Origin of the sequence: Collinsella aerofaciens (genome assembly GCF_028206795.1) — a bacterium.
Classification (GTDB): Bacteria; Actinomycetota; Coriobacteriia; order Coriobacteriales; family Coriobacteriaceae; genus Collinsella; species Collinsella aerofaciens_AX.
The window spans coordinates 114470-172140 of record NZ_JAQLFJ010000001.1; the positions used below are offsets into that span (position 1 = coordinate 114470).

A 57671-nucleotide genomic window follows, 5' to 3' on the forward strand; every position below is an offset into this window, starting at 1 on the left:
GAGCGGCGCGCCGTGATCGAAGGCGTGGTTGAGCGCGCAGCCATAAGCGTGGTGGGTACGTACCAGATCGCCGGTCCGCTCGGTGTGATTGAGCCGCTCGATTCGCGCCTGAAGGCCGACTTCTTCATTCTGCCCGAGGATACCTCGGCGGATCGTCTGGGTGTCCACCCGGGTGATGCCGTTGTCGCGCGCATTTTGACCTACCCGACGCGCCTGGAATCGGGCACTGTGACGATCGAACGCCGCATTGGCGGAGATGACGCGCCCGATTTGGGCGTTCAATATGTGATGGCGCGTTACGGCTATACCGATAGCTATCCCAAGGCCGCGCTGGACGAGGCCGAGGGGCTTTCGCTCGATGTGTCCGCGGCGCTTAAGGACCCGCTCCGCCGCGATCTGCGCGACCGCTTTGTCATCACGATCGACCCGGTCGACGCGCGCGACTTTGACGATGCCATTTCGCTGGAGCGCACGCCCGAGGGTGGCTACAAGCTGGGTGTGCATATCGCCGACGTTTCACACTATGTGGCTTGGGACGGGCATATCGATCTTGAGGCTCGCCATCGTACGACATCGGTGTATCTGGCCGATCGTGTGCTTCCCATGCTGCCCGAACGCCTGTCCAATGACCTGTGCTCGCTTCGCCCTGACGAGGACCGTCTTGCGTTTACCGTCGATATCGAGCTCGATGCGCAGGGTCGCGTGCGGCATTACGATCCGTACCCCAGCGTGATTCGCTCGCGTGTGCGTATGGACTATGACGGCGCCGAGGCGCTGCTGGTGCGTGCCGGCGCGGTTGAGTATTCGGTGCTGGAGGGTGCAGCCGAGGATGTTGCGGCTGCCGAGACCTCGCGCGAGGAAGCGCTTGAGCGCGGTCTTGCGTGCGAGGAGGCCGCCCGCGGCTACAACATCGACCTCGACGATTTCCTTGTCGCCGCTAACGAACTCGCCGAACTTCGCCGTCGTATTCGTCGCGCCCGCGGCTCAGTCGATTTTGACACAGCCGAGATTCGCGCTCTATTGGATGAGGACGGAGTACCCGTGCAGATTGTGGCGCGTGAACGTTCGTGTGCCACGTCGCTTATCGAGGAAGCTATGCTGCTCGCCAACGAGTGCGTTGCAGAGTGGCTGGCAGACCGTGATATCGAGGCCTGCTATCGCGTGCATGAGGATCCGAGCCCCGATAGCCTGCACGGTGCTGCCGTTGCGCTGGCGCAGCTAGGCATCATCGACGATCGCCGTGCTGCCGGTATTGCCCTGGGGAGCCCCGATGAGCTGCAGGCTGCAGTTGATGCTGCCGCCGGTACGGCCAACGCACCGCTCGTTAACACGCTGCTTCTGCGCAGCATGCAGCGCGCGCTGTACAAGCCGCGCAACGAGGGCCACTTTGCGCTCGCCGCGCCGTGCTACTGTCACTTTACGAGTCCCATCCGTCGCTACCCCGATCTGGTGGTGCACCGCGTGCTCAAACTGCAGTTGGCCTATGAGCAGCTCGGCGGCAAGGACGCCTTGGTCCGTACGCCGCGGCTGATCGGCAAGGGGCGCGAGTCGCTGCCGCGCATTCTGCCGCAGATCTGCCGCGCATGTAGCGATGCCGAGCGCGCGGCAGATGCCGCCAGCCATGCGACGCAAAAGATCAAGATTGCCCAGTACTATGAGGACCGTCTGGGCGAGCGCTATGCCGGAACCGTCTCGTGGGTTAGCAGCATGGGCCTCTTTGTGCGCTTGGATCTAACGCAGGTCGAAGGCTTGGTTTCGATCAAGAGCCTGGGCAACGAGTGGTTCGAGTTCGACGAGGACGCGCTAACGCTCACGGGTGCCGACACGGGCACCCGTTACGAGCTGGGGCAGCGCGTAATTATCGAGGTCTCGCGCGTCAATACCACGCGTGGGCACTTGGACTTTAAGCTTATCCATTAGCCAAATCCCGACTGATGGTGGGAGAGCGGAGGGCGGTCTTTCGGGACCGCCCTCCGCATTTGAATCGTGACTACCTTGCCGTCTGCTCGGCCGCCCGCTTACCTGCTATTTGAGAGGTAAAACCTACCAAAATAAACCTGTCCCTTTTGGCAGGTTTACAAGAAAGCGGGGATGAGATGGCGACGGTGTACGGTTATGCGCGGGTGAGTTCGCGCGATCAGAATCTTAATCGGCAGCTGGATGCGCTGGGCGCCTATGGCGTGGGCTCGGCGAATATTTATGCCGACCATGCGAGCGGCAAGAACTTCGATCGACCGCGTTATCGCGAGCTGCTGCACGTCCTGGGAGACGGGGACGTGCTGGTGGTGCTTTCTATCGACCGACTTGGCCGTAATTACTCCGAGATTCTTGAGGAATGGCGACGCATTACCAAGGAGCTCGGGGTTGCCATTGTGGTGTTGGACATGCCATTGCTTGACACGCGCGTCAGGGCCAGCGGCGCGCCGGATGTGACCAACACCCTGATTGCCGATATTGTGCTGCAACTGCTGAGCTACGTGGCGCAGGTGGAGCGCGAGAATATCCATCGGCGCCAGGCGGAGGGAATTGCGGCGGCGCGGGCGCGAGGGGTCCGTTTCGGTCGACCTCGCAAGCCGTGCCCTCCTCAGTTTGAGCTGGTGCGCGATAGCTATGAGGCAGGCGATATTACCCGCAGCCAGGCAGCAAAGTGCCTGGGTGTGTGCGTGGGGACGTTCGATCGCTGGATGCGCGAGGCGGGGTAGGGGTTTGCGTCGCTTTGTCGCTTCCTGTTGCGATTCAAATTTTGATACGTTGACGATGTCATTTGGGGCTACACTCGCTGATATTCAAAAAAAGGAGGTTGGCCCTTGGCGCGCGTAAAACAAATAATCGGATGGACCGCGATCGTTCTGTTCGCTGCAACGCTGGCGGGCATATGGGCGCTGACGGAGCAAAATGCGGTGGAGACGTCGTTGCTGAGCGAGTCCACCGCACGTGTGGTGGAGGGTCAGGCCACGGGCGTTCAGGCTGCCGATGCCACGGGTGAAGCCCAGGCGGAGAACGGAATGACCGGGGGAACCGATTCGGCTGCCTCGAATGCCCGGTCTGGCCGACTTGCTTCCATTCGCATGTGGGTGGGCACGAACGTCCGTCGCGTTGCCCATACCGTAGAATTTTTCTTCGTCGGGTTGTTCGCCTCGGTGGTCGTGGTTTGCTTTTCCAGGCGTCCGTGGAGCGTATGCTCCCGTTGCGTGCCCGTATTGCTCTTTTGCGCCGCCTGCTCCGTTGGCGATCAGGTACATAAGATCTTTGTTCCCGGCAGGCATTTCGACGTTATCGATCTAGGATTCGATGCTGCGGGCTATGTCACCGCCATGCTGTTGGTATTGCTGGCAGCGGCGTTGGTGCGCCATGCGACTCGGCCGATCGGCGCCCATGCGAGGCGCTAGCCGGTAACAAACCCGTTTCTGATAATGCGACCTTGTTGAATTATTTTGTGTCGCGCGTATTTCCGAGCGGTCGGATTTGAGGGGCGAGCGGTAGAACGCTCGCCCTTTGTGCGCCACGATGCGGCACAATGTACCGTAAAAGCTGTTTGTATCCGGTACGAATCGTTCGTTGGTCTTTAATTCTTCTCAACGGAGGTGTTTGAGATGGCAAACGGATTGCTTTTGCGGCTTCGCGAGCGTGAGCTCAGCGCGAGCCCGGCGGAACGCAATGTCATCGCATATGTAAGCGCTCATCCGCACGAGGTGGTCGGGCTGTCCGTTCGCGGTCTTGCCGATGCCACGTTCTCCTCGCCCTCGAGCATTTTGCGCTTTTGCAAGCGCTTGGGTTTTGCGGGCTACAAGGAGTTCCAGCGCGAACTGATTGCCGAGCTGGCGCTCTTGGGTGACAAGAAAGACGTTGCCCTCGAGGACATCTCCATGGATGACAGCGTCGAACGTATCGTGGGGAAGGTGATGAAAAGCAACGTGCGCACGATCGAAGCGACGGCGCGAACGCTCGATTACACCGTCTTGGAGCGATGTGCGGCCTATCTTAAGCGGGCACGCGCGGTCAATCTGTTCGGTATCGGTGCCTCTCGTTTGGTCGCGCACGATCTGGCGCAAAAGCTCATGCGTGTCGACAAAGAGTGCCATCTGTACGACGACTGGCATGATCAGCTCTTGTGTGCCAAGAACATGCATGAGGGCGATATGGCGATCGCCTTTAGCTACTCGGGCTTGACGCAAGAGGTGCTGGACTGCACCGCCGAGGCTCAACGTTACAACTGTCCCGTTGTGGCCGTTACCAAAGTAGATGGATCATCCAAGCTTGCCACCATGGCCGATGCCGTGCTCGGCGTCGCTGCGAGTGAGTCCTTGGTCCGCAGCGGTGCCATGGCTTCGCGTATGGCCCAGCTTATGGTTGTCGATGCCCTGTACGCTGCTTACGTTGCCAGCGACTACGAACGGGCGACGCATGTCATTAAGCAAAACTACATCGAGAAACAGGAAAGATGAGGTGAATGAAATGCTCGATTTAACAAAATTCACGACCGAACAGCGTAATCAAAGGTCTATGGACCTCGATACGATGACATCGCTGCAAATCGTCACGACGATGAATGATGAGGATCTTCGTGCCGTCCAGTCGGTCACGAAGGTGTTGCCCCAGGTTGCCACAGCAATCGACTGGGCTGCTGAGGCACTCGAGCGCGGCGGGCGCGTCTTTTACATGGGCGCAGGCACCAGCGGTCGTCTGGGTGTACTCGACGCTTCGGAGTGTCCGCCCACGTTTGGCGTGTCACCCGATCTGATTGTCGGGCTCATTGCCGGAGGCGAGACGGCGTTTATCAAGGCTGTCGAAGGTGCCGAAGACAGCGAGGAGCTTGGCGCGAGCGACCTGCGGGAGCGTGGACTCTCGGACAAGGATCTTGTCGTTGGCCTGGCGGCAAGCGGTCGTACTCCCTATGTGGTGGGCGGCCTTGTGTACGCCAAGGCAACTGGGTGCAAGACGATCGCAATTGCCTGCAACCAAGGGTCGAAGATCGGGGAGAGCGCAGATCTTGCCATTGAACCCGTGCCCGGTCCCGAGGTACTGACCGGCTCAACGAGGCTCAAGGCGGGAACGGTTCAAAAGCTCATTCTCAACATGATTTCGACCGGTGCCATGGTCAAGATCGGCAAGGTATACCAAAACCTGATGGTCGATGTGCAGCAGACGAACGAGAAGTTGGTGGTGCGCGGCCAGAACATCGTGATGGAGGCGACCGGCTGCACGCGCGAGTGCGCTATTCAGGCGCTTGCAGATGCCGGCGGCCACGTAAAAACCGCTATTGTCTCGGTACTGCTGGACTGCGATGCCGAGCAGGCTGCGGTAGCTCTTGAGCGAGCGAGAGGCCATGTCCGTGCTGCGGTGAGTGGCCATGAGAAGAGCAATGCCGACGCCCAATAGGTGCGCGGCGTGAGCTGATATGACATCCAGACGAGATACCCAATACAAGGAGGAGTTATGACGAACAAAGAGCTGGCTCAAAAGCTGCTGGACCTTTTGGGCGGTAAAGACAACGTGCTCGCAAACGCGGCGTGCATGACGCGCCTGCGCGTGACCGTCAAAGACGCGGGCAACGTCGACACGGAGGGCATTAAGGCACTCGACGGCGTGATGGGCCTGGTCGAGGACGACACGATGCAGATCGTGCTGGGTCCGGGCAAGGTGAATAAGGTGCTCGAGGAGTTCTCCAAGCTCACCGGCCTTGCGAAAGGCGTTGCTGACGAGAGCGTGGTTGACGCTGCGGCCACAAACAAGGCCGCGCAGAAGGCCAAGTACGAGTCCAAGCCGGTTCAGGCCTTCCTCAAGAAGATTTCCAATGTCTTCGTCGCCCTGCTTCCCGGCATCATTGCGGCTGGCCTCATCAACGGTATCTGCAACGTCATTAACGTCTCGACGGCAGGCGCGCTTGCAGGCGAGTGGTGGTACCAGGGCATTCGCTCCATGGGCTGGGCCCTGTTTGCCTATCTGCCCATCTTGGTGGGCTATAACGCGGCACGTGAGTTTGGCGGCTCCGCTGCGCTGGGCGGCATCGCCGGCATGATGTGTATTGCCAACAGTGCCATGCCCCTGCTTGCGCCTGGCGCGGCCGATCCTGCCACTGCCATCTTGCTGCCGCTCACCAATGCGCAGTACAACCCCGCAGCGGGCGGCATGATCGCGGCTCTTATCGCTGGCGCATTTTTTGCCTGGATGGAGCGTCAGATTCGCAAGGTTATGCCCAACGCGCTCGACACGTTCTTGTCCCCGCTGCTGGTGCTCATCATCGGCGCCTTTGCTCTGATGCTCGTCATCCAGCCGGTTGGCGCATGGCTGACGACTGCCATCTTTAGCGTTTTGACCTTTATCTTCGAGAAGCTGGGCGTCCTGGGTGGCTATATCCTGTCGGCAGGCTTCTTGCCGCTGGTTTCCGTCGGCCTGCATCAGGCGCTCACGCCGATCCACGCTATGCTCAACGATCCCGACGGCGCTACCAAGGGTATCAATTACCTGCTTCCCATCCTTATGATGGCTGGCGGCGGCCAGGTCGGTGCCGGTTTGGCGCTGTACTTTAAGACCAAGAACGCCAAGCTCAAGAAGTACGTTGCAGAGTCCATTCCCGTTGGAATCCTGGGTGTGGGCGAGCCTCTGATGTATGCCGTTACGCTGCCGCTCGTTCGTCCGTTTGTGACGGCCTGCCTGGGTGCCGGATTTGGCGGCGCGCTCGCGGCGCTGCTTCACATCGGCACGGTTTCTCAGGGCGTTTCCGGTCTGTTTGGCCTGCTGATCGTCGTTCCTGGTCAGCAGCTCGGCTACGTTGCCGCTATGCTGCTTGCCTATGCCGCTGGCTTTGTCCTGACGTGGTTCTTTGGCGTCGACGAGCAGAAGATCAACGAGTTCTTTGGCGAGTAGTTTGATATCGCGAGCCGTGTTGCTCAGGGCTCGCGGCGCGCGGCAGATTTCTTGATGCTATGGTTGTGCCGGCGGGGCTAACTGCTCCGCCGGCCTTTTTTAAAGGAGTGTTGAAGCGTGAAAACGGGTATTTCGATTTATCTTTCCAGCCCTTTGCAGGATATTGAGCGGACGATTGAACACGGTGCCGCGGCGGGTGCGCGCTATGCGTTCACCTCGCTGCATATTCCCGAGGATGGGGGAGCGGCGTATACCGATAAGGTCCGTCATGTGCTGTCGCTGCTTTCCGCCCGTGGCATTGCGCTCATTGCCGATGTGGGGCCGCGCACGTGCGATTTGCTCGGGCTTGAGCGCATCGAGGACCTGCGTGATCTGGGGTTGGAATACCTTCGTTTGGACTATGGCTTTAGCGCCCAGCGGGTCGCGGAGCTGTCCGGTGTATTTCGCATTGTGGTCAATGCATCGACGGTGAGTTCTGTTGAAATCGCATCGTGGCGTGAGGCCGGTGCCGATGTGACTCATTTTGCCGCCTGCCACAATTTTTACCCCAAGCCTTATACCGGTTTAGCTCTGGAGGACATTGCTCGGGTGAATCTTCGTCTTGCGGCGCTTGGATTCGAAATCATGGCTTTTGTGCCGGGTGATGCTAACGTTCGCGGGCCAGTATTCGAGGGACTGCCGACGGTCGAGGCGCAGCGCGGTCGCGCGTCAAAGGTTGCTCTCAATATGCTTGAGCTTGCACATGGCGCCGATTGCGACATTGTGTTGGTCGGCGACCCCGATCTTTCCGATGCGGGCTGGACGCAGTTTGCTCATGTTTCCGCCGGATACGTGGACCTGCAATGCGAGCTTGAGCCCGGTTATGCCTATGTGCGTGGACAGATTCATCACGACCGACCCGATTCGAGCACCCTCATCTTTAGGTCTCAGGAGTCGCGTACGACGCTTAAGCCGGATTCCGTGCCGATGGATGCCGGTGCCGGCCTGTTTCGAAAGGCGGGGTCGATCGCTGTGAGCAATAGCAGCTATGGGCGCTACGAAGGCGAGCTTGAGATTGCGCGGGTCGATCTTCCCGGTGAGGAGCGCATGAACGTTGCGGGTCATATCACGCCCGAGGCAATGGAGCTGCTGCCGTTCATCAAACGCGGATTCGGGGTACGGTTCGTTTAGCGTGTGACCCGTGGGCTACAATTGGCCCATCATGCGAAGGCGCCTCGTGTGGCGTGTGCCTGCGTTGGCCGATCTATATTCGGAGGATTCCCATGACCGTACTGTTTATTGAATATCCCAAGTGCTCGACCTGTAAGAAGGCCAAGGCATGGCTGGACGAACACGGGGTAGAGTATATCGACCGCGATATCGTTTTGGACAATCCCACGGCTGATGAGCTTGCGACCTGGATTGCTCGTTCGGGACTGCCGGTGCGGCGCTTCTTTAATTCGTCGGGCATGAAATATCGAGAGCTGGGCCTGAAGGCGCGTCTAGATGCGGGCATGACGGATCGGGAGTGCTACGAGCTGCTGGCGACCGACGGCATGCTGGTCAAGCGTCCGCTGTTGGTGGGCGACGACTTTGCGATTCCCGGCTTTAGGGAAGCAGCTTGGACCGAGGCGCTGCTGTAGCGGCTGCGGAAAGTGCGACCCGTTTTGAGCGCTCGGGGTGGGACGTGTTTTCCATCGGAGGGCTCGCTCGGCTCAATCCTTGAGCTGTGCCCATTCGTGCGGACCGTAGACCTTTACGTGCTTGTTGGGCTTGCCGCTCCAGTACTCCTCGTCCATAAAGGGCAGATATGCCTGAACACCGGGGCAGATAAAGGGAATCCGCTGCTGTTGCAGTCGCTCGCGCTGTCGCTGCTCCAGGTGCGCCTCGGATATGACAGTCGGCATACCGGACAGCTCGACGAGGCTTGCCTGGATTCGCTTAAGGTCGGGGAGTCCCGCGTGCCATGACATCCGCATGATCAAAAAGGATGCACGGCGGTATTTTGCCTGCATCACCGTGATGGCGGGGCGCAGAGTGGGATGGATTTTGTCCCGTTCGGGCCAAAGGTCAGCAGTGATCTCGAGGCCCAGGGTCTCCCATAGGTAATCAAGCTCTTCGTCCATGGCGCCTCGATATCTACGTGATCATTGATACTTCGATTGTGTTGCCTGGTGCTATCGTTTTCACGGTAGAATCTGCCAACGGTTGACGGCTACCGCTCGCGGCGTTTTGCCCTTCGTGTGCAGCGGTCGACTTCACAGGTCCTTCACGTGTTGGCCGTATTTGACTGAATTTCAAAAAAGTCAAAATTAGGGCTTGCGTCACGGCGGGACTTCCCGTATATTTCTTTCTTGCGCAAAGGCACAGCCGAGCGCAGCGATGCAGTCATTGGGATGTCGTCTAATGGCAGGACAGCGGATTCTGGTTCCGTCAATGGGGGTTCGACTCCCTCCATCCCAGCCATTGCATTTGCTACATATGGCCCGTTCGTCTAGCGGTTTAGGACGCCGCCCTCTCAAGGCGGAGATCACCAGTTCGAATCTGGTACGGGCTACCAAAATTGAACGCCCGGGCCTCGTAAGAGACCCGGGTTTTGTGTATTGACCGATATTTAAGGCGCGCGTTGAGTCTGCCGCCCGGACCGAGGAGTTGTCATGGACCTGCCTATCAGCTTGGAAGACATCACGTATGCCGAGAACTATCTGGCGCAGGGCGACCTGGCTACGGCGACGCCGCTGCTTGAGCGTCTGGTGGAGCTCGCCGAGGAGTATATCGACGCTGAGTGCAAGACGGAGGAGAAGCGCCAGTACTTTAGCTTCGACAGCAAGTTTGAGCGCCTGGCCTATCGCCGCGTGGAGAAGGATCCGCGCGAGCTGGTGCAGGTCGAGGTTCCCTTTGACCGCCTGTACTCCGACATGGCGTTTGCCTACATTCGCCAGCAGGATTATGTGAGTGCTCGGAATGCCCTGATGCAGGCCGTGCGTTGGGATCCCATGAACTGCAACTATCGCTTGGACTTGGCCGAGCTGTTCCGCGCGCTCGAGGACAAGCAGGAGTGGGCATCGCTCTCGTTCTCGGTGCTGGAGCGCGCGAGCGACGGTAAGTGCGCCGCACGCGCCTACACCAATTTGGGTCAGTACTTCTTGGAGCCCGAGACCGAGAACATTTCGGCTGCCGTGGGCTGCGCGCGTCTGGCGCTGCGCCTGGCGCCCAATGATGCGCATACGACGCGCCTGCTCAACAAGATCCATACCACCTATCCGGATGCCGCGGACGAGAGTGACGACCATGTGATGGGTGAGCTCGCCCTGCAGGGCGTGCCGACCTCGCCTTCGGCCGAGATCGCCATCTGCCTGATCATGTGCGCGACCGATGCTGCAAGCGACGGCGACAAGCAGGAGGCTACGCGTCTGACGGTCCGTGCCCGCGACCTGGTGGGCGAGGAGGCATGCGCGGCGATTATCAAGCTGGTGCGCGAGAGCGATGCCGAGCTTAATGCCGAGCGCAGGGCAAAGCGCGAGGCTGCGGGCTCAAACGCCGATGGCGCCAAGGAGGCCGGCGATGCCCAGTAAGCGCGAGCGCAAGCTCATTTCCAAGAATCGCTCGGCACATCACGAGTACTTTATCGATGAGACGTTTGAGTGCGGTATTGAGCTGAGCGGTACCGAGGTCAAGTCGATTCGCGAGCGCGCGTGCCAGATTACCGATACCTTCGCACTGATTCGTGGTGGGGAGTGCTGGCTCGTCGGCCTGCATATCCACCCTTATAGTCATGGTGGCGTGTGGAATCGCGATCCCGACCGTCGGCGCCGTCTGCTGCTGCACCGCAAGGAGATCGACTTTCTTGACGGCAAACTTCGCAACCGCGGCTATGCGCTGGTGCCGCTGGAGCTCTACTTTAATACCGACGGCCGCGTAAAGCTGCTGCTGGGCCTAGGCCGCGGCAAGAAGCTTTACGACAAGCGCGAGGATATGGCCAAGCGCGATGTCCAGCGCGAGATCGACCGCGCCCTCAAGGAACGCAATCGCTAGGCGTTCTGTATAAGTTGCGGTGGAATACGGACTGTTTTGCCTGTTTGAGGGGCTATTCAGTCCTTATTTCACCGCAACTGCGGGCGTCTCATCTTGCTTATACTGTTTTGACACATATGTCTCAAAGGTGGTGTCCGTTGTGCGCGCCGCCTTTTTTGTGGGTACATACATCCATGAGGTTCCAACCCGCGTTAGGGGGGTGATTGTTATGGACAAAACTGCGTTCTTTACCATGCCGAGCGGTCTGTACGTGGTGAGCGCCGCGGCAGACGGGCTGCGCGCCGGCTGCGTCATCAACACTGCGGTGCAGGTGACGTCCATGCCGCCGCGCATTTCGGTTGCCGTGAACAAGGACAACGTCACCTCGGGCGTCATCGCTTCGGCCAAAGCGTTCGCGCTGACCGTGATCGATCAGACGGCCGATATGCTCTACATCGGTAACTTTGGGTTCCGCACCAGCAGCGACTATGACAAGTTTGCCAAGTACGAGACTCGCGAGACTGCTCTCGGCATGCCTTATGTGCCCGAGCACGCGGCGGCGCTGTTTAGCTGCCGTTTGATCGACACTGTGGATGTGGGCACGCATCTACTGTTTATCGGCGAGGTCGAGGATGCCGAGCGCCTAAGCGACGAGACGCCGCTCACCTACGATTACTACCATAAGGTCCTGAAGGGCAAGACGCCTCCGAAGGCGTCCTCGTATCAAGGCTAGAAATGTTTTAAAAATACTTGCATTATATTATTGAGAATCTATACTGATAAATGAAGTACATCACCAGTCGCGTTCGAGAGGAGAACATCATGGCTGAGGAGAAGAAGACCTATAAGTTCGTGTGCGTCGTTTGCGGTTACGAGGTTGAGGTCGATACGCCCGAGCTGCCCGAGGATTATGTGTGCCCGGTATGCGGCGTCGGTCCCGATCAGTTTGAGCTCGTCGAGGAGTAGCTCGCAGACACACGGCGAAAGCCGAACATAGCTCTGTCCAAGGGCCCCGGTCGGTCATCCCGGCCGGGGCCCTTTTCCTCCGTCTCCAAAGGATCACGGTTGCTGTTGACCGATCCTGTCTGTTGTGAGTCCGGCCGACCGTTTGTCTCAATCTGTAACATCTAGCAGTGAAAACGGGGTCTACGTGTTACAGATTGAGACAAACGGAGCTGTCCCTCGGAATAATCTCGACCTGTAACATCTAGACATCAAAAGCGGGTTTAGATGTTACAGATCGAGACGTTTGACTGGGTGGACATGCGGCCTCGTTACATCCCGGTCAACAGCACGGCGTCGAGCGCCGTTACGACGACACCGATCCCTACAAGCAGCGCGTTGAGCGGGCGCGAATTGGCGTATTTGCCCATGACGCGGCGTGAACTGGTGAGCCGTATGAGCACAAAGACCGTAATCGGCAGCTGAAGCGACAGCAGCGCCTGGCTCCAGATGAGACCTTCAAAGGGATTTGGAACGACCAGGCACGCCGCCACTGCTCCGGCAAAGCAGAGTGCCACGCCAATCGATGAGTGTCGGTCGTGGATGTCGTATTCCTCGTCGAACATGCCCGCAGTGATGGTTCCCGCCGCCATGCCCGCTGTCACGCTGCTCGAGAGGCCCGCAAACAGTAGCGCCACGGCAAAGATGGTCGCGCTTGCCGGGCCCAGAATGGGGGAGAGCGTGGCCGCTGCGACGGCGAGGTCGTCTACGACAATGCCGTGCGCAAAGAAGGTCGTTGCGGCCAGGATGACCATGGCCGAGTTGATTGCCCAGCCCACGCCCATCGAAAAGAGCGTGTCGAAGAGCTCGTAGCGCAGACGCTCTTCGATAACCTGCTCGCCTTGGCCTTCGAAGTGCATGGATTGGATGACCTCGGAGTGCAGAAAAAGGTTGTGGGGCATAACGACCGCACCCAGGACACTCACGATAATCGCGGCAGAGCCAGTGGGCATACTGGGCGTGATCCAGCTTGCGGCGGCCTGCGGCCAGTCGACCTTGACCAGCGCAAGCTCGGCCAAAAACGAGAGTCCTACCACGCCTACGAAGGCGATGATCCAGCGTTCGGCACGTTTGTAGGAGTTGGTCATGAGCATCGCCATCGATACTGCCGCCACGATGACGCAGCCCGCGCGCACGGGCAGCCCAAAGAGCATTTGAAGGGCAATCGCGCCGCCCAGGACTTCGGCCATGGCGGTGGCGATGGTCGCGAGATAGGCGCTGCCGAGCACCGCGCGTCCCACGATGCGGGGGAGAAAGCGGGTCGTGGCCTCGGCAAGACAGGCGCCCGTGGCGATACCCAAGTGTGCCGCGTTGTGCTGCAGCACAATGAGCATAATCGTGGACAGCGTGACGATCCACAGCAGCGCGTAGCCAAACTGCGAGCCCGCGGCCATATTGGAGGCCCAGTTGCCCGGGTCGATAAAGCCGACGGTCACAAGCAGCCCGGGGCCGATATGCCGCGCAATATCTAGGCCTCCGTGACCACCGGTGCGTCGGGAGCCAAAGTGTTGTTTGAGATGGTTGAGCATGGTGCGCTCCTGTGTATGGGCGGCGTGACGTCGCATCTGGGCCGTGCGGCGCCACGCGTCGGTTTTGGGTTGGGGCTACTTGTGTGCTTTGCCCTGATTGGCCACGGCGTCGATCTTGGCGGCGATGGTCGCCGGGTCGCCGATGTAGCGCTTGTCGAGGACGTTGAAATCGGTGTCGAAGGTGTAGACGAGCGGCACGCCGGTGGGGATGTTGACCTTGAGGATCTCCTCGGGCGTGAGGTGCTCGAGCTTCATGACGAGTGAGCGCAGGGAGTTGCCGTGTGCGGCGATGAGTACGCGCTTGCCGGCGAGCATCTGGGGGCGAATCTCGTCTTCGAAATAAGGCCAGGCGCGGGCGATCGTGTCCTTGAGGCACTCGGTATAGGGCAGCTGATCGGGCGCGACATCACGGTATTGCTCCTGGGTGTGGGGATCGCGCGCGTCGTCCGGTTCGAGTGCCGGCGGGCAGACATCGAAGGAGCGGCGCCAGATGAGCACCTGCTCGTCGCCGTGCTCCGCTGCGGCATCGGCCTTGTTGAGACCCTGCAACGCTCCGTAGTGGCGCTCGTTGAGCTTCCAGGATTTGATGACGGGCAACCACTCGCGATCCATTTGGTCGAGCACGATGTCGAGGGTGTGAATTGCGCGCTTGAGACGCGAGGTGTAGCAGACGTCGAAGTCGAAGCCCGCTTCTTTGAGGGCTCGACCGCCTGCGGCGGCTTCTTCGCGGCCCGTGTCCGTGAGCTCAACATCGGTCCAGCCGGTGAACAGGTTGAGTTTGTTCCACTCGGATTCTCCGTGACGGATAAGGACAAGTTGCATTGTCTGTCGGTCTGCTCGGTGCGCCATAGGGGCCTCCTTGATCTGGCACGGTGTGCGTGCCGTTTGCTTGACGCCGCAAAGGATACCCGTTTTAGGCTAAAAAGTTAACCAAGACTAACAAAATTGTTGTATTTGAATGGGCTGGCGAAAGGGGGCTGCCGAAATGTCTCGATCTGTAACAACTAGGGATGGAAATTGGGCCTAGCTGTTACAGATCGAGACAAACCAAAACCGTCCTGCAGAAAATCTCAATCCGTAACATCTAGGGGCCAAAATCGGCTCCTCCTGTTACAGATTGAGATGTTTGAAGAGGTGAGTTTGCAGGCCGAACTTGGGGCCTATGTTGTCGCCCTTGAGGTCGGCGGTACCCACTCGTAAGGTGTGCGTTACGCGATTGTTTCGAAACGGGCGGGAAACACAGCGGGCCGGCGATGCTCTTAGTATGCCTAGTCAACTGACTGTCTAAATATCTAGGGGAGGATCGCGATGCAGGCAGATTCCGCTCAGCAGCAGGGCCTTTATCGCCCAGAATTCGACCACGATGCATGCGGCATCGGCGCGCTTGCCGATATCAATGGTGAGCGCCATCACCAGATTCTGGACGACGCGCTGTCCATTCTGGTCAACTTGGAGCACCGCGGCGGCACGGGCCTCGAGAAGAACACCGGCGATGGCGCCGGTATCCTGTTCCAGGTTCCGCATCACTTTTTTCGTAAAGAGGCTCAAAAGTGCGGCCAGATTCTGCCGGCAGAGGGCGACTATGGCGTGGCCATGCTGTTCTTCCCGCAGGACGACAAGGGCGTAGAGGATGCCCGCCGCGTGTTTGAGGAGGGCTGCGCCGAGGCCGGCGTGCCGCTGCTCTTTTGGCGCGAGGTGCCGGTCGACCCGCACGACCTGGGCGAGACGGCCCGCGCCTGCATGCCTACTATCCTGCAGGCCTTCCTGGGCCGCCCCGACGACACGCCGGCAGGTGACGCCTTCGAGCGCCGCCTGTACGTGTGCCGCCGCACCATCGAGAAGAAGGCCGACGCCGAGTTTGCCCTGCGAGACAAGATCTTCTACGTGTGCTCCATGAGCTCGCGCACTATCGTGTACAAGGGCATGCTCGTCGCCACGCAGATGCGCCGCTTCTTCATCGACCTCAACGATGCCGCCGTCAAAACGGCCGTGGCGCTCGTCCACTCGCGCTACTCCACCAACACCACGCCCAGCTGGGAGCGTGCGCACCCCAACCGCTTTATCATCCACAACGGCGAGATTAACACCCTCAAGGGCAACGTCAACTGGGTCCGCGCCCGCGAGCCCAACCTGTACAGCCCCGTGCTGCAGCACGATCTTGAGCGCGTGATGCCCATCATCAACCGCGAGGGCTCCGATTCCGCGATTCTGGACAACGTGCTTGAGTTCCTGGTCATGAACGGCCGTCCGCTCACGCGTGCCGCGTCTATGTTGCTGCCCGAGCCATGGGACCACAACGACAACCTGGGTGAGGAACGCCGCGCCTACGACGCTTACCAGTCCATGCTCATGGAGCCGTGGGACGGTCCTGCCGCTATCGCCTTTACCGATGGCCGTACCCTGGGCGCCGCCCTCGACCGTAACGGCCTGCGTCCCGCCCGCTATTATGTGACGCGCGACGGTCGTTTTATGCTGGCAAGCGAGGTGGGCACCATCGAGGTGAGCCCCGAGAACATCCTGACGAGCGGCTGCTTGGGACCGGGCCAGATGCTCGAGGTCGATTTTGCTCGCGGCCGCGTAATCTACAACGACGAGCTGCGCGCCCGCTATGCCAAGGAAAAGCCCTACCGCGACTGGATTGCCGAGGAGACGCTGACTATCGACGCGCTCGATGAGCCCGCCGCGCCCGCGCCCGCCGAGGATGCCGAGGTGCCCGCCGCCGTGCGCATGGCCAAGCTCGGCTATCACTGGGATGATGCTGACGAGGTCGTGCGCCCCATGGCCCAGCAGGGCAAGGCCCCGCTCGCCTCGATGGGTATCGATGCGCCGTTGGCCTGCCTGTCCAAGAAGACGCGTTCGTTCTTTGACTACTTCTATCAGCTGTTCGCTCAGGTCACGAATCCTCCGATCGATGCCCTGCGCGAGCACATGGTGACTTCGACCACGCTCTACCTGGGCAACCACGGCAACCTGCTCGAGGATTCCCGCACGGCCTGTCAGCTGGTGCGCTTGGAGCGCCCATTGCTCAACGAGGAAGAGTTCGAGCATATCTGTGCCATCGACCGTGTTGGCTTTAAGACCCGTCGTTTCCGTGCCGTCTACCGCCGCGATGCCGGCGAGGGCGCGCTGCAGGCTGCGCTCAAACAGCTTGCCGAGGACGTTGAGGCTGCGGTCCGCGACGGCGTGAACATTGTGGTGTTGAGCGATCGTGCCGCTGCGGGCGAGGTGCCCGTGCCGTCGCTGCTCGCCGTGGGCTGCGTGCACAACCACCTGATCCGCGCCGGCGTTCGTACTTTTGCCGACATCGTGGTGGAGTGCGGTGACGCCGTGTCCCCGCACGACTTTGCGGCACTGGTGGGCTACTCCGCGAGCGGCATCTATCCGTACAACGCACATGCGTGCATCCGCGATCTGGCGGCACGCGGCGACCTGGACGTGACGGCCGAGCAGGGCATCGCCAACTACAACAAGGCTGCGACCGCCGGCATCGTCTCCATCATGTCCAAGATGGGCATCTCCACGGTGCAGAGCTACCATTCGGCGCAGATCTTCGAAGCCGTGGGCTTTACGCCGGAGTTCGTCAACGCGTACTTTGCCGGCACGGTGAGCCGTGTGGGCGGTATGGGTGTCGAGGACGTTGAACGCGAGCAAAACGAGCGCTACGACGCCGCGCTCGCTATCCTTAAGAGCCCGGCTCCCGATCAGCTGCCCACGCTGGGCCTGACCAAGTGGCGCCCGCTCGGCGGCGAGGAACACCTCATCGACCCCCAGACCGTCTACCTGCTGCAGACCGCCTGCCGTGAGGACAGCTACGACACCTTTAAGGAGTACAGCGCCCGCCTGCACCGCACCGGCCGTGCCGTGCGTCTGCGCGACTTGCTCGACTTTGATGCCAGCGGCCGCACGCCGGTTTCGCTCGACGAGGTCGAGCCCGCGCTCAACATCGTCCGCCGCTTTAACACCGGCGCCATGTCGTACGGCTCCATCAGCAAGGAAGCACACGAGTGCATGGCCATCGCCATGAACCGCCTGCACGGCCGTTCCAACTCGGGCGAGGGCGGTGAGGATCCGCGTCGCGAGACCCCGCTGGCTAACGGTGATTCCAAGAACTCCGCGATCAAGCAGGTGGCAAGTGCGCGCTTTGGCGTGACGAGCCGCTACCTGTGCAGCGCCTTCGAGATTCAGATCAAGATGGCCCAGGGCGCCAAGCCCGGCGAGGGTGGCCACCTGCCCGGCAAGAAGGTCTACCCCTGGATTGCCGAGGTCCGTCAGTCCACGCCCGGCATCGGCCTGATCTCGCCTCCGCCGCATCACGACATCTACTCCATCGAAGACCTGGCCGAGCTGATCTTCGACCTTAAGAACGCCAACCCCGGTGCGCGCGTGTCGGTCAAGCTGGTCAGCGAGGCTGGTGTCGGCACCATCGCCACTGGTGTTGCCAAGGGTGCTGCCGACAAGATTTTGATCAGCGGCCACAATGGCGGCTCGGGTGCCGCTGCGCGCGATTCGATCTGGCACGCCGGTCTGCCGCTGGAGCTTGGCCTTGCCGAGGCTCAGCAGACGCTGCTGCAAAACGGCCTGCGCTCGCGCGTGGTGCTCGAGGCCGACGGCAAGCTCATGGACGGCACCGATGTTGCTGTCGCCTGCCTGCTGGGCGCCGAGGAGTTTGGCTTTGCGACCATGCCGCTCATCTCGATGGGTTGCCTCATGCAACGCGACTGCCAGCAGGATACCTGCCCGGCCGGCATCGCTACGCAAAACTGCCGCCTGCGTCGCGGCTTCCGCGGCAAGCCCGAGCACGTTGAGCACTTTATGCTCTTTGTTGCCGAGCAACTGCGCGAGGTCATGGCGAGCCTGGGCTTCCGCACCGTCGACGAGATGGTCGGCCATCCCGAGTGCTTGCGCCAGATTGAGGTCCCGGGCAACCGTAAGGCCAACCTGCTCGATCTGTCGCCCGTGCTGGCGAGCGCGACCTGCGAGTTCGGTGCCCATATCCCGGGTGCCGACGGTCGCCACTTCCTGCCGCAGATGGCCGCGGACAGCGAGCTCGACAAGACGCTCGACTCCACGCTGTTCGTGCCCTATACGGCCGATGCCCGTGCCCACTTGCGTCCGATTCGCTTCCGCGCTGATATCGCCAACGTCAACCGTTGCGTGGGCACCATCCTGGGTAACGCGGTGACCAAGGCACATCCCGAGGGCCTGCCCGCCGGCTCCATCACCATCGATTGCGATGGATCGGCCGGTCAGAGCTTTGGCGCCTTCCTGCCGCGCGGCATTACGCTCAACGTGTGCGGCGACGCCAACGACTACTTTGGCAAAGGCCTTTCGGGCGGCGAGGTGTCGGTGCGCCCCAACCCGCATGCGACCTATAAGTTCGACGAAAACATCATCGTGGGCAACGTTGCGTTCTTTGGCGCCACGAGCGGCCGTGGCTTCATCAACGGCCTGGCCGGCCAGCGCTTTGGCGTACGCAACTCCGGTGCCACCGTGGTGGTCGAGGGCTGCGGCAACCATGGCTGCGAGTACATGACGGGCGGTCTGGCGCTTATCCTGGGTGAGGTCGGGCAGAACTTCGCCGCCGGTATGACGGGCGGCGTGGCCTATGTCTTTGACCAGTACGGCACGCTCGATGCCCGCGTGAACCACGAGAGCGTTGAGCTCAAGGCCCCGACGGCCGGCGAGCTGGCACAGATTCGCGAGCTCATCCAAGAGCACGTGGACGCGACGCAGAGCCCGCGCGGCATCAAGCTGCTCTACAGCTTTGAGACGATGAGCAAGCACTTCGTGAAGGTCATTCCGACCGAGTACGAGCGTGTGCTGGCGATTGTCGCCGCCGCCGAGGCCGTCGGCAAGACGCATGCGCAGGCAGAGGAGCTGGCGTTTGACATCGTGACCGGTCGCGCGAGCGCTGCGGATGTCGCTCGCTTCGATGCTGCGGGCGGTGCTGCGGGCGGTGCTGCGGGCGCTGCGTCCGTGGCTGCCAGCCCTGTTGCTTCGACCAAGAAGGAGGCGTAAGTGCCATGGGTAAGCCCGGTGCTTTTCTTGATATCGATCGCGTGACCCACGAGCTGCGTCCCGTGGAGGAGCGCAGTCATGATTTTGATCCCCTGTATGTGGAGCTCGATGACGACGCACGTCGCGTCCAGGCGAGCCGCTGCATGATGTGCGGCGTGGCGTTTTGCCAGATGGGCGCGAGCTTTGGCAAGGCACGTCCGAGCGGCTGCCCGCTGCACAACTTGATTCCCGAGTGGAACGAGCTGGTGTACCGCGGCCGCTGGGATGAGGCTGCCGAGCGCCTGTCGCTCACCTCGCCCATGCCTGAGTTCACGAGCCGCGTGTGCCCGGCACTGTGCGAGGCCGCGTGCAACCTGGGCTCGGTCGACGGCCAACCCACGACGATTCACGATAACGAGCGTGCGATCAGCGACCATGAGTGGGCCAACGGCGGCCCACGTCGCTTTGAGCCGGCAGGGGAGGACGCGCCCTCGGTCGCCGTGGTTGGTTCCGGCCCGGCTGGCCTGGTGGCAGCATGGGAGCTTGCACGTCGCGGTGCCCGCGTGACGGTGTTTGAGCGCGCCGACCGCCCCGGCGGCCTACTCATGTACGGCATTCCCAACATGAAGCTCGAGAAGTCTGTGGTCGAGCGTCGTGTGGCGCTCATGCGCGAGCTGGGTATTGTGTTCGAGCTGGGCGCCGACGTGAGCGATCCCAAGGTTACCGCCAGGCTCGACGACTTTGACGCCGCCGTGGTGGCTGCCGGCGCCCGTGCTCCGCGTGGACTTTCGGCTGCGAACATTGATGCCCCGGGCGTGGTGTATGCCGTGGACTACCTGACGGCTTCGACCGTCTCGGTGCTCGATGGCGGCAAGCCCGCGGTGAACGCGCGCGGCCTGGACGTCGTGGTCATTGGCGGTGGCGATACTGGAAACGACTGCGTGGGTACCGCCGTGCGTCAGGGCGCGCGCAGCGTGCGCCAGTTTGAGTTCTTGCCGGCTGCGCCCGATAAGCGCGCGGCAGGCAACCCCTGGCCGCAGTGGCCCAACGTGAAGAAGACCGACTACGGCCAGCAGGAGGCTATCGCTGCCATGGGCGGCGAGATGCGCGCTTGGGGCGTGGACACGCTCGAGGTGCTGCTGGACAAGAAGGGCGCGGCTGCGGGTCTGCGCGTGGTCGATCTGGATTGGTCGGCCGGCAAGCCCGAACGCATTGCGGGCTCCGAGCACGAGGTGCCGGCGCAGCTGGTGCTCATCGCCTGTGGCTTTACGGGTCCGGAGTACGGTGTGTTCGATGCGGTGAGCGTGCCTGTTGCCACCGCTGGTCGTCCGCTGCCGGTGATGGCTGCCGAGGGCTCGCATCTCGCGGCTCGCACGGAGGGCGTCGCCGCGGATGCCGCGCCGGTGTATGTGGCGGGTGATGCCCGCAACGGCAGCTCGCTCGTGGTGAGTGCCATGGCCGATGCCCTGGCCTGCGCAGCCGAAGTCGCCGAGGCACTGGAACTGTAAAGTAGTCACGGAGATATTCAACAATCGAATCGGCAAGGGCTGTCCCTAACTGCCGGCACAAAAGGAACGTCCCTAAGTGCCGACAGTTAGGGACGTTCCTTTTGTGCCGGCATTCGGGGACACTCCTTGCGGATTTGCGAGCAGTTTGCGCGTTTGTCGACGTGCGGGTGTTCATTTGTCGACTTCTTGGGCTGTGGTCACCTGTTGTTTCTGTGGTGGCTGCAGGCATCTGGCTCAAAAGGGCGGGTTGGCCGTCTATGTTTGCCTGCGGTTTTGTTGCGGTGCACATTTTCGGTCAAGCTTTTCGTCAAGTGTTTGGTCAGCATCTGGTTTGCAGTCGGAGGCCTATTTTGCCCGCGCTGGTCGTGGCTGCCCACCCTCCTCGTAAGCTCAAATTGAGGTCCATCAGTTTGAGGAGGATGCCATGACTGACCACGCTTTTGACCGAGCAGAGCTGGCTGAAGCCGTCGGCAACGATATTGCCGACATGGCTCACTTTTGGATGCTGCGGAAGTTTCAATTCCTGGAGCCGGCGCGCGAACAGTTCGAAGTCATTGTCGACCCGTGGCTCAGCTATTGCGAGGGGCCTTCTCAAAACGAAATCATGGCCTACAACATGGCGTTTACCGATTGGCTGCTCTTCGAGCGCCCCTATCGCCATGGCAAAACGCTGCTCGAGCTATATGTTGACGAGCCGCCGGCATCGCTTTCGCCTGCCTCGCTCAAGCGGCTCGAGCAGGTACGCGACACGCAGTATTTCTCGCGCTTTGGCATTTTGGACAAGAATCCTGCGTCCGGCATGGTCGTGCTGAAGGACACGCGCACCGATCATCGCTTTGATGTCTACGACCCGCATATCGTGCGGAAGGAGCATTGGAACGACGGCGCGATTGCGGTGCGCCTCGCCTGCGTCGACGATGTCTGGCTTACGGCGGGACAGCTCTACCTGTATGACATCGCGCGCCTGAACGACACGGCGGTCGACGGGCCGGGTGCGGTGCATCCCGAGGACCTGCAGGACGGCTTTGACACCTCGTGCATCAGCTTCTTCTTGCGTCTGGTCCGCGACATCATGGGCGCCCAGGGGCGTTACGTAAAGTCGCTCAATATTTACGAGCAAGAATGGGAGTAGGGGATGGGCGGTTGTCGCCTGCCTCGCCTTCTGCCTTTATGTCTCGATCTGTAACGTTTGGGGACAAAAAACCGGTCTACCTGTTACGGATCGAGACGAATGCTTGGGCGCCGCTGGTTTGTCTCAATCTGTAACGTTTAGGGGTCTGGAGAACGTCTTACTGTTACGGATCGAGACGTTTGTCACCTGGCTGGGGGAATGTCTCAATCTGTAACATCTACAGTCCAAAAATCGGTCTTCTTGTTACAGATCAAGACGTTTGTCGGCGGAGGCAACGGTGACGATGGTCCATTTGTCCGATGTGGTGGTGATGGAAGTGCCTAATACCGTTTTCAAGCACAAGCATACGACTCGCAACACGTTGGCGCGGAATAGGATGCTCGCGCGACTCACGGAGGCGACCGAGCAAGGTGCGCTGCTCGCAACGCATGACAATGCCGAGCTCATGTGGCTACGGCGTCATGTGGGAACCGATGATATTGCGGAGCCCGAGCCGTATTTGTTCTGCTTTCAACATGATTGGGGTGTACTGACGCCGGCGGAGCGAGCGCTGCGTACCATCAAAGGGCTTGCAGAGTTTCATCCCGATTGGGCGTTTTGGGGTTATGACGCGGCACTTTTGTGGGGTCTGGAGGTGCCGAATGATCTGCTTGGGCCACGATATCTTGTTATGACAGGTTGCTCGGTGCCGCTGAGTGCAGGATGTCGGCTGTTGCGTCCGCAGGCGGCGGGCGCACTTGAACAAGTCGACGGCGTGCAGGCGACGTCGTTTTGGCGCACGGTGGAGGATTGCTTGCTGCGTGCGCCGTTCTCCTACGGGTTGGCGATTGCCGATTCTGCATTGAGGGCAAGGGGCGTATCGCGCGATGACCTGTGCGAGTGTCTCCGCTCCGATTGCGAGGGCAGGCGCGGGTATCGCAGGGCGCAAGTGATTGCGTCATATGCGGACGGCTTGTCCGAAAACGGCGGCGAGTCTCGCTTTCGGGCGTTCTTTATTGCATACGGTTTTCCGGTGCCAGAGTTGCAGGTGGAGTTTCGCGACCCGCTTGATCAGAGCCAAGTGTTTCGCGTCGACTATTTTTGGCGGCTCGAGGACGGGACATGTGTCATCGGCGAGCTCGACGGAAAGGGGAAGTACACCTTGCAGAACAGCGAGGGTCGGGAGTCGGTCGACCCATTCGTGGCAGAGCGTCAGCGGGAATCTCATCTGACAATGCTCGGGCATAAGGTGCTTCGGTTTACGTTTGATGAACTCAAAGACCCGGGGAAGCTGGTCGAGAAAATGAGGCTGGCGGGTATTCCTCGGCAGGTTGAATTGGCTGAGGAGTGGAGATGCCAGTGGTATGGGCGCCGAGAGGTTTTGTCTCGATCCGTAACGGTTAGAGGCTGTTTGAGCTCGTAATTGTTACAGATCGAGACAAACCGGCGAAACGTCGACCGAATGTCTTGATCTGTAGCATCAAGGGGCCCAATAACCCTGTACTTGTTACAGATCGAGACATTTCCCTGGTGTCGCCGGGGTGGGACTGCAACGTATTCCGTCCCCCCACATCCCCTCTTCCTTCCGTTAACCGATGCGTCTGCGGCAATCCGGCGGGACTGGGCGATAATGGACAAATGTTCAAGTTAATCGTGAGGGAGGAGCTCGATATGGCATCTGCCGATCGTTCCACGTTGTTTATCAATGCGACCATTCTGGATGGTTCGGAACATATGGAGCCGCAACCCGATATGGCCGTGACTGTTGAGCGCGGCGTCATCACCTGGATGGGGCCGAGTGCTGTGGCGCAGGCGCCTGCAGGTGCCGAGGTTATCGACCTGGGTGGTGCGTATCTCATGCCCGGTCTCATCAATATGCACGTGCACCTGTGCGGCTCGGGCAAGCCTGTCTCGGCCGGCGATGCGGGAGCGCTGATGAAGAAACTCGATAATCCCGTGGGCCGTGCCATCGTCTGCCGCATCCTCAAGGGCAGTGCCCAGCAGCAGCTGGCAAGCGGCGTGACCACGGTGCGCGGCGCGGGCGACCCGTTGTTTGCCGACATTGCCGTGCGCGACGCTATCGACGCCGGCAAGTATCAGGGTCCGCGCCTGGTGGCGCCGGGAACGGGCGTCACGGTGCCGGGCGGCCATGGCGCGGGCTTGTTCGCCCAGGTGGCCAACAGCCCCGTCGAGGCAGCCGAGCAGGTGCGAGACCTGTATGCGCGCGGCGCCGACGTCATTAAGCTGTTCGTAACGGGCGGTGTGTTCGATGCGACCGAGGTGGGCGAGCCGGGCGTGCTGCGTATGCCGGTGGAGGTTGCCGCGGCGGCGTGCAAGGCGGCGCACGAGGTGGGCCTGCCGGTTATGGCTCATGTCGAGAGCACCGAGGGCGTGAAGGCCGCGCTTGAGGCCGGGGTCGACACGATCGAGCACGGTGCCCCGATGACGCCCGAGATCCTGGAGCTGTACCGTGGCGCCGCGGGCACGCAGCTCGAGGGACGTGCGCCCAGCGTTACCTGCACTATCAGCCCGGCGCTGCCGTTTGTGTTGCTCGATCCGGAGAAGACCCATTCGACTGACACGCAAAAGAAGAACGGCGACATCGTGTGCTCGGGCATTATCGAGAGTGCTCGTGCGGCGCTGGATGCCGGCGTTAAGGTGGGCTTGGGCACGGACTCAAGCTGCCCGTTCGTGACGCAGTACGACATGTGGCGCGAGGTGGCCTATTTTGCCAAGTACGTGGGCGTGAGCAACGCCTTTGCGCTGCATACGGCCACGCAGGTCAATGCCGAGCTCCTGGGGCTGGGCGGCGAGACCGGTACGATCGAGTGCGGCAAGGCCGCCGATATCCTGGTGACGCGCAAGAATCCGCTCGATGACCTGTGCACTCTGCGTGAGCCGACGCATGTGATGTGTCGCGGTGATCTGGTACGCAAGCTCAAGGTGAAGCGTATTCCCGAGGTGGACGCCGAGCTCGACGCGATTATGGCCATGCCTGCCGAAGCGCTGGCTGAGGAGCTGGCCCGCGACGGCGTGGCGTAGGTGTGACAAAGGTGCAGCTCCGTTGCCGCATACAAAAAGCCGAGGTCTCAACACGAGGCCTCGGCTTTTTAATCGAACAAATACTTAAGATTTGGGACAAACAAACCTGATTAATTTGTCCCGCGTGCGGGCGCTAGGAGCGGGTTTCCATCTTGGCGTGGCACTTGGGGCAGGTGACGCGGATCTTGCCTTTGCCCTTGGGGACGGAGAGCATCTGGCCGCAGTTGGGGCACTTGAGGTATGCCGTGGTCTTGCGACCCTTCCACATCTTCTTGGCCGTGCGCTTGGCACGCTCAAAGTCTTCCTTACTGGTGCCGGCTGCGCGTGAGGTGCTGGCCGCTGCAGTTCCACCGCCCAAGCTGGCGACGAACTTGCCCAAGCCGGGGACGTTCGCGGTCGCGGCGACAAAGGCCTCGTTCTCCTTGCGACGTGCGTCGATGTTTTTGGACAGGCCGCGCAGCACGCCAATCACGATGACGGCGATGGCGATCCAGCTGAGCCACTGGATGCGGGCGATCGATCCGATCATCGCGATGATGATGCCAGCAAAACCCATTACGATGGTGAGCTCGTCAGCGCCATTGCGACCCTTCATAAAGTCATTCATGCAAATTGCCTTTCGTTCGATATGCTGCACGCCTTTATACCCGATTTAGAGCAAGGGGGACAGGTTAATCTGCACCAAGGTGGTGCAAACGTACCTGTCCCCGATACACCAAGATGGTGCAAAGCAGTCTGCCCCCAATGCCCCCAATTACTTGGAGAGCTTGTCGACGACGCGTTCGATCTCGGCGAGCTTGGCGGCTTTGAGGTCTTCGTCGCCCGATTCGATTGCCGAGGTCACGCAACCCTCGATATGCGCCTTGAGCACGTCGGCGTTGATGCGCGCAATGAGCGCCTGCGTTGCCATGAGCTGCGTGGAAATATCGACGCAGTAGCGGTCCTCCTCGACCATCCGCAGGATGCCGTCGATCTGACCGCGTGCCGTCTTGAGCATGCGGGTCACCGATTTATGGTCTGCCATCATGGCGGGTCCTCGTTTCTGGTCGGGGTGCGCGTGGGTCGTTACGCGGCGGTTACGGACAGGGCGTGGAACTTCTCGCCGGCGCCCTCGACGGCGGCGGCGAGCTGCTCGGCGGTCACGGTGTCGGCGCACTCCACCTGGACGGTCTGGGTTTCGTGATCGGCGTCGGCGTCGGTCACGCCGGCCACGTTGAGCAACGCCGTCTCGACGGTGGCGTCGCAGTGGCCGCACATAAGGCCGGAAGTCTTAATTGTGAAACGCATGGATATTCCTCTCTGTTGTGTCGGCTTTCCTAGGCACCCGACCTTGACCTTCAAACCGTCGCTCGCGTACCAAAGTACGCGTCGCTCCTCTTTCAGGTCAATCTCGGGCACCTGGAAAACCCGTTCTAAATGGACTTAATGGTGAGCCTATTTTGCCACTTTGGATCTAAAAGTTCGCAGGCGCAGGGCATTGCTTACGACGCACACGCTCGACAGGCTCATGGCCGCGGCGCCGAACATCGGCGAGAGCTGCCAACCGGTGAGGGGGAAGAACACGCCCGCCGCCAGCGGAATGCCGATGCCGTTGTAGAACAGCGCCCAGAACAGGTCCTGCTTGATGTTGCGGATTGTGGCACGTGACAGCTCGATGGCACGGGCGACGTCCATGAGATCGCTGCGCATGAGTACCACGTCGGCGCCCTCCTTGGCGATGTCGGCGCCGGTGCCGATAGCAAGGCCCACGTCGGCGCGCGCCAGGGCGGGGGAGTCGTTGATGCCGTCGCCCACCATGGCGACCTTGCTGCCCGCATCCTGCAGTTCGCGCACGTGGCGCTCCTTGTCGGCGGGGAGGACGTCGGCGATGACCTGTTCGCTGCTCAGCCCCACGCGGCGGGCGATGGCCTCGGCCGTCACGCGGTTGTCGCCGGTGAGCATGCGCACGTCGACGCCGAGCGAACGCAGCGCGGCGATGGCCTCGGCGCTCGTCTCTTTGACCTCGTCAGCCACGGCGATGGTACCGACAAGCTCGCTGTTCTTGGCAAAGAACAGCGGTGTCTTGCCTTCGGCGGCGAGCTGTTCGGCAAGGCCCGCGGGCACGGTAACGCCCAGCTCGTCCATCAGACGCACGTTGCCGGCTGCGATGACATTTTGTCCCTCGCGCGCCGTAACGCCACGACCGGGCACGGCGGCAAAGTCCTCGACCATGCGCGCGACAATTCCGCGCGCCTCGCACTCGGCCATAATCGCCTCGGCCAGCGGGTGCTCGCTTGAGCGCTCCAACGCGGCGGCCAGCTTGAGCAGCGCCTTTTCGCTCATGGCGCGCGAGCCGTCAGCACGCGTGGCTACCACGATATCGGTCACGGCAGGCTTGCCGCGGGTGACCGTGCCCGTCTTATCGAGCACCACCGTGCCCACGCTGCGCAGATTCTCCAGCGCTTCGGCGCTCTTAAACAGAATGCCCATCTCGGCGCCCTTGCCGGTGCCCACCATAATGGCGACGGGCGTGGCTAGGCCGAGTGCACACGGACAGCTGATCACCAGCACAGCGACGGCGGAGGTGAGCGCTTCGTTGACGCTTCCGGTCAGTGTCATCCACGCCAAGAAGGTCACGGTCGAGATCACGAACACCACGGGCACGAACACGCCGGCGACCTTGTCGGCCATGCGGGCGATGGGCGCCTTGGTGGCGTTGGCGTCCTCGACAAGCTTGATGATCTTGGCGAGCGATGTCTCGGCACCCACACGCGTGGCGCGGAAGGTAAACGAGCCGGTGCGGTTGACGGTGGCGGCGTTGACGGTGTCACCGGCGGTCTTTTCCACGGGGATGGACTCGCCGGTCAGCGCGCTCTCGTCCACGGCCGAGCTGCCCTCGAGCACCACGCCATCGACGGGGATGGACTCGCCGGGGCGTACGCGCAGGATCTGGCCGGGAAGGATGCTGTCGACGTCGACGGTGGTCTCGCTGCCGTCCTCTGCCACGACGGTCGCGGTCTTGGGCGCCAGGTCGATCAGCGCCTCGATAGCGCCGCCGGTTTTGGACTTGCTGCGCGTCTCGAGGTATTTGCCCACGGTGACGAGCGACAGGATCGTGCCTGCGCTCTCAAAATACAGATTGTCCATGCCCGTCATCATGGCCTCGTGGACCTGACCCGCGGCTAACTGGTCGGCCATGATGAACATGGCGTAGAGCGACCGGGCGATGGAGGCGGTGGCGCCCACGGCGATGAGGGCGTCCATGGTGGGCGCGCCGTGCGCGAGCGATTTAAACCCGTTGATAAAGTACGCGTCGTTGACATAGACGATGGGGATGAGCAGGACGAGCTCGGTGAGGGCGAGCGTCATGCTGTGGGTATGGTCGGTGAAGACGCCGGGCAGCGGCCAGCCAAGCATGTGCCCCATGCCTATGTAGAACAGCGGGATGAGGAATACGATTGAGACGATGAGACGAGTGCGCATGGCAGAGGCGGCGGCCTCCAGTTTTTTGGTGGGCGACTCCATATGGGCGGCGCCGGACCTGGCTTGCGTACTGCTGCTTTGGGCGGCGTCGGTGCCCGTGCTGACGGGTGAGGCCGAGTAGCCAGCGCGATCGACGGCGGTGCAGATGTCGTCGGGAGTGACCTGCGCGGGGTCATAGTCGACCATCATGGAGCCGGCGAGCAGATTGACCGCGACGCTCTCGACGCCGTCGAGCTTGCTCACGGCGCGGTCTACGTGCGCCTGGCAAGCGGCACACGTCATGCCGCCCACATCGAATTTATCTTGAGCCATGGCTTCTCCTTTCTGTGACGTAGTGTCGGAAATGTTAACCAACCGATACTATACACCCATACCCCCTGGGGGTGTCCAGTGCAGAAAAATATATGAGATTTCATTACAGATGAAGATGGATGGTTGGCCGATGGACCGTCCCTGCCAAACATCTCGATCTGTAACATCTGGACCGGTTTGCCTGCTAGATGTTACAGATCGAGACAATCTCGGAGCAGATGCCCCGGCCATACAACGTAAAACGCCGGGGCGCCCGTGTGGTAAACGTCCCGGCGCATGTTAGGCAGGGTTTGCGAAGCGGTGGGAGGGAGGAGAAGCCGTCCTCCCGAAATCCTTACTCCTGACGACGCTTCTTGTCAGTCAGAAAGACGCCGGCGGCTACGAGCACGACACCTCCGATGACAAACGTCTCACCGGCGAGCGCAGCATTGTCGCCTGTGGTGGGAAGTGTCGAGTTGGCGGCCGTCTTGGCGTTGCCGGCAGGCGGCTTTCCAGTAACCGGCTTAGCGGCAGCCTGTGTGATCTTGGCCTGCTCGACCTTCGCCGCCTCTTGCTCCTGGCGGGCGATCTCGTCCTTCAGGGCTTGCTCGGCGGCTACGCGTTTTGCCTTCGCCTCGTTGTAACCGTTGAGAGCCGCGGTGTAGGCTGGCGTCGCAGCATCAAGGTCTGCCTGAGCGGCATCAAGTGCGGCCTTTGCGTTATGTTCTGCCTGCTTGGCGGCGACGCACTTGGCAAAGAGGGCATTGAGCGTATCGTTCGCGTTTGCGTCAGAGCCAGTAGCAATGCCGTTTTCGACGTTGATGGACTTGAGCTTTCCGAGAGTAGCAGCAGCGGCGTCCGATGCGGCCTGAGAATTCTCGACCGCCTGCTCGGCGTTCGCGATGGCATCATTTGCCGTGCTAAGGGCGACTCCGGCATCGGTAACTGCTGCGTCGGCCTCCTTCTTGGCCGCCTCGGCGGTGGCAAGATTATCGGCTGCATTGCTCAGGGCGTCGGCACGGGCCTTCTTTGAAGCAAAGTCGTTTTTCGCCGTGGTCAGATCGCTCGCAGCGTGCCCCGCGGTCGCCGCCTTGGCCTCGGCGTTGTCCTTCGCGGTGTCGAGGGCCTGCTTTTTGGCAGCCTCGTCGAGCTTCGCCTTTTCGAGAGCGCTCTGGGCAGACGTCTGGGCTGCCGTGGCTTCATCAAGCGCCTGATGGGCCTTGTCGGCTTTCTCCTGAGCCGCAGCAACATCGGCTGAATACTTGGCAAGTTCCTTCTTTGCATCTTGCAGAGCCTGCTGCTTTACGAGAGTCTCTGCCTTGGCGTCATCAACCTTCTTCTGACTCTGAGCGGCTTGCTCTTTCGATGCCTTAAGCTCGGCGCGCTTCTGGTTGACGACCTGCTCTGCGGTCGCCACGTTGCTTTGGGCGGCTTTGACCTGGTCTTCGGCTTCGGCAACTTTTCCGTTTGCCTTGGCGAGATTCTGCCTTGCTAGGGCAACAGCGGCGGCGGCACTTGCTGTGCTGTCGTTCTTGGCGGCAAGGTCGCTATTCGCGGCAACAATGCCTTTCTGCTTTTGAGCGACGAGGGTTTCAGCTGCCTTTACGGCATCGGCTTTCGATGCCGCCGTGCTGCGATTTTGCTCGAGATTTGCTTTCGCGGCGGCAAGGTTGTCGCTGGCCTTGGAGAGGTTTAGCTGATACTGATCAAAGAGATTCTCGAGTTCATCGATCGAGTATTCTTTCTCGTACGAACCGTAATTGTTGTCGATCTCCAAGACGAACACATACGGCCAAAGGGTTCCGCGCGAGTTGATGCCGTATCCCATGGTTTTGGCGTCAGGCTGTACGATATTCAAATAGTGGCCGATGGTGCCAAAACCCACGCCTTGGGCTCCGAATTCGGTACCGTGACTCCAGAAAGTCTTCCAAGCATCTTTGGGGGCAACGTTGCCAAGGCCGGCTTTCGCTGCAGCATCGTCAAATATTTTCTTTTCGCCATCAACCCATTGGTGCGCGATGTTTTCTTTAGTGCTGAAGTTCCAAGCGGCATTTTCAAATCCGGCATAGTCTGAGTGCCCCTTCGTTGCGTCGGAGTAATTGGAATCAGACTGAGCGATTGCCATTTGCTCTGCCGTCACCTTAAGCTCGCTAAGGCCGACGCTTTTGCGATATTCATTAATTTCGCGCAGCTTGCCAAACGAAAGCTTGGCGTTGTCGAGTGACGTGCCGTCTTTTTTATCGCCAATGGTCGTTGGGTTTTTATCGCTCTGCCTATAGATGATGTTTGCAGCGTCATTGGCACCGATGAACTGGTAGAAGCCGATGACGCTCTGCGCCTCCGCCGTCGTTGCCTTATCGGTTGCTGCCTTGCACGTATCGTATGCTTTCTGTGCATCGACAACGGCTTGATCGGCGGCCGCCTGGTTTGCCTTGGCAGTTTCGAGCGCCTTGTCTGCCTGCTCCTTCTCGGCTTTTGCCTGGTCGACTTGTTTCTGAGCGGCCTTTGCCTTCTCCAGTTCGGTAGCATGTGCCTGCTTTGCCGAGGTCAACTCCGATTGCGCCGCATCGGCTTTCGTCTGGGCTGCCGTTACATCATTTTCGGCTGCTGCGACTGTCTGCTTCTTGGCTTCGAGCTCGCTTTCGGCACCGGTGAGGGCGTCCTGCTTGGATGCAACGTCGCTATTTGCCTTAGAAAGGCCTGCTTCGGCAGCCGCCTGCTGCTGCTTCGCCTGGTCGAGTGCGCTTTGGGCAGCATCGACCTTTGCTTGGGCGGCGTCATACTCCGGGCCCTCGGCGCCTGCCTTTGCGGCCGCCAAATCGGCTTGTGCGCTGTCATGCGCTGTCTGTGCTGCGACTACCTTACCATCCGCGGCGGTCTTTTCCTGCTGAGCGGAAGCCAGCGTACCTGCCGCTTCGTCGTAAGCGCTCTGCGCGGCGCTCTGAGCCTGCTGAGCGTCGGCGAGCGCGGAATCGGCAGTGGCCTTCGCAGCCTTTGCTTGGTCCAGAGCGGCCTGCGCATCTGCGGCAGCCTGCTCGGCGACCTTGATTTCCTCCGGCGTTGCGTTGACGGCTGCCTTCTGGGCTGCCTCGAGCTTTGCCTGCGCATCAGCTGCCGCCTGCTTCGCGGCATCAAGGGCCTTCGACTTGTCCTCGGCATCGGTCTTGGCTGCATCGAGCTTTCCTTGGGCATCCTTCAGCGTGGCACTGGCGCTGTCGGCCGCCTTGACGCTTTCATCGAGCTGGCGAGCATATTCGGCACGCGCGGCGGCCTCTGCCTGCGAATTATCGGAGGCGGAGGCGTCATAGGTGCTTTGTGTGTTGTCGCGGGCCGCCTGCTTTTCGGTATAGGGGGCAGCTGCCGTGTCGTAGTCGGATTTGGCGTCTGCCTCGGCAGCCTTTGCGGCGTCGATTGCAGCCTGCAAGTCGGCAATCTTCTGGGCGTTTGTCTTTACTGCGGAACCTGCCGCCTCGCCGGCGTGGACAGCAAGCGGGGACATGATCGCGTCCTGTGCCGTGGTGTCACTCGCATCGTTGGCAAATGCCGAGAACGGCGCGAGCAGCGACGAGCCAGTCATAGCGATGGTGGTTGCCGCGGTGACGGCGAGTCGTGTTGCCTTGTGGCCCGAGAATGTGGGGCGAGGCTCGGCGACGCCTGAGACTTCCAAGTGTTTAGGTGCGTACTTTGCCATTTCTTCTCCCAATCGTTGAAGGGGTACCTATGACAATTTGTACGTTACAACCGCCGAAAGGGTTCCTGTTGCGCAACATTGGCAAGGAAATGTCGACACACTTGAGTCACATTTATGAGGCGAAGTTCTCGGCAAGCTAATGTCTCGTTCTGTAACATCTAGGCCTGTATCTGCCGAGCTAATGTTACAGATCGAGACAATTGCCGGGGAGGGGTCCCGTCACGGCAAGACGCCCGCCGCCTAGATACAGAACCCGGGGATCACACAGGTTCGCTTATTTGGCTTGTCCGCAGGCGTTGCGTACGTAAAGACGTCGCCGTCGTGTCCCACACGATTCAAATAGAGTGTGCCTCCACTCTCCGATGTGTCAGGGCTCACCGTGCGCTCCCACCAGCAGGTGTCCTTGCCCTTCCACTGGCGGACCATCGTCTCGTTCGTGGAATACGGGCTCACCTTGAGCTCGCGGAAGAGCTGATACTCCTTGCCCTCGCCGTTGTAGATGTCTGCCAGGTAGTGATAGCCCTCGGCAAACGAATCGGGCGGTTGCGTACCGCACAGCTCGACCATGGCGGGCAGCCAAAGGGTTGCGGGCAACTCGCTCAGACACGATGCACTGTTGGCGGCGCCCACATTGTTCGAGACCTTCTTGACCCCTTTAATGAGCGCGCGCAACTCGTTGGGCAGCAGCTTAAGGCCGTCGCCGTCGAGCCATTCCCGCAGCTCGCAATCTGCCCAGCCGGCGCTCGGCGGTTCAGTCGCAGCATCGCGCTCGGCAATACCCGCGTCGAACATAAACGTCAGCCCGGCCTTGCCCGTCCCGTCCAGAAGCTCATCGTGGCGGATGCCCACAAGCTGAGCGCCGACCTCCAGCCCGTTGGCGAGCTTCACACGCTTGGTGCACGGATAGGGGATATGCCCATCAACGTCGAGCAGGTGGTAGCGCTTGGCAATCTCGTGTGCCTCGCTACGGGTCTCGGCGGCCTTAATCTTGAGCGAAATCTCCTGCAGCTGAGCCCAGGTGTAGTCGTCAAGCGAACCGCGGATGCCGTCCAGGTAGTCGGGGATGCCAAAGCCATGGGTTGCCGCCCCGATAACGCCGAGCCCCGCAACGGCTGCAACGACGCCGCCGATGACAAAGCGACGGCGTGTCATGGCGTCGTGCCGGGCCTGCTCCAAAATCTCTCGCGCGCGCTCGCCGGCGACGTCGACCTTAAGGTGCGCGCCAGAATCGATATCAATTGCGGCCTCGTCTCCTGCACCCTCGTGGTCCTCAGATTCTGCAGCGGGGAGGTATGTCGAGAGCACCTCGAGCATCTGCTGCTCGGTAGGGCGATCGCCCTGTTCGACCGAGATGCCTTTCATGATGATCTGGACAAGCGCTTTGTCGCCCTCGCAGCGCGGCTCGAGCGGCGCCGGTTTGGTCTTGGTCTTTATGAGGTAGAACGAGCCGGTCGCCGCGGCACCCGTCGACTCGACATCGAACGGTTTGCGACCGCTGTAGAGCTGGTACAGAATGCTCGAAAGCGCATAGACGTCGATCGCGGGCGAGCGGCGAAGGGCCGCGATGCCTTCGATATCCTGCGTGAGCATTTCGGGCGCGGCGTATGCGGGCGTGGCAAAGCGCCAGATGTCGGCGCGCCGGGTGATCGTGTCGTCGCCGAGGGCCATGGTCGCGGAGCCCATGTCGATGAGACAGGGGTCAAAGGAGCAATCGGCAATCTGCTGCTCGAGCGTTCGGCTGGTGGTGCGGAACATGATATTGGCAGGCGACAGGTCGCGATGGACGACCGGATTCACAAGGCCTTGGGTCATCAAGAGCGCGCGAAGCACAGCGTTTCCGACGGCGGCGACCATCTGGGTGGTCAGCCCGCCCGAGGCGTCGTGCGGAAGCAAGGGCAGCGCCTGTTTGAGCGAGGTGCCCTCGACCCACTCCATGAGGATAAGCGGGTCGTCCTCGCACGATCCGTAGCCATAGACGCGCGGAAATCCGCGCAGGTGCGAGACGGTACACAGATGACGGTACTCCTCGAACAGTGCGGCGGTGTTGGCCAGGTGCGCGGCCGATTGCTCGGCGGAGCGGTCGGGGGCTTGGCCGGAAAGGATGGCGTTGTCCTTGAGTAGCTTGACGGCAAAAACCTCGCCGCTTGTGTTGGTCGCGCGAAGCACATGTCCGATATTGCCGCTGTCGCGGTATGCCGTCTGAAGAATAAGCGTCATAAACCGGCGTCTGGCGTCGTCCTCGGCACTGGGGTCGACTGCCACGGCGGTATCGAACGTATCGAGACGGATGAGTTTGTCGCCATAGGCGCTATCGGTAGTATCCATGGCGTTCCTTTGTCTGGCATGGGTTGCCGCGCGTATACGTGGGCAGTGCGGATATCGGTAAAGTACTATGATAGCCGCACTGCCCACGTATACCGCTGGGTATTGTCGTTTACGACGCAGAAGGTAGAAGACAAAAGACGGGCGGTGACCGTCTTTCGATCACCGCCCGCGCTAGTCCACAATGACAAGGAATGTCGTGTAGAGACCCAGATGGAGCCTGTCGCTGTTTTCGATTTCCACCGGGGGATAGATCTTGCCGGGTTCGCGTTGGTCGCGCGGCGGCTCAATCACAATATCGCCGTCGCCCGCGCCCGATTCGAGCACTGTGCCGTTGGTCGATCCAAGGCCCTGGGCGTACCAGCGTCCACCTTCGAGCCAAATGCGGAGATGCTCGCGCGATGCATCGGTGCCTACATCGGTGATGCTGGGCGAGGTTTTGGGCAAGGACCCAATTACCGTGCCGCGCGGATCGCGTGTGAGGGGATGGATTTGCATGTCGGCGCAGTTGTCGGCATGGGTTCTGAGCAGACCGAGGTTGGGGGCGACAGTGCGCGGCTGCTCCAGGCTGCTCATAAAGCCACGTCCGACGGTAGTTTCGGTGGTGCCAAAGTGCCCGCCTGTCTTGCTGTCGCAAAAGCGCTCGACGGTGGCCACGCCTTGGATGGGGTCAGCGAGCGCCCCCGTTGCCACAAAGAGCATAAGGTAAAGCGTACTCTTCTCGCGCACGGCATTGCCGTCAAAGTTGTCGATGCGATTGAGGGCATTTGCATATAGGCAGCTGTCCAACTTGTAGCTGGCGAGAGCCGACATCATTTCGTTGGCGGCCGGGCCGCGATAGTGCTCGGCGATTGCCTGATAGGCGGACTCGCCGCTGCCGAGCTTGCTGCAGATTGCCGCGGAAAGATTGAGCGTGGTGATGGCAAAGTCGCTGTAGATGGCGGGCGCGCACTGGTCAGGCTCGCGATGGACGATGTAACGGGTGAGATACGAGCGGTTGGAAGAGCATTTCTCGAGCAGGGTACTGCCGAGATAAGAGTTTCCATTGATGAGCATTCGGGCGATCTCGAGATGTTTAAGACCGCCGAACGAGCGAATATCGTTATAGAGGACCGAGCAAGGCGTCTCTGCTGCCACGGATACCTCCTTTGATTGCTTCCTAGCCAATATGGCGATAGGAATTAATGGCCCCCGGTGGGCGACGTATTAAATGGCTGCGCAATATATAGCGTAACCAAAGCAACATTATAGGCCACATGTTCGAAATTGCAGGAAGACTGAGAGATTTGGTTTGGACTGGACGGAAATTCCTCTCTGTCTTGATCTATAACAATTAGGGCCGATTTTACTCGTTAACTGTTACAGATTGAGACGTTTGTGAGCCGTGTCGACCGTTTGTCTCGATCTGTAACACGTAGAGGAAGATTTGCCCTGTAGATGTTACAGACCGAGACAATCAGCCGGGCTCACCTCGTCCGCCTCGTCATCTGTGGTTTACGTGGGGGCATACGGAGTACGGGTATACTAACCGGCGGCGAATCTGCTCCATCGCTTAGAGCTGCTGCGTCTGGACGGCGCGTGATAGGGCTGCCAAAGCGATCGCCAGCGTGCTGAGCAACGTCCTCTCTGTGCGCACCTGTTTTTGTATGTATTAGCGCACTACCAAGCACGCCCGCGCGGCCGCATGCCGTGCCCATTGCGCGTGCAGATAAGGAACAACAACATATGCGTAATTCTGTATCCGACGTCACCGACGCCGAGATTCTGGACGAGACCCGCGAGGCCATGACCCAGGCCGCCTTCGATGCCGCCGACGAGGCAAATGCTGCCCAGGCCGTCGAGTCCGCTACCGAGAGCCTGCCCGCCTTTGACGAGCTGGGGCTTTCGGACGAGATGCTTCGTGCTATTGAGAACCTGGGCTACACGGCGCCCACGCCCGTTCAGGCCGGCTCCATCCCCGTGGTGCTCGAGGGCCGCGACCTGCTTGCCGCCGCTCAGACCGGCACCGGCAAGACGGCCGCCTTCTTGCTGCCGACCATGAACAATCTGGAGCACATCGCTCCGCCCAAGCCCGTGCGTGAGCGCGGCGGCCGCAACCGTCGTCGCGGCGCCAAGAAGCCCGAGGGCAACGGCCGTGGCCCCGTGATGCTCGTCATCACCCCCACGCGCGAGCTCGCCCAGCAGATCGACGAGGTTGCGAGCAAGATCGCCGACGTCACCGGCCATGTCGCCGTGACCGTCGTGGGTGGCGTGAGCTACAAGCCGCAGACCGCGGCACTCAAGTACGGCTGCGACATCCTGGTCGCTACGCCGGGCCGTCTGGTCGACCTGATCGAGCAGGGCGCCTGCCACCTGAACGAGGTTAAGGTCCTGGTGCTCGACGAGGCCGACCGCATGCTCGACATGGGCTTTTTGCCCGCCGTCCGCCGCATTGTGCGCGAGACGCCGGCCGAGCGCCAGACGCTGCTGTTCTCGGCGACCCTCGACGAGGAGGCCGTGGGTGAGATCACCGACCTGGTGAGCGACCCGGCTCGCGTGGAGATCGCACCGGCCACGTCGACCGCCGACACCGTCGACCAGTTTGTGTTCCCGGTGTCCATCGAGGCCAAGAACAACCTGCTGCCCGAGTTCCTCAAAAAGGAAGGCCCGGAGCGCACTATCGTCTTTATGCGCACCAAGCACCGCGCCGACAGCTGCTGCCGTCGCCTGGAGCGCAAGGGTATCAAGGCCGCCGCGATTCACGGCAACCGCAGCCAGGCCCAGCGCGAGCGTGCCCTTTCGGCCTTCCGCGACGGTACCGTCGACGTGCTGGTGGCAACCGACGTGCTTGCCCGCGGCATCGACATCAGCGACGTGCGCTACGTCGTGAACTTTGACGTGCCAGCCGAGCCGACCGACTACATCCACCGTATTGGCCGTACGGGCCGCGCCGGCGAGCTGGGCTGGGCCATTACGTTTGTGACCGAGCAGGACGTGGACGAGTTCTACGAGATTGAGAAGCTCATGGACAAGACCGCCGACATCTACGAGGCCGGCGACCTGCATGTGGGTCCCAACCCGCCTGCGGTTGATCCCGAGCGCGACCCTTCGGCCTTTAAGGTGAAGAAGAAGACCAAGCGCGGCAAGTCCAAGAGCAAGAAGAAGCTTGAGCAGGCGCGTCGCGACGGCAAGCGCAACGGCGACGATTACGGCGATGTTGCCGGTCGTTCCAACCGCGGTCGCGACGAGCGCCGCGGCGACGGCGAGCGTCCGAGCCGTCCCAAGCGCGGCGGCAAGACCCGCGTGCGCGAGGGCGTTCAGGCTCGCGTGGACGAGGCTGTTGAGAGCGTGGCTCGCGAGGTAGCTGCCGAGGAGCGCGGCGGTGCTGGTGCCGCTGAGCAGCCTGCGCGCGGCAACCGTGCCGAGCGTCGTGCCAAGCAGTTCCAGGGCGAGGCGCATCGCCGTCGCCGCGAGGACGAGGACCGCGGTGGTCGTCGCCGTGTTGAGCGCGAGGACGAGGGCCGTGGCTCGCGTGGCGGCAAGCTTGGCTCGGGCGATCGTCGTCGTTCCGGTCGCAATGACGAGCGCGGTGGCCGTGATGGGCGTCGCGGCGGCGAGGGTCGCGGTGAGCGTGGCGCCCGCAGCGGTGAGTCCCGTGGCGGCAAGCGCTTTGAAGAGCGCGGTGGCCGCGGTGGCGAGCGTCGCGAGGGCGCTCGCGCTAATGGCACCCGCAGCGGCGCCGGGCGTTCTGGTGAATCGCGCGATCGTCGTGATCCGCGTGCCAGCCGCGATCGCCGCGATGATTGGCGCAACTACGACGATACCCGCGAAGAGCGTCGCGGCGGCTACCGTGGTGGTCGCGGCGGCAACCAGGCCGGCTCCCGTGGCGGCCGCGCCGGCGGCCGCGATAACCGTGGCAGCTATGGCAACGGCCGTGGCGGCAAGCGCGGCGGCAGCTCCCGTCGCCCCGGTGACGGCGGCGGCAAGCGCAAGTAACATACGCGTCGCGCTCTAAGTCGAGGCGACCAGAGGGCTCCGGGCATGTTTTTGCTCGGAGCCCTTTTTGGTGCAAGGGGGACAGGTTCATATGCACCAACGTCTTGAAGTTGCGGTGGAATACGAACTGTTTTGGCCTTTTGAGCGGCTTTTCAGTCCCTATTTCACCGCAACTCATGATTGGTGCATGGTGGCCTGACTCCTTTGTTCCAAAAATGATCCGTTTTCCTCCGTCCCCAAGGGATCATGTGATCCGAAGAGGACGGAGGAAAACGGATCAAAAGGAAAAAAGTAAGGCGTTCCTTTCCACATTGGATATTGCTATTTGGTAACGCGTTTTATCAAATATGGCATTTATCTGCGGTAATGTTCTATTTCACCGCTGAGGACGACGTTTCATACCGCCTGCCGAACCGTGTTGCTGCCAAACAACTTTATAGGTCAGTGTGTTGCGTGTAGCAATTTCGCCCGGCCTCGCCTCCGGGCTGCCATGTGAGAGGGGATCTTATGGCTCGACTGCATGTAATGGAACGCAGCCACGCTCAGGCCGTCATGGACGACCTGCACGATGCGCTCGGACGTCGTCTGGCGGTGAGTTCGCTCGCTCCGTGTCCCGTTGAGTTTACGGCAGCGCTCGTCAACCTGTGCTCCACCCAGAGCTGCGGCAAGTGCACGCCCTGCCGCGTGGGCCTGAGCGCGCTGAGCGACCTGCTCGCCGATGTGCTCGAAGGGCGCGCCGATGAGTCCACGCTCAACCTTATTGAGCGCACGGCCCGCACCATCTACCTTTCGAGCGACTGCGCCATCGGCTACGAGGCCGGCGCCATGGCGCTCACGGCCATTCGCGGCTTCCGCGACGACTTTGAGCACCACATCCGTGAGCACTCCTGCGGCTTTGACCGCGAGGCCCGTGTCCCGTGCGTCTCAGGCTGCCCGGCGCACGTCGACATTCCCGGGTACATTTCGCTCGTTGAGGCCGGCCGCTATGCCGATGCCGTCAAGGTCATCCGCAAGAACAATCCGCTTCCGCTCGTCTGCGGCCTGGTGTGCGAGCATCCCTGCGAGATGCACTGTCGCCGTGGCATGGTCGACGACCCCATGAACATCCTTGCCCTCAAGCGGTTTGCCGTTGAGCATAGCGACCTCAAAGACCACAAGCCACATGTAGTGGACAACACTGGTAAGCGCGTCGCCGTGATCGGCGGCGGCCCGGCCGGTCTTTCTTGCGCCTACTACCTGGCCGTGATGGGCCACAAGGTGACCATTTTTGAGCAGCGCCACCACCTGGGTGGCATGCTGCGCTACGGAATCCCCAGCTATCGTCTGCCACGCGAGCGCCTGCAGGCCGAGATCGACTGGATCATGAGCGCCGACATCGATGTGGAACTCGACCACTCCGTGAACGGCGAGGAGCTCGCCCGTCTACGCGACGAGTTCGATGCCGTCTACCTGGCCATCGGTGCCCATAACGACAAGAAGCTCGGCCTTCCGGGCGAAGAGGCGCCCGGCGTGGAGTCGGCCGTCAAGATGCTGCGTGCCATCGGTGACGACGAGCTGCCCGACCTGAGCGGCCAGCGCGTGTGCGTCATCGGCGGCGGCAACGTGGCCATGGACGTGGCGCGCTCTGCCGTGCGCTGCGGTGCCGAAAAGGTAAGCATCGTCTACCGCCGTCGCATCTGCGATATGACGGCTCAGGACGCCGAGATTGCCGGCGCCCAGGCCGAGGGTTGCGAGGTTCTGGAACTCACGGCGCCGTTCGCCATCGAGACGGGCGAAGATGGTCGCGTGAGTGGCCTGCGCGTGCAGCCGCAGATTATCGGCGAGCCCCGTCGTGGGCGTCCGGCTCCGCGTGCCGCCGCCACGCCCGAGCGCGTCATTCCCTGCGAGCGCGTGTTCGTGGCCATTGGCCAGGACATCGATTCCAAGCCGTTTGAGGACATGGGCATTGCCTGTAAGTGGGGCTGCGTGGTCACCGATTCGGATGGCGCCGTGCCTAACTTCGATGGCCTCTTTAGCGGCGGCGACTGCCAGACCGGCCCCGCCACCGTCATCCGGGCCATCAACGCCGGCCGCGTTGCTTCGGCAAATATCGACCGCTACCTGGGCTTTGACCACAAGATTAAGCTCGACGTGGAGCTGCCGACCGTCCAGTTTAAGGGCAAGCACGAGTGCGGCCGCTGCGAGCTGGGTGAGCGCGAGGCCGGCGAGCGTATTCACGATTGGAATCTGGTCGAGCAGGGCCTTACCGAGGAGGAGGCGCGCCAGGAGGCAAGCCGCTGCCTGCGTTGCGACCACTTTGGCTTTGGCGCGTTCCGCGGAGGGAGGAACTTGGAATGGTAGAGCTCAACAACCCCACTGTCAGCGACAACACCGAAAGCGGAGCACTCAATATGGTCAAGCTCACTATCGATAATTGCGAGGTCGTGGTACCCGAGCACACCACGATCCTGGACGCGGCCAAGTCCGTCGGTATCCAGATTCCCACCCTGTGCTACCTGCGCGATCTGAACGAGATCGGCGGCTGCCGCGTGTGCGTGGTCGAGGTTGAGGGCTGCGACCAGCTGGTTGCCGCCTGCAACAACTACGTGCTCGATGGCATGGTGGTCCACACCAACAGCCCCAAGGCCCGCGAGGCCCGTCGCACCAACGTGCAGCTGCTGCTGTCCCAGCACGATTCGCAGTGCACGAGCTGCGTGCGCAGCGGCAACTGCAACCTACAGACCATCGCCAACGACCTGGGCATTTTCTATCTGCCGTATCAAAGGCATTTGGCGGGCGAGGGCTGGGACTTCGATTTTCCCATCATCCGCGAAAACGACAAGTGCATTAAATGTATGCGCTGCATCAAGGTGTGCGAGAGCGTGCAGGGCCTGGGGATTTGGGACCTGACCAACCGCGCCACGCATACCGCCGTGGGTACCCGCGGGCGCGCGCCGATCGGCAAGACCGATTGCGTCGCGTGCGGCCAGTGCATTACGCATTGCCCGACGGGCGCACTGCGCGAGCGCGACGATACCGAGACCGTGTTTGACGCGCTCGCTAATCCTGACAAGATCGTGCTGGTGCAGATTGCGCCGGCCGTGCGCAGCGCCTGGGGCGAGGAGCTCGGCATTCCGCGCGAGGAGGCTACCGTCGAGCGCCTGGCTTGCGCTCTGCGCCGCGTGGGCTTTGAGTACGTGTTCGACACCGACTTCTCGGCCGATCTCACCATTATGGAGGAGGGCTCCGAGCTGCTCGAGCGCCTGGGTAAGGCCGCCAAGGACGAGGGCGACAGTCGCGGCTGGCCCATGTTCACGAGCTGCTGCCCGGGCTGGGTGCGCTTCGTGAAGGCACGTTACCCCGAGTTTGTCGACGGCCTGTCCACGTCAAAGTCGCCGCAGCAGATGTTCGGCGCCATCGCCAAGACCTACTACGCCAAGGTGCTGGGCGTGGAGCTCGAACGCCTGTTTGTGGTGTCCGTGATGCCGTGCACGGCCAAGAAGGCCGAGTGCGCGCTGCCGAGCATGGTGGGCGAGGACGGCACGCCCGATGTGGACGTTGCGCTGACGGTGCGCGAGATGGTGCGCATGATTCGCGCGAGCCACGTGAGCGTCGACACGCTGGTTGAGGAGCCGCTCGACACGCCGCTGGGCTTTGGCACGGGCGCGGGTGTGATCTTTGGCGCCACGGGCGGCGTGATGGAGGCCGCCGTGCGCTCGGCCTATTACCTGGTGACGGGCAAGAACCCCGACGCCGATTTCTTTACCGACGTGCGCGGCCTGGACGGCTGGAAGGAAGCCGTCGCCGATATCGATGGCACCAAGGTGCGCGTCGCCGTGGCACACGGGCTGGGCAATGCCGCCCGCCTGCTCGACGCAATTCGCGACGGCCGTGTGAGCTATGACTTTGTCGAGGTCATGGCGTGCCCCGGCGGCTGCGTCGGTGGTGGCGGTCAGCCCATCCACGACGGTTGCGAGCTGGCTGCCGAGCGTGGCCAGGTGCTCTGGGGCCTCGATGCGAACGCCGAGATTCGCTTCTCGCACGAGAATCCCGATGTCCAGGCGTGCTATCGCGAGTTCTTGGGCGAGCCGCTCTCGCCGCTGGCCGAGGAGTTGCTGCATACCGACCATCACGCATGGACGATGCCTAACGAGGGGACGTGCTAGCGATGCGCGCGTTTGATGTTGAGATGTCGCGCCGGGGGTTTGCCTCGGCGCTTGCCGCGGGCGCGCTGTCGCTTGCGCTCGCGGGCTGTGGCGGCGGGGCCGCGGGGGCCGGGTCTGCTGCAGGCTCGGCTGCCGCGGACGGCGTCAGTGCCGCCGCAGAGCCGGTCGAGGTGCATGTCGCCTCGCTCAAGGGGCCGACGTCGATCGGTCTGGTGCGGTTTATGGATCAGGCGGCCGATGGCGAGACGGACAATGAGTTCGACTTTGCGATCAACACTGCCGCCGACGAGATCGTGCCCAAGGTCATTCAGGGCGATGTCGATATCGCCCTAGTGCCCGCCAACGTGGCGAGCGTGCTCTACAACAAGACCGAGGGCGCGGTGCAGGTCATCGACATCAACACGCTGGGCGTGCTGAACGTTGTGACGGGCGACGCGAGTGTGGCCTCGTTTGGCGATCTGGCGGGCCATACTGTCTATATGACGGGCAAGGGCGCCACGCCGGAGTACGCCATGAACTACCTGCTGGAGCGCGCGGGCTTGGCCGGTCAGGTGACGCTCGTGTTTAAGAGCGAGCCTACCGAGGTGCTCTCGGCTCTGCTTGCCGACCCGACTGCCGTGGGCGTGCTACCCGAGCCGTTCAAGACGGCGGCCATCGCCAAGAGCGAGGGCAAGCTGTCGGCACCGGTGAGCCTGACCGATGTGTGGGACGAGCTGGCAGGAGACACGGGCTCGCGCTTGCTGACGGGTGTGACCGTGGTGCGCCGTGCCTTTGCCGAGGAGCATCCCGAGGCCGTGGCGGAATTCCTGAGCTGCCATGCTGCGAGCGTTGAGGCCGTGAACGCGGCGCCGGCGGACTGGGCGCAGGCCGTGGTCGATGCGGGCATCGTGGATAACGCCAAGATCGCCGAGAAGGCGATTCCCGGGTGCATGCTTGTCTGCCAGACAGGGAAGGATATGAAGGCCGCGCTCGGTGGGTACCTGAAGGTGCTGGCCGATGCGGACGCGAGCGCCGTGGGCGGCAAGCTCCCGGCTGATGATTTCTACTACATGGAGTAACCCGTGCGTGCGTTTGCTCGACAAATGATAGAGCGTATGAAGGCGGTGGCGGCAGCAGGTGCCGTTGCCGCCTTTTGGCTTGCCGTGTGGGTCTTCGTGGCGGCGCTGGTGGCACAGCCGCTGATTTTGCCGGGTCCGGGTGCTGTTGTGGTGGCGTTGCTGCGGCTGGTATGCGATGCCGGCACGTGGGCGATTCTGGCGGGCTCGGGTGTGCGGATTCTAGGCGGTTTGGCGCTTGCCGCGGTGTGCGGTGGTTTGCTGGCCGGAATTTCGTCGCGCTCGCGGGCGTTTGCCCGCTTGGTGGCTCCGGCGCTTTCGTTTGTTAAGGCGACGCCGGTTGCCTGCGTGGTGGTCCTGCTGCTCATTTGGCTGGGGTCGGCGCGCGTAAGCATTGCGGCGGTCTTTTTGATGGCGCTGCCGGGAGTGTATTTTTCGCTGGTCGAGGGCTTGACGCAAGCGGATAAACCGCTGGAGCAGATGTTTCGTCTGCATGGCGTGCGGGGTTGGCGACTGTTTTGTGCCCACACCTGGCGCGAAGTCCTGCCGTTTGTGCTTTCGTGCGCCCGCGCCGTGATTGGCATGAGCTGGAAGGCCGGCGTGGCGGCGGAGCTGATCGGCATGGCGGTGGGCACCGTGGGTGAGCGCATCTATCAGGCGAAGCTGCTCATCGAGACGGCTGACCTGCTGGCGTGGACCGTGTTGGTCGTGGCGGCATCGTGGGCATGCGAGCGCGTGCTGGTGTGGCTGCTGCGGGCTTCGGGGCCCGCAGCATGGCGTGCTGCTGTGCGGGCGCATGGGCGTTGTCCTCGCGGACGTGCAGGCGGCTCTGCTGGCGGCAGGGCTGCTGCGGAGCTTGCGCTCGCCGTGGGCGATCGCGCTCTCTGGGCTCCGGCGCTCGACGGACTGGTGCTTCGTGTGCCCGCCGGTGGGCGCGCCTGCGTGATGGGCACCTCGGGCGTGGGCAAGTCGACGCTGCTTGCGCTGGCGGCGGGGGAGTGCGCGCCGTGCTCCATGGTGTTTCAGGATGTGCGCCTGGTAGAGGGCGCCTCGGCTTTGGATAACGTGCTGGTGTGCGCCGACGCGCGCGTGGACGCCTCGAGTGCCGCGGCCCTGTTGCGCCTGCTGGTGCCGGGGGTCGATGTGCATGCTCGTGTGGCCGAGCTCTCGGGCGGGCAGCGCCGTCGCGTCGAGATTGCCCGAGCCCTGCTGTGTCCGGGCGGCGCAGTGATTCTGGACGAGCCCTTTACCGGCCTAGATACCGCTGCGCGCGACGCATGCGCCGAGGTCGTGCTCGACTTGCTCGACGGCCGCATGCTGTTGCTTGCTACGCACGATGCCGTCGACGCTCAGGCCCTCAATATCTCGGACATCATCACGCTCTAAATACTTACTCAGCAACAAAATGATCCGTTTTTTCTCCGTCCCCATAGGGTTGGGTATGGTATTCTATCTGCGTTGGTAATACTTAGGATTACTAAGTATTACCAACGCAGTAGAAACAAACTCCAGATGCGGGCCAATCGGGTTGCCTTCACAGCCCGTCGCCCAGCCGCGTGGCCCGCATCTATCCGCACCACCGTCGTTTCAAAAAGGAAGCGCCATGGCAGAACACATGACCCCGGTTGTCGCGAAGGTCTTGCCCGAGGAAAAGGCGGCCTTCGCGGCGGCAACCCAACTCGTAGGCACCACGCCGTCCAACGCCATCCGCATGTTCATCGCCGCCTTCAATCGCTGCGGCACCTTTCCGTTCGACATTTCGCCCAGCGGGGCCTTTGGCAAAGACTGTCCCCAACAGCTAGTCGTTGAAGAACGTCCCCAATGACTAGTCGTTGGGAGGAGGTCGGCATGCTCAATGCGCTGGTTTGGGCGCTTGCCTGTTTTGGCGTCGTCGCTGCCGATATTGTCCTGAGCATGGTTTTGTTCTCCGTGCTGGACATCGTGTCGGCGCTGACGGGTTTCCCGATCGACAACCTCGATATTCAATGGTTTCAAGCCGTCGCTCAGACGGCGTCGTTTTTGATGGCGCTGCTATGGTGGCGTTATTTGTGGCCGCGGTCGTTTATCGCGCGCTGGCAAGGTGAGCGTCCGCTTGGCGGGGGAGTGCGTAGCGCGTGGAAGCGCATTGCCTGCGTTATCGTGATCGGCTTGGCACTGCAGGTGGTCGTTGGCTACGTGACCGACGCCGTACTGTCATTGTTGCCCGAGGTCGCGGCCGATTACAGTGAACTTGTCGAGGAAACAGGCATGGGCGACACCAGCTATCTCGCCGTCCTGACCACGGTGCTCGGCGCTCCGTTTTGCGAGGAGTTGCTGGTGCGCGGCATTATTTTTGAGTTTTCGCTCCGAGCGTTTAACCCGCAGTGCCGCCCACTTTGGAAGCGCCGACGTCTCGTGCGACCGCAAGACGGCGCCATGGTGCCCTGGGCGGCCCCGAGTAACTGTGGTATCGCCGCGGCGATTGTGCTGCAGGCGGCGATCTTCGGCTTTATGCACATGAACTGGGTGCAGGGTTGCTATGCGGGCGCTGCCGGCCTCATTTTTGGTTGGGTGCTCGTGACGACCGGAAAGCTTCGCTACACGATCCTGCTGCACTTTGCCTTTAATGCCGGGTCGTATCTCATGACGTTGCTCTGGTTTGTGAACACACCGCTCGACGTGGCGGTCACGGTTGCCATCGCCGGCTTTGTGCTGGTAGAGGCGATGCGGTCGCTCAAACTGACGTGCCAGACGGATCGTCCCTACCAGCAAGCGTGATTCCCCTAAGGAAAACACGGCTAGGCGTGTCTGAGCGTGTTCCCCCTAGGGAAATCACGACTGGAGACAGCCCAAGCGTGTTTCCCCTAGGGAAAACACGCTTGGCCGATGAGGAGACGCCGACTGGCCAAGAGACACCGGCCGGCCCTCGCCACGCTAGTTGCGGCGTCCGCCGCCGTTGGCGCCCTGACGTCCCTGGGCCGCGCGGTTGCGTCCGGCAGTGTTCTGCGCGCGCGACATGCCACCGTGGCCCTTGCTGCCTTTGGGTCCCTTGCCGGCGGCGCCACCGTGGGCCTTGCCGCCCTTCTTGCCGGTGCCATGGCCACCGCCAGCAGACGTCTCGCCCGGGCGCGGGGGCACGGGACGAATCAGGCAATGCTTGGTGTAGCCGATCAGATCGCGGCGGCCGGCCTTTTCCAGCGCCTCGCGCACCAGCTTATAGTTTTCGGGCTTGCGATACTGGATGAGCGCGCGCTGCATGGCTTTCTCGTGCGGGTCGCGCGCCACATAGATCGGCTCCATGGTGCGCGGATCCACGCCGGTGTAGTACATGCACGTCGACATGGTGGACGGCGTGGGGTAGAAGTCCTGCACCTGCTCGGGCATGTAGCCCATGTCTCTCACGGCCTCGGCAAGGTCCACAGCTTCCTTCATGGTTGAACCGGGGTGGCTCGAGATCAGATACGGCACCACGTACTGCTTGAGTCCGTATTCGCGGTTCAAGCGTTCAAATTTACGGCAGAATGCGTCGTAGACGGCGCGGCTCGGCTTGCCCATCACAGACAGCACGGCGTCGCTCACGTGCTCGGGCGCTACGCGCAGCTGGCCCGAGACGTGATGCTCCAGCAGCTCGCGCAAAAACTCGTCCGAGGCATCGGCCATGGTGTAGTCAAAACGGATGCCGCTGCGGACGAAGACCTTCTTGACGCCCGGCAGTTGGCGCAGGTCGCGCAACAGTTGCGTGTAGCCGCTTTCGTCGACCACCATGTTCTTGCACACGCTCGGCCACAGGCAGCGCTTGTTCTTGCACACGCCGTGCTTGAGCTGCTTGTCGCAGGCGGGACGGCTAAAGTTGGCCGTCGGTCCACCCACGTCGTTGATGTAGCCCTTAAACTCGGGATCGCGCGTGAGCAGCTCGGCCTCGCGCATGATCGAGTCGTGGCTGCGCATCTGCAGCACGCGGCCCTGGTGGAAGGTCAGCGCACAAAACGAGCACTCACCAAAGCACCCGCGGTTGGAGCTGATTGAAAACTTGATCTCGGCAAAGGCCGGCACGCCGCCCGCTGCGTCGTAATCGGGATGCCAATCGCGTGCGTAGGGGAGTTCGGCCACCTCGTCCATCTCGTCGGTGGTGAGCGTGGCCGACGGTGGGTTCTGCACCACATAGACGCTGTTGGGGTAGGGCTCTACCAGACGATGCCCGGTGATGGGGTCCATATTTTGCTGCTGCACGTTAAAGCTGCGGGCGTAGTTGAGCTTGTCAGCGGCAAGGTCGTCCCAGCTGGGCAGCAGGTCGTAGTCGTAGACCTCGTCGAGCGAACCCGTGCGGTAAACGGTGCCGTTGATATAGGTGATCTGATCGACGGGCAGCCCCGCGTCGAGCGCGTCGGCGATCTCGACAATCGCGTGCTCGCCCATGCCGTAGATGAGGATGTCGGCGCCCGAGTCGAGCAGCACCGAGCGCTTGAGCTTGTCCTGCCAGTAGTCGTAGTGGGCCAGGCGGCGCAGGCTTGCCTCGATGCCGCCGATAATGATGGGAGCGTCCTTAAACGTCTGACGGATGAGATTGCCGTAGACCGTGACGGCACGGTTGGGGCGGTGACCTTCCTCGCCGCCGGGGGTATAGGCGTCGGTGTGGCGGCGGTGCTTGGTTACCGAATAGTGGTTGACCATGGAGTCCATGTTGCCGGCGCTGACGAGAAACCCCAGGCGCGGCTCGCCGAGCACAGTGATGCTGGCGGGGTCGGTCCAGTCGGGCTGGCAGATGATGCCCACTTTGTAGCCGTGCGCGTCGAGTACGCGGCTGATGATAGCCATGCCAAAGCTCGGATGGTCCACGTAGGCATCACCGCAGATATAGACGAAGTCGCACTGGTCCCAGCGGCGCGCATCCATGTCGGCGCGGCTGACGGGGAGGAACTTATCGCGGCCCGGGCGCCAGGGACGGGCGGGCGCAGCCGGGGCGTGCGCGACCCGGGTGGCGGGGGAGACCGTGGCCTGCGCCTTGTCGCCGCGCTTTTGCTGCTGGCCGCGCTGGGCATGCTTGCCGTGCTGGTTGTGCTGAGCGTCCTGGGGCTTTTTTGCCACGATCCCTCCCGGTGTTTGTATGCTGCACGTAATTGTAACCAGTCTTTTTGGGACGGGGCTAAAAAGACTGGTGGAGTACATGGGCTGGCGGATCGGCGTGTCGATGCGGGTGCCGTTTGTTTCCAGACTGTGTATCCCCGTGTCGAAGGAGCCGTCTCGCGCGCACGCCATGTTGTCAATGGGTTACAGTATGAACGGCGGCTATGTTTCCGCCAACGCACGAGAGGGTCGTCAACAAGGAGGATGCACGACGATGCAGCGTGCCAAACAGATATCGGAGTCCATCGAACTGGGCATTATCCTGGCGCTCGCCGGCGGCTTTATGGATGTGTATTCGTACATTGGGCGCGACCATGTTTTCGCTAACGCGCAGACGGGCAACATCTTGCTGGTGGGCGTGAGCATCTCGGAGGGCAATTGGGCACTTGCGGGGCGCTACTTCTTCCCTGTGGTGTCGTTTGCCGTGGGCATTATGCTTGCCGATCTGGTACACGAGCGGTTTGGCAGCGTGATCCACTGGCGTCAGGTGACGGTGTTCTTTGAAGCCGTCATCTTGCTGGGCGTGAGCTTTATCCCCGGTGGCGGTTACAACCTGCTCGCCAACTGCCTCACTTCGTTTGCCTGCGGCATGCAGGTCGAGAGCTTCCGCAAGATCCACGGTCACGGCATCGCTACGACCATGTGCATCGGCAACTTGCGCAACGCGCTGCAAAACGTGGACGATTACATCATCACCCACAGGCGCGGCTTTTTGGAAAACGGCCTGCTGTACTTTGGCGTGATCTTTACCTTTGTGTTTGGCGCCGTGTTGGGCAACTGGTGTATTGAGCGCATGGGCCTGCACGCCATCGTCGTGGCGAGCTTGCTGCTGTTTGTCGCGTTTGCCATCATGTTCATCGACCGCGAGCGCGACTTGCGCTTACGCTGGAAGGTTGCGGCCGAGGCTTGGAAAGAGGGCTGCCGAAAGTAACCGAATGCGGCAAAGGGGCTGTCCCTTTGCCGCTTTATTTTTCATCATCTGTTGAAACGCTTTAACAATTTTGACGTTCTCACGTGCTTTTCGTTTCAAAAGCGTTAGGATGGGACTTATAGCGTGGGGCGTAATGGGCGCCCCGCACACGATGGGAGGCTATCAATGGCTAATCGTTTCGTTCTCAATACCATCTCTTATCATGGTTCCGGCGCCATCAAGGAGATCCCCGGCGAGCTCCAGCGTCGCGGCTACAAGAAGATCTTCGTCTGCTCCGACCCCGATCTGGTCAAGTTTGGCGTTACCGCTAAGGTGACCGACGAGCTCGACGCCGCCGGCATCGCTTGGAGCCTCTACTCCGAGATCAAGCCCAACCCCACCATCCAGAACGTCAAGGACGGCGTCGAGGCCTTCAAGGCCGCCGAGGCTGACGCTATCGTGACCATCGGTGGCGGCTCCTCCATGGACACCGCTAAGGCCATCGGCATCATCATCAACAACCCCGAGTTTGCCGATGTCCGCAGCCTCGAGGGCGTTGCTCCGACTAAGAACCACGCCGTGTTCACCATCGCCGTGCCGACGACCGCCGGTACCGCTGCTGAGGTGACCATCAACTACGTCATCACCGACCCCGAGAAGGTCCGCAAATTCGTGTGCGTCGACACCAACGACGCCCCCGAGGTCGCCGTCGTCGATCCTGACATGATGGCTTCTATGCCTGCCGGCCTGACCGCTTCCACCGGCATGGACGCTCTGACCCACGCCATCGAGGGCTACACCACCAAGGGCGCCTGGGAGCTCTCCGACATGTTCCACTTTGAGGCCATTAAGCTGATCAGCGAGAACCTGCGCGACTCCGTCGCCGAGGCCAAGTCCGGTCAGCCCGGCTCCGGCCGCGAGGGCATGGCTCTTGGCCAGTATGTCGCCGGCATGGGCTTCTCCAATGTTGGCCTGGGCATCGACCACGCCATGGCTCACACCCTGTCCGCTCACTACGACACCCCGCACGGCGTCGCCTGCGCCATGCTGCTGCCGATCGCCATGGAGTTCAACAAGCCGGTTTGCGCCGAGCGCCTGGCCAAGGTCGCCGTCGCCATGGGCGTTGACACCACGGGCATGAGCACTGACGAGGCCGCTGACGCTGCCATCGCCGCCGTCAAGCAGCTCTCCGCTGACGTGAACATTCCGCACGTCTGCGAGGCCATGAAGGCTGACGAGATCGAGGTCCTGGCCAAGGACGCCATGGCCGACGCCTGCTTCCCGGGCAACCCGCGCGAGGCGACGCTCGACGACGTCATCGAGCTCTTCAAGAAGATCTGCCCGGCTGCTTAGCCCAGTTTGGTGGTCCCTCGCCCGTAGGCGTATGGTCTATTGACTTGCCGCTGGCCCCGCCGCGCTACGCGCGGCGGGGCTTTTTGTGTTGCGTCGATGCCCGGAGACGGGCAAAACCAAGGCATACTGCCCGCTGCGGATAGGTGGTGCACTTCCCAGCGTGCATTTTTGGGAGTATTCAGCAAGCTCTTAAAAATGCATAACGTTGTGAATAGGCCGTAGTGGCTCGCTGACGCCCATCGACAGCCATTGTGGGCGGGCTATCGATGAATGGAGGGGGTTGTTGCTGAGTTTCTGCTTTGAGACAACCTTCAACACTGCTGTAACGTGTCGTTTTGTCGTTCGTGATGGGGCCGTTGGGGTCCACGGTGCTGAATACTCCGTTTTTTGCACGGTCCAAGGTGGGGTACCCCGAGACAAAGCAAATAGATGTCTCATTTCTATGCAGATACCGATAGGATTTATGCAAGATTGGGATTGTAAGCCGTGCGTGTGCGCAAAATCGGCGCGAGGACGTCTGGAGGTGGCTCGGCTCCCAGGGCCTTGCACGTGCGGAACGGTTAAAATCGGGACTCGGTCTTAGTTTTGATTGGAAGGATGCACATGGCTTCTGTAATCGATGCTTCTCTAGAGGAGACGCTCTCCTATATCGCGGGGCAGCTTAAGACGCTGACTTCTATTGCTTCGCCTACGGGCTATACCCGTGCGGCGACTGATTATCTGATGGAGACCCTGCGCGATATGGGGTTTGGGCCTGAGCGTTCTAATAAGGGTAACGTGCTCGTTGAGCTTGGTGGCGAGGGTGAGCCGCTCGTACTGGCGAGCCATGTCGATACTCTGGGCGCCATGGTGCGCTCCATCAAGGACAATGGTCGTCTGCGTCCCACGACGCTTGGCGGGCATCAGTGGTCTACGGCCGATGGCGAGAACTGCGCCGTTTACACGCGCGACGGCAAAGTCTTTACGGGTGTGGTTCTCAACACCGAGCCTTCGGCGCATGTGGCCGATGAGCCGGTCAAGACCATCGAGAAGAACATGGAGATCTTGCTCGACGAGAACGTCGATAGCAAGGATGATGTGCTCGAGCTGGGTATTCAGACGGGCGATATCATTGCCATGGATCCGCGTACCACGGTGACGGAGAGCGGCTACATCAAGAGCCGCTTCTTGGACGACAAGCTGTCGGCCGCCATTTTGCTGGGCTTGGCGCGTGCCGTCGCCGCTGGCGAGGTGACGCTTTCGCGCAAGGTGTCGCTGCTCTTTACCGTGTACGAGGAGGTCGGACACGGCGGCGCCTTCGTGCCGGCCGACACGCGCGAGATGATCAGCGTGGACATGGGTTGCGTGGGCGACGACCTAGGCTGCACCGAGCGCATGGTTTCGATCTGCGCCAAGGATTCGGGTGGCCCATACAACTACGATCTGGTGACCACGCTGTCCAACATCGCCCGCGAGCTTGAGCTCGACTACGCGATCGATGTGTACCCGCACTACGGCTCCGACGTCGAGGCTACGCTTTCGGCTGGCTACGACATTCGTCACGGCCTGATCGGTCCCGGCGTGTACGCGAGTCACAACTACGAGCGCAGCCACATTGACGGCGTGCGCAACACCTTTGAGCTGGTTCGCGCCTACGTCCAGCGCTAACGATGTAGCGGCCTCGGCTGACACAGCAGTGCCGACCGAGGCCGTCCTCTCTAAGTTGCGGTGAAATAGGGGCTGTTTAGCGGCCTGAAACGCTTAAACAGTCCCTATTTCACCGCAACTTATGAAGGGGATGGGACTACTTGATAGCTGCCGTAACGGTGCCGCCGCCGAGGACGACGTCGCCGCGGTAGACGACGACAGCCTGGCCGGGGGCGATGGCGCGCTGCGGCTCGTCAAAAGTTAGCAGCATTTGCCCGTCTTCGCCGCGCGTAAGGGTTGCTGCCTGGTCTTTCTGACGGTAGCGGTACTTGGCGCCCACGCGAATGCCGCCGGCATCGAGTTCTGCCTCCATGCGGTCGGCAGGGGCGCTCCAGATCCAGTCGTCGGCCGTGAGTGCTGTGGCCGTTAGGTCCTCGGCCTCGCCCAGATGCACGGTGTTGTTGGCGGCGTCGACGCCCGTCACATACACGGGATGCGCCATCGCGACGCCCAAGCCCTTGCGCTGGCCGATGGTATAGCGCAACGCACCGTTATGGCGTCCGACCACGCTGCCGTCGCGCCATACAATATCGCCCGGCTCGGCGGCATGTCCGCAGCGGCGCTCGATATAGCCCGCGTAGTCGCCGTCCGCGATAAAGCAGATGTCCTCGCTCTCGGCCTTCTTGGCGTTGATGAAGCCCTGCTCGGCGGCAATGCGGCGCACGTCGCGCTCTTTGTCCAGCCCGGCCAGCGGAAAGATTGTGCGCGACAGCCGCTCCTGCGTGAGCGAATACAAAAAGTAGCTCTGGTCCTTCTTGGGGTCTTCGCCGCGATGCAGCTGCCAGGTGCCGTCGGACGCCTGGCTTGTTTTGGCGTAGTGACCTGTGGCGATGTAGTCGCAGCCCATATCCAGCGCCGCATCCAGCAATGCGCCAAACTTAATGTGGCGGTTGCAGATGATGCATGGGTTGGGCGTCAGCCCCTCCTGATAGGCGGTCACGAAGCGCTCGATAACATTGCGGTCGAAGGTCTGCTGCAGGTTAAGTACATGGTGGGGTATCCCCAGGCGCTCGGCGACGGCCTTTGCATCGGCGATGTCGCGGTCGACCTTACTCGTGCTCGTGACGGGATCGGGCGCGGGGCAGGTGAGGCGCATGGTGGCGCCGACACATTCGTAACCCTGGCTTTTGAGCAGATACGCGGTCACGCTGGAATCGACGCCGCCACTCATGGCGACGAGCACGCGCTTGTTGTGCATGGGGAGGTTCTCCTTGGTGGCATGTGGCCAAAAAAGAAAAGCGGCGCGGGAGGCTGGTTCCGCGCCGCAGACATTGTAGCAAGTTCGGGCGTCCTGTGGGACGCCCTAATGAGATGGGCTCAGACTGCCGGGAGAGAGAGGAGACCGGCTCGTCCGTGGGCTCAACCTATGGGCGACAGGCTCTAGTCCTGGAACAGTGCCGTGGACAGGTAGCGCTCACCGGTATCGGCGAGCAGGGCCACGATGGTCTTGCCCTCGTTCTCGGGGCGCTTGGCCAGCTGCAGCGCGGCCCACACGGCGGCGCCGGACGAAATGCCCACGAGCACGCCCTCCTTGTGGCCCACGGCGCGGCCGGTCGCAAAGGCGTCGTCGTTCTCGACGGGGATAATCTCGTCATAGACCTGGGTGTCGAGGACGTCGGGCACAAAGCCGGCACCGATACCCTGGATCTTGTGCGGGCCGGCCTGGCCCTTAGAGAGCACCGGGGAGGTAGCGGGCTCGACGGCGACGATCTGAATCTCGGGGTTCTGCTCCTTGAGGAACTCGCCCACGCCGGTCACGGTGCCGCCGGTGCCGACGCCGGCGACGAAGATGTCGACCTTGCCGTCGGTGTCATCCCAGATCTCGGGGCCGGTCGTGGCCTTGTGGATGGCAGGGTTGGCGGGGTTTACAAACTGACCGGCGATAATGCTGTTGGGTGTCTCCTTCTGCAGCTCCTCGGCCTTGGCGATGGCGCCCTTCATGCCCTTGGAGCCGTCGGTGAGCACGAGCTGTGCGCCGTATGCCTGCATAAGTTTGCGGCGCTCGACGGACATAGTCTCGGGCATGGTGATGATCACCTTGTAGCCGCGAGCTGCCGCCACCGAGGCGATGCCGACGCCGGTATTGCCGCTCGTGGGCTCGATGATGGTGTAGTCGCCGCCGCGCACGAGCTTGCCGGCCTTCTCGGCCTCGTCGATCATGTTCTTGGCGACGCGGTCTTTGACGGACCCGGCGGGGTTGAAGTATTCCAGCTTGACGAGCACGCGGGCCTTGAGGTCCTCATCGGCCTCAAAGTGAGTGAGCTCCAGAAGCGGGGTGTGGCCGATAAGCTGATCGATGGACGTATAAACATTGCTCATGGTGAACCTCCAAAGTGTTCAAATGACTGGATGCCGTGTGGTTTTACGGTGTGTGTAGCAGCGAAACCCACAAACCTTATAGGTTGTTCGTTTTGCTGTTGGCAAGCATAGTAGACGCTAAAGCCTAGTAACGCAATAGGAAATATAAGATTATGACGAGTCGATTAACCATCTTGACGGGAATGGGTATTTTCAAAACCAATTTTTCGGCTAGAATTTCTACGGACTAAATGACCGAAAGGCAGCACTATACATGTTGGTTTCTACTAAGGGCAGATATGCCCTGCGCGTTATGGTCGACCTGGCCGAGCACCAGGCAGCCGGTCGCATCCCGCTCAAAGAGATCGCGGCGCGACAGGGGATTTCCGAGAAATATCTCGAGAACATCTTGGCTACGCTTGTGCGCGCCAACATGCTCTCGGGCATGCGTGGCAAGGGCGGCGGCTACGTGCTTACGCGCCCGCCCGAGCAGTACACGGTGGGCGAGATCCTGCGCCTGACCGAGGGCAGTCTGGCGCCGGTCGCCTGCCTGGATGGCGACTGCAAGGGCTGCTCGCGTTCGGATGAGTGTCCCACGCTCGACGTGTGGAAGAACCTGGACAAGCTCATCAACGACTACCTCGACGGTGTGACGCTCGATCAACTTGTCGCTCCCAACCATGGCTACGACTACGTCATCTAACCCACACCTGCATTTGGGGACGGGGTAGAAATGGTAGATCCTCTCGTCCTTTGAGACTTGGCAAATAAGAAGGCCGCCCATTTTTGCGATGGGCGGCCTTTGTCTTGGGTCGATATGACGGTTCGTATTGAACAGTTCTAGCCCTCGGCGATGCTGTCGAGAATGCTGCGCATGATGGATACCAGGATGCTGCCCATAAAGGCCGATCCAAAGCCGGCAATGGAGATACCCGCGCCCAGCAGATTGACCGACAGGTAGCTGGCCAGCTCGAGCATGAAGCTGTTGACTACGAGCTGAAAAATACCAAGCGTGATAATAGTGAGCGGCAGCGAGATGACCGTCAGGAACGGCTTGACGAGCGAGTCGACGATGTTGAGGAACAGTCCCACGAAGGCAAAGCAGACCCAAGCCTCGGCAAAGCCGAAGGGTTGGATACCGGGGACGAGGAACGTGGCGATCGCGATGGCGATCGAGGTGAAGAGCCAGTTAAGCATAAAGCGCATGGCGTGAATCCTTTCTTGCGCCGGGGTTGCTGGCGTCGCGTGAAGCGGCTTGCGGCGGCGACCTGGATGGTTGCGCGGGCGCGCCGCGGTGTTTGGGCGCCCATTGTCTCAAATATTCGTGGAGCTTACGTGCGCATATGGTTTCTAAACGGCGTTCGTCCTGAAAAACGCGCCGCTGGCAGAGAGTCTTGTCGCTTTAGTTTGGTGGTGTGCTACACTGCTACGGGCAAAAGCCACAGGCGTTGCCCTATTGCATAGAACGGGCGAACGATGCCCGATGTCAGTATCAACTTCGATGCCTTTTGGCGGGTTTGGCGGTGATCGATGAATATCGAGAACATGTTTGACAAGCCTGATGTCAAGCAGCTGGTCCACGCATTTAGCCTTTTGGACGACGAGAAGGATATCCAAGCGTTTTTGACCGATATCTGCACGCCGCGCGAGATTTGCGACCTTTCTCAGCGTTTGCAGGTTGCGCGCTATTTGGACGAGGGCGAGCCTTATGTTGAGGTTCAGGCCCGTACCGGCGCTTCGTCCACCACGGTGAGCCGCGTTTCAAAGGCGCTGAACGGCGAGTACGGTGGCTACCGCAAGATCCTCATTAAGCTGGAGGATGGCGAGTAGGCCGCGGCAAAACCAATTGTTCAAAACCGCTCCTCCGGGGGCGGTTTTTATATGCCCGCAATCGGCTGGTGCGTTGGGGCCAGGTTGCTTTGTACCAAAAGATGGAGCTGCGGTGGCAATGTGTCCGCTTGGGCGGGTAGGATGGATGCATTGATTATTGCGAACAGTTTGAGCGGAGGACCATGCCTGTTCGAATCTATACCACGGATGCCGGCACGGATTTGAGTGATGCCGAGTCGGCGCTGCTTGCCGACCTTGTTGACTGCCACGGACGTGCCGTGCTGCTGGCACCTACGTTTGCCGAGCTCGACCTGTGCCGTCATGATGCGGCGGAAGCCGGGATTTCGCTGGGTATTGACTACAAGACGCCTACATCGTGGCTTCGCTCGCTTTGGGAGCTTTTGGGCGACGGGCGCGGTTTCGTCGACAACCTGCAGCGCCAGATGCTGTTCTCGGACATGGTCACGCGTCTCGACGATGCCGACCTGCAGCCGCTTTCGC

43 protein-coding genes, 2 tRNA genes and 1 pseudogene (2 of these 46 running past the window's edge) are annotated in these 57671 nt (G+C 61.4%); 32 read left to right on the forward strand and 14 right to left on the reverse strand.

Going from position 1 to position 57671, the window contains the following annotated elements; genetic code table 11:
- The 8 genes from PMX70_RS00550 to PMX70_RS00585 form a co-directional block, all read left to right on the forward strand.
- Window positions 1–1920: the 3' portion of a ribonuclease R family protein gene (locus PMX70_RS00550; RefSeq protein WP_271742488.1), read on the forward strand. The gene continues 216 nt to the left of window position 1, outside the view; only the last 1920 of its 2136 coding nucleotides appear in the window; its start codon lies beyond the left edge, outside the window; it ends in the stop codon at window positions 1918–1920.
- 176 nt (window positions 1921–2096) lie between these two features.
- Window positions 2097–2702, forward strand: coding sequence for a recombinase family protein (locus tag PMX70_RS00555; RefSeq protein WP_271742489.1), 606 nt, complete (start codon window positions 2097–2099; stop codon window positions 2700–2702).
- 105 nt (window positions 2703–2807) lie between these two features.
- On the forward strand, window positions 2808–3389 hold the full coding sequence (locus PMX70_RS00560) for a VanZ family protein (RefSeq protein WP_271742490.1): 582 nt from the start codon (window positions 2808–2810) through the stop codon (window positions 3387–3389).
- Window positions 3390–3593: 204 nt separating this feature from the next.
- Entirely contained in the window at window positions 3594–4445 is an 852-nt protein-coding gene (locus tag PMX70_RS00565) for a MurR/RpiR family transcriptional regulator (protein ID WP_271742491.1), read from the forward strand.
- Between the two features lie 10 nt (window positions 4446–4455).
- The gene (gene murQ / locus PMX70_RS00570; protein WP_118377157.1) at window positions 4456–5379 is read left to right on the forward strand and encodes an N-acetylmuramic acid 6-phosphate etherase; all 924 of its coding nucleotides are present in this window, start codon (window positions 4456–4458) and stop codon (window positions 5377–5379) included.
- Window positions 5380–5436: 57 nt separating this feature from the next.
- A complete protein-coding gene (locus PMX70_RS00575) occupies window positions 5437–6867 on the forward strand; it encodes a PTS transporter subunit EIIC (protein WP_055310344.1) in 1431 nt (476 codons plus the stop codon).
- A gap of 117 nt (window positions 6868–6984) precedes the next feature.
- Window positions 6985–8037 (forward strand): MupG family TIM beta-alpha barrel fold protein, encoded by a 1053-nt coding sequence (locus tag PMX70_RS00580; protein ID WP_271742492.1) that lies wholly within the window; start codon window positions 6985–6987, stop codon window positions 8035–8037.
- A 92-nt stretch (window positions 8038–8129) separates the two neighbouring features.
- Window positions 8130–8489: an arsenate reductase family protein gene (locus PMX70_RS00585; protein WP_271742493.1), complete on the forward strand. Its 360-nt coding sequence runs from the start codon at window positions 8130–8132 to the stop codon at window positions 8487–8489.
- A 72-nt stretch (window positions 8490–8561) separates the two neighbouring features.
- Here PMX70_RS00585 and PMX70_RS00590 read toward each other — a convergent pair whose 3' ends face one another.
- Entirely contained in the window at window positions 8562–8972 is a 411-nt protein-coding gene (locus PMX70_RS00590; RefSeq protein WP_117629499.1) for a hypothetical protein, read from the reverse strand.
- Window positions 8973–9238: 266 nt separating this feature from the next.
- On the opposite strand from PMX70_RS00590, the gene PMX70_RS00595 reads away from it, so the two are divergent.
- From PMX70_RS00595 to PMX70_RS00620, 6 genes are all read left to right on the forward strand, one after another.
- A tRNA-Gln gene (locus PMX70_RS00595) sits at window positions 9239–9312 on the forward strand.
- A 17-nt stretch (window positions 9313–9329) separates the two neighbouring features.
- A tRNA-Glu gene (locus tag PMX70_RS00600) sits at window positions 9330–9406 on the forward strand.
- Between the two features lie 97 nt (window positions 9407–9503).
- Complete coding sequence (locus tag PMX70_RS00605; protein WP_117564212.1) at window positions 9504–10421, forward strand: tetratricopeptide repeat protein; 918 nt, start codon at window positions 9504–9506, stop codon at window positions 10419–10421.
- Complete coding sequence (gene smpB, locus PMX70_RS00610) at window positions 10411–10881, forward strand: SsrA-binding protein SmpB (protein WP_006235325.1); 471 nt, start codon at window positions 10411–10413, stop codon at window positions 10879–10881. The genes PMX70_RS00605 and smpB overlap by 11 nt, the downstream gene beginning before the upstream one ends.
- 208 nt (window positions 10882–11089) lie before the next feature.
- Window positions 11090–11593: a flavin reductase family protein gene (locus tag PMX70_RS00615; protein WP_117746556.1), complete on the forward strand. Its 504-nt coding sequence runs from the start codon at window positions 11090–11092 to the stop codon at window positions 11591–11593.
- A gap of 89 nt (window positions 11594–11682) precedes the next feature.
- Window positions 11683–11826 carry a rubredoxin-like domain-containing protein gene (locus tag PMX70_RS00620; protein ID WP_055251878.1) on the forward strand — a complete coding sequence of 48 codons (144 nt, stop codon included), beginning with the start codon at window positions 11683–11685 and terminating at the stop codon, window positions 11824–11826.
- Window positions 11827–12134: 308 nt separating this feature from the next.
- On the opposite strand, the gene PMX70_RS00625 is transcribed toward PMX70_RS00620, so the two are convergent.
- Window positions 12135–13391: an Nramp family divalent metal transporter gene (locus PMX70_RS00625; protein WP_271742494.1), complete on the reverse strand. Its 1257-nt coding sequence runs from the start codon at window positions 13389–13391 to the stop codon at window positions 12135–12137.
- A 75-nt stretch (window positions 13392–13466) separates the two neighbouring features.
- A complete protein-coding gene (gene gpmA, locus PMX70_RS00630) occupies window positions 13467–14240 on the reverse strand; it encodes a 2,3-diphosphoglycerate-dependent phosphoglycerate mutase (protein WP_334203823.1) in 774 nt (257 codons plus the stop codon).
- Between the two features lie 459 nt (window positions 14241–14699).
- Here gpmA and gltB point away from each other — a divergent pair, with 459 nt between their 5' ends.
- The 5 genes from gltB (at window position 14700) to PMX70_RS00655 (ending at window position 25049) form a co-directional block, all read left to right on the forward strand.
- A complete protein-coding gene (gltB, locus tag PMX70_RS00635) occupies window positions 14700–19409 on the forward strand; it encodes a glutamate synthase large subunit (RefSeq protein ID WP_271742495.1) in 4710 nt (1569 codons plus the stop codon).
- 5 nt (window positions 19410–19414) lie between these two features.
- On the forward strand, window positions 19415–20896 hold the full coding sequence (locus PMX70_RS00640) for a glutamate synthase subunit beta (RefSeq protein WP_271742496.1): 1482 nt from the start codon (window positions 19415–19417) through the stop codon (window positions 20894–20896).
- Between the two features lie 424 nt (window positions 20897–21320).
- Complete coding sequence (locus PMX70_RS00645; RefSeq protein ID WP_271742497.1) at window positions 21321–22028, forward strand: hypothetical protein; 708 nt, start codon at window positions 21321–21323, stop codon at window positions 22026–22028.
- Window positions 22029–22305: 277 nt separating this feature from the next.
- Window positions 22306–23430 (forward strand): hypothetical protein, encoded by a 1125-nt coding sequence (locus PMX70_RS00650; RefSeq protein ID WP_271742498.1) that lies wholly within the window; start codon window positions 22306–22308, stop codon window positions 23428–23430.
- 248 nt (window positions 23431–23678) lie between these two features.
- Window positions 23679–25049, forward strand: coding sequence for an amidohydrolase family protein (locus PMX70_RS00655; RefSeq protein WP_232049562.1), 1371 nt, complete (start codon window positions 23679–23681; stop codon window positions 25047–25049).
- Window positions 25050–25182: 133 nt separating this feature from the next.
- Here the strand turns inward: PMX70_RS00655 and PMX70_RS00660 are convergent, their stop codons facing one another.
- From PMX70_RS00660 to PMX70_RS00690, 7 genes are all read right to left on the reverse strand, one after another.
- On the reverse strand, window positions 25183–25656 hold the full coding sequence (locus tag PMX70_RS00660; protein WP_271742499.1) for a hypothetical protein: 474 nt from the start codon (window positions 25654–25656) through the stop codon (window positions 25183–25185).
- A gap of 147 nt (window positions 25657–25803) precedes the next feature.
- Window positions 25804–26073, reverse strand: a complete 270-nt coding sequence (locus PMX70_RS00665; protein WP_231501630.1) for a metal-sensing transcriptional repressor — start codon at window positions 26071–26073, stop codon at window positions 25804–25806.
- Between the two features lie 41 nt (window positions 26074–26114).
- Window positions 26115–26336: a heavy-metal-associated domain-containing protein gene (locus tag PMX70_RS00670; protein ID WP_055251893.1), complete on the reverse strand. Its 222-nt coding sequence runs from the start codon at window positions 26334–26336 to the stop codon at window positions 26115–26117.
- A 147-nt stretch (window positions 26337–26483) separates the two neighbouring features.
- Entirely contained in the window at window positions 26484–28823 is a 2340-nt protein-coding gene (locus tag PMX70_RS00675; RefSeq protein ID WP_271742500.1) for a heavy metal translocating P-type ATPase, read from the reverse strand.
- Between the two features lie 334 nt (window positions 28824–29157).
- Entirely contained in the window at window positions 29158–32493 is a 3336-nt protein-coding gene (locus tag PMX70_RS00680; protein ID WP_271742501.1) for a CAP domain-containing protein, read from the reverse strand.
- A 240-nt stretch (window positions 32494–32733) separates the two neighbouring features.
- The gene (locus tag PMX70_RS00685; protein WP_271742502.1) at window positions 32734–34818 is read right to left on the reverse strand and encodes a protein kinase domain-containing protein; all 2085 of its coding nucleotides are present in this window, start codon (window positions 34816–34818) and stop codon (window positions 32734–32736) included.
- Window positions 34819–34989: 171 nt separating this feature from the next.
- Window positions 34990–35952 carry an FHA domain-containing protein gene (locus tag PMX70_RS00690; RefSeq protein WP_118449914.1) on the reverse strand — a complete coding sequence of 321 codons (963 nt, stop codon included), beginning with the start codon at window positions 35950–35952 and terminating at the stop codon, window positions 34990–34992.
- 588 nt (window positions 35953–36540) lie between these two features.
- Between PMX70_RS00690 and PMX70_RS00695 the strand changes: the two genes are divergently transcribed.
- The 7 genes from PMX70_RS00695 (at window position 36541) to PMX70_RS00725 (ending at window position 46747) form a co-directional block, all read left to right on the forward strand.
- Entirely contained in the window at window positions 36541–38790 is a 2250-nt protein-coding gene (locus tag PMX70_RS00695; protein WP_271742503.1) for a DEAD/DEAH box helicase, read from the forward strand.
- A gap of 507 nt (window positions 38791–39297) precedes the next feature.
- A complete protein-coding gene (locus PMX70_RS00700; protein ID WP_271742504.1) occupies window positions 39298–41130 on the forward strand; it encodes an NAD(P)-binding protein in 1833 nt (610 codons plus the stop codon).
- Window positions 41124–42935, forward strand: a complete 1812-nt coding sequence (locus tag PMX70_RS00705) for a [FeFe] hydrogenase, group A (RefSeq protein ID WP_271742505.1) — start codon at window positions 41124–41126, stop codon at window positions 42933–42935. The genes PMX70_RS00700 and PMX70_RS00705 overlap by 7 nt, the downstream gene beginning before the upstream one ends.
- A 2-nt stretch (window positions 42936–42937) precedes the next feature.
- Complete coding sequence (locus PMX70_RS00710; RefSeq protein ID WP_271742541.1) at window positions 42938–43993, forward strand: ABC transporter substrate-binding protein; 1056 nt, start codon at window positions 42938–42940, stop codon at window positions 43991–43993.
- 3 nt (window positions 43994–43996) lie between these two features.
- Window positions 43997–45376 carry an ATP-binding cassette domain-containing protein gene (locus tag PMX70_RS00715; RefSeq protein WP_271742506.1) on the forward strand — a complete coding sequence of 460 codons (1380 nt, stop codon included), beginning with the start codon at window positions 43997–43999 and terminating at the stop codon, window positions 45374–45376.
- 217 nt (window positions 45377–45593) lie between these two features.
- Window positions 45594–45815 carry a type II toxin-antitoxin system RelB/DinJ family antitoxin gene (locus PMX70_RS00720; RefSeq protein ID WP_138112954.1) on the forward strand — a complete coding sequence of 74 codons (222 nt, stop codon included), beginning with the start codon at window positions 45594–45596 and terminating at the stop codon, window positions 45813–45815.
- Window positions 45812–46747, forward strand: coding sequence for a CPBP family intramembrane glutamic endopeptidase (locus PMX70_RS00725; RefSeq protein WP_271742508.1), 936 nt, complete (start codon window positions 45812–45814; stop codon window positions 46745–46747). Before PMX70_RS00720 ends, PMX70_RS00725 begins: the two co-directional genes overlap by 4 nt.
- Window positions 46748–46903: 156 nt before the next feature.
- Here PMX70_RS00725 and PMX70_RS00730 read toward each other — a convergent pair whose 3' ends face one another.
- Window positions 46904–49054, reverse strand: a complete 2151-nt coding sequence (locus PMX70_RS00730) for a YgiQ family radical SAM protein (RefSeq protein ID WP_271742509.1) — start codon at window positions 49052–49054, stop codon at window positions 46904–46906.
- A gap of 253 nt (window positions 49055–49307) precedes the next feature.
- Here PMX70_RS00730 and PMX70_RS00735 point away from each other — a divergent pair, with 253 nt between their 5' ends.
- The 3 genes from PMX70_RS00735 to PMX70_RS00745 all read left to right on the forward strand — a co-directional run bounded on the left by PMX70_RS00735 (window position 49308) and on the right by PMX70_RS00745 (window position 53003).
- Complete coding sequence (locus PMX70_RS00735; protein ID WP_118377270.1) at window positions 49308–50024, forward strand: YoaK family protein; 717 nt, start codon at window positions 49308–49310, stop codon at window positions 50022–50024.
- 165 nt (window positions 50025–50189) lie between these two features.
- Window positions 50190–51356, forward strand: a complete 1167-nt coding sequence (fucO, locus tag PMX70_RS00740) for a lactaldehyde reductase (RefSeq protein ID WP_022094861.1) — start codon at window positions 50190–50192, stop codon at window positions 51354–51356.
- A 603-nt stretch (window positions 51357–51959) separates the two neighbouring features.
- Window positions 51960–53003: a M42 family metallopeptidase gene (locus PMX70_RS00745; protein WP_271742511.1), complete on the forward strand. Its 1044-nt coding sequence runs from the start codon at window positions 51960–51962 to the stop codon at window positions 53001–53003.
- A gap of 136 nt (window positions 53004–53139) precedes the next feature.
- Here the strand turns inward: PMX70_RS00745 and mnmA are convergent.
- Both mnmA and cysK read right to left on the reverse strand, forming a co-directional pair.
- Window positions 53140–54243 (reverse strand): annotated as a pseudogene (gene mnmA / locus PMX70_RS00750) (tRNA 2-thiouridine(34) synthase MnmA); the annotation flags it as partial.
- A gap of 179 nt (window positions 54244–54422) precedes the next feature.
- On the reverse strand, window positions 54423–55361 hold the full coding sequence (gene cysK, locus PMX70_RS00755) for a cysteine synthase A (RefSeq protein ID WP_271742512.1): 939 nt from the start codon (window positions 55359–55361) through the stop codon (window positions 54423–54425).
- 253 nt (window positions 55362–55614) lie between these two features.
- Between cysK and PMX70_RS00760 the strand changes: the two genes are divergently transcribed.
- Window positions 55615–56043: an RrF2 family transcriptional regulator gene (locus tag PMX70_RS00760; protein WP_022094857.1), complete on the forward strand. Its 429-nt coding sequence runs from the start codon at window positions 55615–55617 to the stop codon at window positions 56041–56043.
- Between the two features lie 137 nt (window positions 56044–56180).
- Here PMX70_RS00760 and PMX70_RS00765 read toward each other — a convergent pair whose 3' ends face one another.
- Window positions 56181–56546, reverse strand: a complete 366-nt coding sequence (locus PMX70_RS00765; RefSeq protein ID WP_138112940.1) for a phage holin family protein — start codon at window positions 56544–56546, stop codon at window positions 56181–56183.
- 324 nt (window positions 56547–56870) lie between these two features.
- Here PMX70_RS00765 and PMX70_RS00770 point away from each other — a divergent pair, with 324 nt between their 5' ends.
- Window positions 56871–57170, forward strand: coding sequence for a YerC/YecD family TrpR-related protein (locus PMX70_RS00770; protein ID WP_022094855.1), 300 nt, complete (start codon window positions 56871–56873; stop codon window positions 57168–57170).
- Between the two features lie 182 nt (window positions 57171–57352).
- Window positions 57353–57671, forward strand: the 5' portion of a protein-coding gene (locus tag PMX70_RS00775; RefSeq protein ID WP_271742513.1) for a PD-(D/E)XK nuclease family protein. It continues 2777 nt past the right edge of the window; the window shows 319 of its 3096 coding nt (coding positions 1–319); its start codon is at window positions 57353–57355; the stop codon falls past the right edge of the window.

Coding starts and splice junctions, on each gene's coding strand:
- PMX70_RS00660 (WP_271742499.1), bottom strand. CDS start 25,656: ATGAATGACTTTATGAAGGGTCGCAATGGCGCTGACGAGCTCACCATC.
- PMX70_RS00680 (WP_271742501.1), bottom strand. CDS start 32,493: ATGGCAAAGTACGCACCTAAACACTTGGAAGTCTCAGGCGTCGCCGAG.
- PMX70_RS00640 (WP_271742496.1), top strand. CDS start 19,415: ATGGGTAAGCCCGGTGCTTTTCTTGATATCGATCGCGTGACCCACGAG.
- PMX70_RS00685 (WP_271742502.1), bottom strand. CDS start 34,818: ATGGATACTACCGATAGCGCCTATGGCGACAAACTCATCCGTCTCGAT.
- PMX70_RS00725 (WP_271742508.1), top strand. CDS start 45,812: ATGACTAGTCGTTGGGAGGAGGTCGGCATGCTCAATGCGCTGGTTTGG.
- PMX70_RS00695 (WP_271742503.1), top strand. CDS start 36,541: ATGCGTAATTCTGTATCCGACGTCACCGACGCCGAGATTCTGGACGAG.
- PMX70_RS00705 (WP_271742505.1), top strand. CDS start 41,124: ATGGTAGAGCTCAACAACCCCACTGTCAGCGACAACACCGAAAGCGGA.
- PMX70_RS00655 (WP_232049562.1), top strand. CDS start 23,679: ATGGCATCTGCCGATCGTTCCACGTTGTTTATCAATGCGACCATTCTG.
- PMX70_RS00625 (WP_271742494.1), bottom strand. CDS start 13,391: ATGCTCAACCATCTCAAACAACACTTTGGCTCCCGACGCACCGGTGGT.
- PMX70_RS00770 (WP_022094855.1), top strand. CDS start 56,871: ATGAATATCGAGAACATGTTTGACAAGCCTGATGTCAAGCAGCTGGTC.
- cysK (WP_271742512.1), bottom strand. CDS start 55,361: ATGAGCAATGTTTATACGTCCATCGATCAGCTTATCGGCCACACCCCG.
- PMX70_RS00575 (WP_055310344.1), top strand. CDS start 5,437: ATGACGAACAAAGAGCTGGCTCAAAAGCTGCTGGACCTTTTGGGCGGT.
- PMX70_RS00735 (WP_118377270.1), top strand. CDS start 49,308: ATGCAGCGTGCCAAACAGATATCGGAGTCCATCGAACTGGGCATTATC.
- PMX70_RS00620 (WP_055251878.1), top strand. CDS start 11,683: ATGGCTGAGGAGAAGAAGACCTATAAGTTCGTGTGCGTCGTTTGCGGT.
- PMX70_RS00665 (WP_231501630.1), bottom strand. CDS start 26,073: ATGGCAGACCATAAATCGGTGACCCGCATGCTCAAGACGGCACGCGGT.
- PMX70_RS00675 (WP_271742500.1), bottom strand. CDS start 28,823: ATGGCTCAAGATAAATTCGATGTGGGCGGCATGACGTGTGCCGCTTGC.
- smpB (WP_006235325.1), top strand. CDS start 10,411: ATGCCCAGTAAGCGCGAGCGCAAGCTCATTTCCAAGAATCGCTCGGCA.
- PMX70_RS00615 (WP_117746556.1), top strand. CDS start 11,090: ATGGACAAAACTGCGTTCTTTACCATGCCGAGCGGTCTGTACGTGGTG.
- PMX70_RS00745 (WP_271742511.1), top strand. CDS start 51,960: ATGGCTTCTGTAATCGATGCTTCTCTAGAGGAGACGCTCTCCTATATC.
- PMX70_RS00605 (WP_117564212.1), top strand. CDS start 9,504: ATGGACCTGCCTATCAGCTTGGAAGACATCACGTATGCCGAGAACTAT.
- gltB (WP_271742495.1), top strand. CDS start 14,700: ATGCAGGCAGATTCCGCTCAGCAGCAGGGCCTTTATCGCCCAGAATTC.
- PMX70_RS00645 (WP_271742497.1), top strand. CDS start 21,321: ATGACTGACCACGCTTTTGACCGAGCAGAGCTGGCTGAAGCCGTCGGC.
- PMX70_RS00720 (WP_138112954.1), top strand. CDS start 45,594: ATGGCAGAACACATGACCCCGGTTGTCGCGAAGGTCTTGCCCGAGGAA.
- murQ (WP_118377157.1), top strand. CDS start 4,456: ATGCTCGATTTAACAAAATTCACGACCGAACAGCGTAATCAAAGGTCT.
- PMX70_RS00670 (WP_055251893.1), bottom strand. CDS start 26,336: ATGCGTTTCACAATTAAGACTTCCGGCCTTATGTGCGGCCACTGCGAC.
- PMX70_RS00590 (WP_117629499.1), bottom strand. CDS start 8,972: ATGGACGAAGAGCTTGATTACCTATGGGAGACCCTGGGCCTCGAGATC.
- PMX70_RS00710 (WP_271742541.1), top strand. CDS start 42,938: ATGCGCGCGTTTGATGTTGAGATGTCGCGCCGGGGGTTTGCCTCGGCG.
- fucO (WP_022094861.1), top strand. CDS start 50,190: ATGGCTAATCGTTTCGTTCTCAATACCATCTCTTATCATGGTTCCGGC.
- PMX70_RS00565 (WP_271742491.1), top strand. CDS start 3,594: ATGGCAAACGGATTGCTTTTGCGGCTTCGCGAGCGTGAGCTCAGCGCG.
- PMX70_RS00700 (WP_271742504.1), top strand. CDS start 39,298: ATGGCTCGACTGCATGTAATGGAACGCAGCCACGCTCAGGCCGTCATG.
- PMX70_RS00585 (WP_271742493.1), top strand. CDS start 8,130: ATGACCGTACTGTTTATTGAATATCCCAAGTGCTCGACCTGTAAGAAG.
- PMX70_RS00765 (WP_138112940.1), bottom strand. CDS start 56,546: ATGCGCTTTATGCTTAACTGGCTCTTCACCTCGATCGCCATCGCGATC.
- PMX70_RS00555 (WP_271742489.1), top strand. CDS start 2,097: ATGGCGACGGTGTACGGTTATGCGCGGGTGAGTTCGCGCGATCAGAAT.
- PMX70_RS00760 (WP_022094857.1), top strand. CDS start 55,615: ATGTTGGTTTCTACTAAGGGCAGATATGCCCTGCGCGTTATGGTCGAC.
- gpmA (WP_334203823.1), bottom strand. CDS start 14,240: ATGGCGCACCGAGCAGACCGACAGACAATGCAACTTGTCCTTATCCGT.